The sequence below is a fragment of the Rhodocytophaga aerolata genome, assembly GCF_030503435.1.
GTDB lineage: Bacteria > Bacteroidota > Bacteroidia > Cytophagales > 172606-1 > Rhodocytophaga > Rhodocytophaga aerolata.
Genome location: NZ_JAUKPO010000011.1, coordinates 57,672 through 115,342 on the forward strand (window position 1 = coordinate 57,672; position 57,671 = coordinate 115,342).

A 57,671-nucleotide genomic window follows, 5' to 3' on the forward strand; every position below is an offset into this window, starting at 1 on the left:
TAGAGGTTTACTGGTGGATAAACAAGGCCAGATTGAGCTACCTTATTTAGGAAAGATCAAACTTTCCGGGCTTACCCTGCCTCAAGCTGCAGACACAATTAAATCAAGGCTTTCAGTCTATATCACAGATTCAACCTTCATGTATGTGAACGTGAAAACGTTATCATTTCCCGTAACAGTTATTGGTGAAATAGGCAGTCCAGGTATATATCAAGCAGATAATGAATTTATGACTATTACTGAATTGCTGGCAAAGTCTGGTGACATGACGCAGTACAGCAACAGGAAAACCATTAAATTATATAGAACTGATCGAGAAACTAAACTTACCACTGTATATCAATTAGATTTAACAAAACCGGATCTTGTTCAGCCAATACTATCCAGGCTTCAACCTAATGATGTGATATATGTTGAACCTTTGCGAAGAAAGCAATTTCAAAGTGCTCTCCAGGTCATAGGATTTGGAAGTAGTATTGCTTCTATTGTAGTTTTAGCTTTCACTATTTATCAGAGATTTTAAGGATTTGTTATAACTTATGATGCCCCATACTTCTCCAAACTATGAAAACCAAGATATTGATTTTAAGCGAATTTTACGGCTTATCATCAATAACTGGCTTTTGATAGTAATACTAAGTTTACTAGCCATTGCATGTGCTTATGTCTATAACCGATATACACAGCCCGTCTATACAGCCGCAGGAAGTATTATTGTCAAAGATGAATCTTCTAACTCTTTGGGCCCTGATGCTGTTCAGCTCCAAGGTTTAGATCTATTTAAATCACAAAAGAACCTCTCAACTGAAATTGAGATTATCAAATCCAGATTAATTGTAGAAAGAGCTGTACAAAAAATGCCTTTCCCTTTGGAAGTTTCTTACTATGCAAAAGGAAGATTTAAAATAACAGACTTGTATAAACAAACTCCTTTTTTGATTAAATACGATACACTTTATCCGGGAGTTTATGGAAGAAACTTTGAAATTAAATTCATCGGAAATAATCAGTTTGAGTTTGGTTTTGAAGAGAATAAAGAAAATAAAACTTCTGTACACAAGATTAATGAGAAGTTTAAAAATAAATTTGGTGTATTTCACTTAGTAGCTAACCCACAAGGTCAGATGCTTGCAGAGCATGAAAATGGATATTCTTTTACGATACATTATCCAACAAGCCTCCCAGGAATGTATAGAGGCAAAGTGAATGTTTACAGAGCTAGTGAGAGTACGTCTATTTTGGTTATTTCTGTAACAGATGATGTAGCGGACAGAGCTACAGATTTTGTAAATACCCTTATTAATGTATATGCTGCATGGACAAAAGATGAAAAAACTAAAATAGCAAATAATACTATTGACTTTATCAATGAGCAATTAGTGCTTGTAAAAGATAGTTTAAATTTATCAGAACAGAATATAGAATCATTTAAAAAGAAAACAGGGATCACAAATTTAAGTGCTGATTTTGCTTTACAACGCTTTTCAAGCTTTGATAATAGGCGGTTAGAGATTGAAATTACTATGAAGTCCCTGGATTCGCTAGAAAATCATATAACCCAAGGAAAAGATGCAAGTCTTATTTCTACTTCTAATATTGGTGCCCAGGACCCCTTACTTAGTAGCACGTTAGCAGAATTAAATAAGCTGGAATTGCAAAAGAAAAATTTATTAATTAACAGCCGAGCTGCGCATATTCTTGTAAAACAGCTTGATAAAAAAATTGAAATTACTCGCCAGGAAGTTGTTAAAAATATCTACAGTTTCCGCGATGCACTTATTAATAATCTACAAACTATAAATTCTACGTTAAATAAATTTGAAAAAAAGCTAGCACAGATACCTTCTACGGAAAGGCAATTTCTGGGAATAGAACGAAACCGTTCACTGAATGAGAATATCTATCTGCTGCTTCTTCAGCAGAAAGAACGATATGGAATAGCCAAAGCTGCTGCGGTAGCCGATATTGTCGTACTTGATTATGCAGAAGGTGGATGGCAAATTAAGCCTAAGAAAAATATGGCCTACATTATCGGCATATTTTTAAGCATCTCGGCGTCTTTAAGTTTTATTTTTATTAAAGATTTTTTAAATGATACAATAGCAGACCGTTCACAGGTTGAAAAACTAACACAGGTTCCAGTGTTAGGCACCATCAACCATGCACACCAGACTAATGGCAGTAGCTTGGTGGTTCCTTTAAAACCTAAATCTGCAGTAGCAGAAGCTTTTCGGTCTATTCGTACAAACCTGCAATATTTGTCATCAGAGTCTAGCAGTAAAGTAGTAGTAGTCACCTCTACTATTAGTGGAGAAGGTAAAACATTTTTTTCGGTTAACATGGCTGCTATTTTGGCTATGTCAGATAAGAAAGTATTGTTGATGGGATTAGACTTGAGAAAGCCTAAAATTCATGAGGACTTTGATGTGCCCTCTGAAGCCGGGATTAGCAAAATATTAATAGGTAAAGCAAGCGCCGAAGAGGTTACTTTTAAGACCAAAATTGCTAATCTGGATGTATTACCTTCCGGGCCTGTTCCCCCAAATCCTTCAGAGTTGATTATGAGTGAACGGATGAAGAATTTAATAAATGAACTTCGTACCAAATATGACTATATTATTATTGACACCCCGCCAGTAGGACTTGTAACAGATGCCTTACTTGCTATGCAATATGCAGATATTAATATATTCATACTTAGGCAACGAAAATCGAAGAGAGAATATATTGAGACAGTAAACAAATTGTATACAGATAACACAATTAAGAATCTGGCCATTGTCTTGAATGATTTACGTATTGGAAGCAATTATGGGGGTTATTATGGAGGCTATCATTATGGAGGTTATGGATATGGATACTATGATGAAGAAAACAAAAAAACTTCCCTAATAAGCAGGGTGCGTAACCTATTTAACAGACAGTAATTACTATGCAAAAAATATTAACCGTTGTTGGTACCAGACCAAATATTATTAAAATCACCCGTTTTACTCACGAAAGCCAGAAATATTTAAGCATAGAACACAGCCTGCTTCATACTGGCCAACATTATAGCCAGAATATGAGTGATGTTTTTTTTTCTGAATTACAGCTTAAACAACCCGATTTTGTCTTAAAGATAAATGCCAGCACAGTCGTGTCTCAACTTGTAAATATTATGCAAGGTATTGAGCAAACGGTACAAAGCTATAAACCCGACTTAATGATAGTAGTAGGCGATGTAAATTCTACTCTGGCTGCAGCCTTAGTAGCCAACAAGATGAATATTCGCTTAGCACATTTGGAAAGTGGCCTGCGCAGTTTTGACAGGAGTATGCCTGAAGAAATAAACCGGATTATTACCGACTCTATTACAGATATTTTCTTTGTAACCGAACAAAGCGGTGTAGAAAATCTAACAAACGAAAATAAATTGCCAGAGCAGATTTTCCTTGTAGGAAACACTATGATAGATACCTTGGTAGCCTATGATGAGCACATTAAAGCATCGCCTATCTTACATAATCTGCAACTGAAACCAGCCTCCTATGCATTAATGACAATGCACCGGCCTGGTAATGTAGATACGAAAGAAGGATTATTGAAAATTATTGAAGTAATCGATTACTTAACGCAGCGCATCCGGTTGGTTTTCCCTATTCATCCGCGTACATTCAATAAGATAAAAGAATTTGACCTCCAGAATAAGTTATCTGCGAATAAAAACCTTATTTTAATGGACCCTGCCGGGTATTTAGATTTTCAAAACTTGATTTTACATTCCCTGTTTGTCATTACCGATAGTGGCGGCATACAAGAGGAGACTACTTTCCGGCAGATACCTTGTATTACGCTAAGACCCAATACAGAGCGGCCTTGCACAGTAAGTATTGGTTCGAATACGCTTCTCAACTTTGACCTGGATAAAATTAAAGCAACTGTTGAACAAATTTTCAGTAACACCTATAAGACGTGTGCTATTCCACCTTTGTGGGATGGCAAGGCGACAGAGAGAATTTTTGAGGTATTAAGTAAATTATAGAAAATAAGCTGATATTTTATTCGGTAATTCGTTAAACATTGGCATATTTATTTATTAGCACATCTACGCATATGCTTACGCACTTATTAATAAAAAACTATGCTTTAATAGAGCACCTAGAGCTAAAACCCGATAAAGAACTAAATATTATTACCGGGGAAACTGGTGCTGGTAAATCTATTATGCTGGGCGCTATTGGCTTGATGTTAGGAAACCGGGCAGATAACAAAGCTTTGTTTGATACCGATGAAAAATGTGTAATAGAGGGAAATTTTGATGTATCAGTTTATAAATTGAAGTCTTTTTTTGAAGAGGAAGAGCTAGATTATGACGATACCTGTATTATCAGACGGGAAATTAGTCCAAGTGGTAAATCCAGAGCTTTTATTAATGATACGCCTGTAAATCTGGAGACATTAAAAAAGATAGGTTCGCAATTGATGGACATCCATTCTCAGCACGACACTTTACTACTTGGGTCTAACATTTTCCAACTCAGCATTGTAGATAATTTTGCCGGAAATCAAAAGCTGATTCAACAATACAAAAATCTATATAAGCAATTCCGCAAAAAAGAAGATATCTATCGCAACCTGCGCGATAATGCATCTTCCGCTAAAAAAGAGCTAGATTACCATAGTTTCCTACTGACCGAATTAAGTGAAGCAAAGTTGGAAAGGGATGAACAGGAGCGCGTGGAAGAAGAATTAAATTTATTGGAAAATGCCGAAGAGGTAAAGATAAAACTGAATGCTGCCTTAGAATATCTCTCCAATGCCGAATTTTCGGCTATTGAGGGTTTACGGTCCGCCATGAGCAATCTGGGTCAAATAAGTAATTTATCTAAACCCTATGAAATTCTACGGGAACGGACAGAAAGCTGCTTAATTGAACTAAAGGATATAGTCTCTGAAATAGAGAGGGAAGAAATGAACGTGGAAGTCGATCCTGCCAAAGTGGATCAACTACAGGACCGGCTTAGCACGATTTACTCTTTACAGCAAAAGCATCAGGTAAAAACGGTGGAGGAGTTGCTTTCTATACAAGCCGAGTTGGCAGCTAAAGTAAGCAAAGTTCTGAATTTAGACGAAGAAATTGAGCAAGCCAGAATCGAAGCAGAAAAAAGTTATCAGGAAATGCTGCAAACGGCTCAGAAATTATCCAGATTACGTCAAGAGGCTATTCCTGGTATTGAGCAGGACTTGAAACAATTGCTTGCTGAGTTAGGCATGCCCAATGCTTCTGTAAAAATCACCCATCAGGAAATTAAACCTGGTGCAGACGGCATAGATGAAATTCATTTTCTTTTCACGGCAAATAAAGGGGTAAAACCCCAGGAACTTAAAAATGTAGCTTCCGGCGGCGAATTTTCAAGACTTATGTTGTGTGTAAAATACATTTTAGCTAGCAAAACCTCTTTGCCAACCATTATTTTCGACGAAATTGATACCGGCGTTTCCGGAGAGATTGCGATAAAAATGGGAAAAATGCTGAAAGATATGGCGCATAACCATCAAGTGATTGTGATTACACACCTACACCAGATTGCCTCCCGTGGAGAAGCACATTATTTTGTATACAAAGACACTTCTACAGACCGGACTATTACCAGAATAAAGCGATTAACACAGCAAGGCCGCATTAACGAAATAGCCAGAATTATTGGTGGAGAACCTCCATCTGCAAGTGCCATCCGGAATGCCAAGGAGTTTTTAGAATATTAAACTAACCAATTTAGTAGGTATCATTCAATTTTGCTGAAATAGTAAAGTTGACTGTTCACTTATATCAACCGGCAGTTAACTTTTAAAAGTAGCCAAAATGCTACTGAGCATCAAATTAGCATTATTTCTGGCTCGGCTAAACTCCGATATTTTTTCAATTTTGGCAATATTGTCCCAGTACCCTTTTAAATGTTTGGCTGAATCGTTCTGTAATCCTTGTAAAGCAATACGCCTTCTTCCTTCAAAAAAATCATCTTTTGGATTACTCATTTTATTAATAATATCAATGGATTGGCCGAGCAGGTTTTCAAATTCTTTTGCCCGTTCATCATCTATAGATAAGTCATTTACTCTATCACGAATTTTTCTTAATTGTGCTACTAATTCACTTGCCATAAGGTTATTGCTTGATAGAGTAAATATAACTATAAAGAAGAGCATTTTTGTAAAAATTTTTGATATATTCTAATATATAATTTCTACTGTAATTACAGATAGCATTATTTCCAACGTGTATCATATATTCTAGAGGATTCTGTTTTAATACAGGATATTTTCTAAGAAATAGGACTTCACTTTCGTATAAATTAGATAAACGAATACTGCTGATTTATTAAGACTTGTAAATTTGATATTATCTCTCCATTAAAAATAGTAGGTTTGTTGTTGTTTTGCTTTTAAGCATTCTGGCAGTTCAACAATAAATCAAACTAGCATGTCAAAAAAAATAGTCATTACTGGAGGGGCCGGTTTTGTTGGTTCATCTTTAGCTATCTACTTAAAAACAACGTATAGTTCTTATCAGATATATGCACTGGATAACTTAAAGCGGAAAGGCGCCCATTTGAATTTGCATAGATTAGCTGATAACGGGGTAATTTTTGTACATGGGGATATTCGCAACAAAGAGGATTTCGAAAGTTTTCCGCAGGATATCGATTTTGTGATTGAAGCTTCTGCTGAACCATCTATATTAGCTGGAATGGATGGCACTCCTGATTATTTAATCAATACCAATCTGGTGGGCACTATCAACTGCCTTAATTTTGCAAAAAAATGCAAAGCCGGATTCATTTTTCTGTCTACCAGCCGGGTATATCCTATAAAGAAAATCGAAGAAATTGCCTATATTGAACAGAATACACGTTTTGCTCTAGCAAATAAGCAACAGTTACCTGGTATTTCCAGCCTGGGGATTAATGAAAATTTCCCTTTGGACGGATACCGGTCCCTATACGGAGCTACCAAACTAGCTTCAGAACTACTTATTCAAGAGTATAATCATTTTTATAATTTACCTACCGTGATTAACCGCTGTGGAGTTCTTACAGGCCCTTGGCAGATGGGTAAAGTAGATCAGGGAGTAGTAGTTTTGTGGATGGCTAAGCATTTCTGGAAACAAAAACTTGCTTATTTGGGTTATGAGGGAACGGGGAAACAGGTAAGAGATGTTCTACATATTGCCGACCTTCTTCAGTTGATAGATTATCAATTACATAATTTTCATTTGATTAATGGGGAAATATTTAATGTAGGAGGCGGCGAACAGGTAAGTGTCTCTTTATTGGAATTAACTGGTTTTGCTCAAGCTATTACTGGTAACAAAATTCCGGTAGATCAGGTGAAAGAGAACCGGCAGGCAGATATACGGATTTATATAACTGATCATTCAAAAGTTACAAAAGTCACCGGCTGGCAACCTCAATACACGGTTGAACAAATAGTAGAGGATATTTATAACTGGATCAAAGATTATAAGCACCAATTGGAAACTGTTTTAAAATAAATTTGTAACAACTTTTTATAGTATAAACAGAGATATAATCAGTATCAAATTGCAACTATAAGATTTGTATTTAAAGAATTTAATACAGAACTTGCAGAATATAAAACTAGTACATATGAATAATAACAAAGTCTCTTTGCTTGCTAAATCATCCGGCCCAATTATGTATGGTGCTTGTTGTTGTATGGGCTAAAAAAAAGGCTTTTTATTATCTAGCTATACATAGATTGTTTAAAGGGTCTTTTTTTAGAAAGACCTTTCTTGTTTATATACTATTTTTAATGATTGACTCAGAATATTCTTCTGAGATAAAAATTTAAGCCAAATCTCTACTAAATCTATATGGAAAGCTTTAGAACAGAATTAGAAAACCCTGTAGTCTCCAAAGACATTCTTAATCTGGAAAAACAGATTAGATTGTTTAAAGAAGGCGTTATTCATCCAGACAAATTCCGCAGCCTGCGTTTGGCCCGTGGAATATATGGCCAGCGGCAACCTGGTGTACAGATGATTCGGATCAAGCTTCCTTTTGGCAGACTTACTGTAAAACAGTTGTTGCGCATTGCAGATGTTTCTGATGAATATGCTACAGGTAATTTGCACTTAACAACCCGCCAGGATATTCAGATCCATTTTGTTAGCCTGGATAGAACGCCGGAACTTTGGGGAAAACTTTCCCTAGATGACATTACCATCCGGGAAGCTTGCGGAAATACAGTACGGAACATAACAGGTACATACAAAGCAGGTATAGATCCCAAAGAGCCTTTTGATATTTCTCCCTATGCTCATGAAATGTTTCAGTATTTCTTGAGAAATCCGGTTTGCCAGGAAATGGGCCGTAAGTTTAAGATATCCTTCTCTTCCAGCGAAGAAGATGAATCATTAAGCTACATCCACGACATTGGGTTTATACCGAAAGTAAAACAGGTAGACGGTCAGGAAGTACGAGGGTTTAAAGTAGTAGTAGGTGGTGGATTGGGCGCACAGCCTTACTTAGCTCAACTAGCTTATGAATTTTTAGAAGAAGATCAGATAATTCCTTTTGCCGAAGGAGTCATTCGGGTTTTTGACCGCTATGGCGAACGCAATCGCCGCCACAAAGCCCGCTTGAAATTCCTTATCGAAGAAATTGGCTTCGATACATTTTTAGAACTGGTAGATAAAGAACGTTTAGCCTTAAAAAGCAAAACCTATAAAATAAACCGGGATATATTATCACAACCTGTTCCGCCTATAGAAAGAGAAATTCCGGCGGTAGCAATTCAGGACAAAGCTAAATATGAAACATGGCTGAAAACCAATGTCTTTGAACAAAAGCAGAAAGGGTTTTATGCGGTGAATATTAAAATATTACTAGGCGATATGGAAACGGAGATTGCCCGTAAGCTTACACCTATTGTACAAGCTTATGCTGCCGACGACATCCGGGTAACCATGAACCAAGGATTAATGTTAAAATTTATCCGCAAAGAAGCATTGCCAGTGGTATTTACTGAATTGGACAAAATCGGCTTAGCAGATCCAGGATTCGACAGTACGGCAGATGTTACCGCCTGCCCAGGAACCGATACCTGTAACCTGGCTATTTCCAGCAGTACTGGAATAGCTAAAGAACTAGAGCGGGTAATTGAAGCGGAGTACCCGGATTTAGTATATAACTCTGACATAAAAATAAAAATAAGTGGCTGTATGAATGCCTGCGGCCAACACAGCATTGCCAATATCGGTTTCCACGGAAGTTCAATAAAAAAGGGGCCAAATGTGTTGCCTGCGCTGCAAGTAATGATTGGTGGAGGCACAAAGGGCGATGGCGCCGGTTTAGTGGCCGATAAGGTAATAAAAGTTCCTAGCAAGCGTGGTCCGGATGTGGTGCGTTACATTCTGAACGACTTTGAAGATAATGCAGTAGAGGGTGAATACTTCAACAACTATTACGCACGTAAAGGCAAAGACTATTATTATCAGCTATTAAAACCTTTAGCCAGTACTGAGAAACTAGTAGAATCTGACTTTGTAGACTGGGGCCACAATGAAAAATTTGAAACCGCTATTGGTGTAGGAGAATGCGCGGGGGTGATGATTGACTTAGTAGCTACTTTATTTTACGAAACAGAAGAAAAACTGAGCTGGGCTGCTGAAGCCTTGGAATCTAAAATATATGCCGATTCCATCTATCATAGCTACAGTGCCATTATCAGTACAGCCAAAGCTTTCCTATTAACGCAGGATATAGCTTGCAATACGCATCATGGCATTATCAATGACTTTGATAAACAGGTTATTCAGAACGGCATAATCTCTTTAGCAACAGATTTTAAAACATTTGTTGGTCAGATAAATTCCAATGAACCAAGTGAGGCTTTTGCTAAGAAATATTTGCAGGATGCGATAGATTTCTATCAGCAAATTACAGTTAAACGCCAGCAGTTGCAGGAGCAAGAAACAAACGCAGCGTAATAAACTACCCGATAAGCTCTAACACTTATCGGGTAGTGTTGTATAATCCACTAAGATACATTAATGAAAAATAATATAAAACCTAAAGTAACCCTTGTGGGCGCCGGACCTGGGGATGCTGATTTAATTACGTTAAAAGGGATAAAAGCCTTGCAAAAAGCCGATATCGTGCTTTATGATGCATTAGTGAATAAAGAACTGCTAGAATACATCCCGGTAGATACGCCAGCCATATTCGTAGGGAAAAGATTTGAAAATCATTCGTATACGCAGGAGCAGATTAATCAGCTAATTGTAGACTCGGCATTAACATATGGCCATGTCGTACGATTGAAAGGTGGCGATTCTTTTGTATTTGGCAGGGGACATGAGGAAATTATGTATGCCCGGGCTCATAATATTGAAACATCTGTAATACCAGGTATTTCTAGTTCAATAGCTGTACCTGAATTGCAGCAAATCCCGCTGACCAGCCGGGGAATCAGTGAAAGTTTCTGGGTTTTGACTGGCACTACCAAGAAAGGGGAAGTATCGGCAGACATAGAATTAGCTGCACAATCTAATGCCACGGCTATTATTTTAATGGGTGTGCATCAATTAAGGCAAATTTGTGCCTTATATCAAAAATATAACAAAGGTCAACAGGCTGTAGCCGTTATTCAGAACGGATCATTACCAGATGAAAAAATTGCCTTAGGTACCATTGATACCATTGTAGATGTTGCTCTGGATCAGGCTGTAGGCTCTCCGGCTATTATAGTTATTGGAGATGTAGTAAAAGAGCACCCAGAATATTTACTAGAAATAAGCAAACAGCATTTCAAAGACCTTATACAAAACCGCTAATTCATGCAGGAAGCTGAAAGAGAAGGCAATTTACTTTTTCCGGTATTTCTTAAGTTGGAAGAGTTAAACCTGCTTGTTGTGGGAGGCGGATTCATTGGCATGGAAAAAATGAGTGCGGTGCTGAAAAATAGTCCGGCAACCCATGTTACCTTAGTAGGGATAATTATTTCAGAGGAAATAAAGGAATTTGTTAAAGAATATCCGAATGTAACATTAGTAGAGAGAGCCTTTTTGGAAACTGATCTGGATGGAAAAGACATTGTGATAGCTGCCACCAGCGACCGTGCCTTAAATGCGTATGTGAAACAAGAAGCGAAAAAGCGAAAAGTACTAGCCAATATTGCGGATACTCCTGATCTGTGTGACTTCTACCTTGGTTCTATTGTAAAAAAAGGTGACTTAAAAATAGCCATTTCTACCAATGGTAAATCTCCGACCCTTGCCAAACGTATGCGCCAGTTCTTTGAAGAACATTTACCAGATAGTACACAACTGCTGCTCGATAATTTAACGAATATCCGCAATCAACTAGGGGGAGCTTTTGAAGAGAAAGTGAATCGGTTGAATGAAATCACCTCATCTTTTTTATCTCAACAAGAAAAGGCACCGTCTCCACCTACAATAAAGGAATCTGAGAACCTCACGCCGGATACTAAATAGCTAGAATAGACTTTAACAATCATCCTATATTTCACAGAAAAGCCTGCCAAAATTGACAGGCTTTTCTGTGATAGCGTCTATTCAATTATATTCGAATCACGGGTCTCTACTTTGGGCTCTTGTCCGCCTCTGAGAATGGTACTTCCACTGAATTTCCGGCTCTGGTCGATGGTAACAGGGGTTAGCCAGTCCGCTTCCTTCATCTGCCCGCTTTGGCCAAAAGCAGCCAATGCATTGCTATAACAGACTGCCCGGATATGCTCCAGAGGTATACCTTTCTCTAGCATTAAAGCAGCGGTTTTGGGTACAGCCAATGGATCACTAATTCCCCAATCGGCCGCACTATTCACCATAATACGTTCAGGACCATACTTTTTTACAAGTTCAGCCATCCGTTCGTTCCCCATTTTTGTTCGGGGATAAATAGTAAAAGCCGCCCAGAAACCTCTGTTTAATACTTCCTCTACTGTTTCTTCATTGTTATGATCTACAATCACTTTAGTTGGGTCTAGGTTGTGTTCTATGCACACATCCATACTGCGGGTAGTTCCTTTTTTCTTATCCCGGTGTGGCGTATGAATCTGTACAGGCAGATCCAGTTCTTTGGCCAGTTCGAGTTGTAGCCGGTAATACTTATCTTCTGCGGCAGTCTGGTCGTCGTAGCCAATTTCACCTATTCCCACCACCCCCTCTTTACTAGCAAACAACGGAAGCAATTCCATTACCTGCTCGGCTAAAGGTTCATTGTTTGATTCTTTTGAGTTTAAGCCGATGGTGCAGTAATGCCTGATCCCAAACTGACTTGCCCGGAACCGCTCCCACCCTACCAGACTGCTATAATAATCTTTAAAACTACCGGCTTCTGTACGGGCCTGGCCAAGCCAGAAAGCAGGTTCAATAATGGCAACAATTCCTGCTTTACGCATGGCATCATAATCGTCCGTTGTCCGGGAGGTCATATGCACATGCGGATCTATAAACATCATATCTTTTATGGTATTCATACTATCAGATTTTAAAATTCAATACTATTATATACTAGGTGCTTTTACCAATTTTATGGCTTTCTCTGGGCAAGCCGTTACACATAGGCCACAGGCATGGCAAACCTCTGCCCGTACAGCAAAAGCTTTTTGCCTGCCATGAACAAATGTCTTCAGCTTACCTACTAAGTTTAGTGTACGATACGCCTCATCTGAAATAGCTTGCATTTCAAATACATCATACGGACAAACGTCTACGCAATCTTTTTTTCCTTCACATTTGGAAAGGTTGACTACAGGAACAAGTTTTCCGGCTTCTGGTTTACATGCAGCTGTATCTTTTATAGACATACTATAGAATTTATTGTACCGGTATTTGTTTACTGAAGCTGTCCCAGGTTAATTCGCCACTTTCTATTTTCTGTTTTAAATCAGGATAGCTGTCTAATAAGTTTTTTGCTTCTGGAAAAGTACTTTGTGTACAAGCCAGGGCAGCCGCTGTTTGTTGCATTGTGTCTCCTGATGCAAAAAGGGCTTTGATATCAGGCAATATCTGTTCGTTGATAAAGGGTCCCACTGGCCGCCATAACTCTACAGGTACAGGTCGTTTGGCAGCCCACCGTTCATGTGCAAAGTCTGACAATGTATTAGCCAGGGCAACGTTCGCACGTTTGTCTAACCCCTGAATGCGGTGTAGCGGACTTCCTACAAAAATGGCTTTCAATACCATTTGATTCCATGCGGCTTCGTCCATGTATTCAGCAGGATAGGGATTATCCAGGGCAATGGCATTGAATACCACCGTCATGTTGGTGCGAATACCCTCAGATGCCCGGCTTTTAAAGTCTTCGGGATAAGGAAATAAAGATAAACCCAGATATAAAGCAGTTTGCTCTCCTACATCAGCTGTAGCAAACAACTGGGATAATATGTTTAAAAATTGCTCTTTGTTTTCATATGGCAGCGAAAGCACCAGAAGGATTCTTGCCACCTGGTCTGTTGTCCATCCGGTAGGTGTTAAACCATTGCGAAGATAGTAGGCAATCTCTAGGTCATTCTTATCGAGTTTAATTAAATCCTTTCCTGTATACCGGGGAACCATTCCGAAAGTAAGAAAGAAATTGCGGCTTAAATCCGACTCTTGCCTGAGTAGCTCCTGCTTTTGCCTGATCCATTCAATGGTTTTTTCTGAGGTATTTTTTGCTATCCAATTGTATAAGATTTCCTTAGCGGAGCCTATATCCGCCTGATAAGTAATATCCGGCATATCTTAAAAATGTTTTATAGTTAAAGCTGGAAAGTTATAAAATAAAGGGGGAAATTCATATGTAAACACAAAAATGTATGCAGCCATCCCACACAACGTTCCATCGAAATTCTGCATGAGTCAGCAAATAAAAAAGCAACGTATAAATATACGTTGCTCATGTTTAACACCTGTATTTATTTAGTAAGTAATTGCTGTAATCAATATTTTGGCTATTATTTATATTATATGGCTCCTTCTAATACATCTTTAATGTTTACCCGGGTACCATCTTTATATGGGACAATCCAAGCATCTTTTACTCCCATAGCCCGTAAATATTTTTTAAATGTGTCAGCCTCCCAATAATCGCCAAAATACCCGATTGTATATTTTTTTACGCCATCCTGGTCAACATCGCCACTAAAATTCTGGTTATTCTCAAAGTACTTGGTTAAGTCTTTGTTTCTGAAAGCACCAATTTGCACTTTAAATACAACCCCTTTGGCACTTACTTTTTTTCCGGTAATGTTAGAGGATTGTTCTTCAGCCATCTTCGCTTGCAGCTCTTTCAATTCTGCCTGCAAACGGCTAATTTCAGTGTCTTTATAGCTAATTCTTTCTTCCACACCAAGCAACTGCGCATTTAACTCACTAGATTCGGCCTTTAGCTTAGCTTGCTCTTCCATCATACTTTTGTATTCTAAAGGATCAAGGCTTTTTGCTTTCTTTTTCCATTCCTTCTCTATGGCTTTATCTTCTTTGGTTTTCTTCCGCTTTTGTGCATAGCTGCTGTTTGACAGAAAGCATACACACAGGCAAAGCGTTAAAAGAATTAGTACGTTTTTCATAAGTATTTTACATCATTTATTTTACTGGAAACAAAACACACCTGTGTTAACTAGCAAGACCCTATTTGATAATACGCTTATTACCAAGTATTACTTATGCAGTAAAAATACCGGCTTGCAAGTACAGTGTTCTCTTTATTTCCTGCTAAATCATACGCAGCATAGGAATTGAAAGTAATGTAGGGTTACTTCCGAAAGTAACGGGCCCCATGCGTAGATATACATAAAAAACGGAGGAGTAGAAATCAATAGAAAATTATCCACAAAAAGCAAATACTTATCCACAACCTATAAAAAATATTTACAGGCCTCTGATAATGAACAAATTAGCAATGTATTTAAAAAATGACTTGTGGATAAGTCTTCTATCAGCTGGAACGATAGCGAAAAATTAACAACTTATGGGCATAATAGCAACTCTAAAACAAAGAAAATTAATATCCCTTTTTCTGCGTATTGTTTAAATATTAATGCAAACATTAGTACATTGATTACTTAAAAGGAATTCGTTATAGTACCTGTAGGAGCATATATACTACCTGTATTTTGTAAAGGCAGCCTAATTAAAGTTCTTCCTGAGTAACGGACAATTATTCGTTCTGTATGCTTACTCAGGAAAGTAGATGCATAAAGATTTTTGGACATGAAAGCAATAATTCCGGTAGCAGGTGTAGGCTCTAAGCTGAGGCCGCATACCCATACACAACCTAAAGCCTTGGTGCCGGTAGCCGGCAAACCTATTCTAGCACATATAATTGATGGCCTGCTTGAAGGTGGCATTCGTGAGTTTGTGTTAGTGGTAGGTTATTTAGGAGATAAAATTGAGAAGTTTATCCATACCACCTATACAGATATTAAAGTAGAGTTTGTAATACAAGAGCCCCGGGAAGGTCTGGGACATGCCATATGGCTAACAAAACCTTTTATTGAGCAGGAAGAAGCCGTACTAATTGTTCTAGGCGACACCATTGTTAATGTAGATATACAAGCATTGGTTCAGTCGAAAAACAGTGTGTTAGGGGTGATGAAGGTAAGCACGCCATGGCTGTTTGGTATAGCAGAAGTTGATGGGCAGGGATTGATAAAAAGGCTTGTAGAGAAGCCAAAAATACCTAAATCCAATCTGGCGCTGGTGGGTATCTATAAGATTGTAAATCCGGCTTTGTTGATTGCTACCTTACAGTATTTAATCGATCATCAGATAAAAACGCAAAATGACTACCACCTAACCGATGCTTTAATGAAGATGATTGAAGAGGGTGAAAAAATGACAACCATTCAGGTAAATAACTGGTATGACTGTGGTAAGAAGCAAACCCTTCTGGAAGCAAACGCCATATTGTTAGGAAGGATGGAACCTAATCGACCTATACAAGATTTTCCAGAGACAATTATTATACCGCCTGTTAGTATTGGAAATAATTGCCTGGTTAATAACTCTATTATCGGGCCTCATGTAGCTATTGGAGATAATACCAATATACAAGCATCTATCATTAATAATTCTATTATTGGTTCGTACAGTGAATTATCTAATGTCGTGCTGCACGATTCAATTATTGGCAACGATTCTTCGCTAAAAGGTTTGAGCCAGAGCCTAAATATTGGAGACAATACAGAAATTAACTTCAGCCGGTAGAATTTTTTTGTACTTTTTAATTAGAATCTACAAAGCAAACCGCCCCGGCAACTAAGTTGCCGGGGCGGTTTGCTTTGTACTTAGAGATTAATGTATACCTTATCTGCTACCTTTTAAGCTGTCTGGCGTACCAATGCCTAACAATTCCATCTCAAAAATTAATGTAGAATTAGGGCCAATATCCGGGCCTGCACCTCTTTCGCCATATGCCAGTTCAGCCGGTATATATAACTCCCATTTAGAGCCTACTTTCATCAGTTGTAACGCTTCAGTCCAGCCTGGAATCAATTGATTGGCAGGATACACAAGCGGCTGTCCATTATCAAGAGAGGTATCAAACACTTTACCAGCGATTGTTTTACCTGTATAATGCGCAACTACTGTATCGCTAGCAGCCGGAGAAGGGCCATTCCCCTCTTTCAATATTTTATATTGCAAACCGCTGGCAGTTGTTTTTACGCCTTCTTTGGATTTATTTTGGGCCAAAAAATTCTGACCTTCTTTCAGGTTTTTATCTGATTTTTTAGTCTGTAAATTCTGAAAATAACTGCTCAGGTACATACCTGCTTGCTCTGCACTCATTAAGGCATTCCCTTTTTTGGTTGTATCGCCGGGAGTAGCTGCCGGTGCAGACATAATATCTTCAATGGCTTTTGCCAGCACTTCTGTGTTTACCGTATCTAAACCCTGGCTTTTAATGGTCTGTCCAAAGTATACGCCAAGGCTATAACTAACCGAATCATTTTCACTTTGTAAGGAAGCCGAGCCTTTGTTGTTCTTTTGCAGATTACAAGCACTTAATGCGAACATGCCTGCAACAAGAGCAAATACTACATTTTTTAATCTCATTATGATGAAGTTATGTTTAATTGAAACCGCAAAATTAAGATATTATTTGTTAACAAACCTAAGTAAATGCTACTTTTTAGAGGGGGGTTCTTCAGGTTTATAAGCCTACTTTTTCAGAAATCAAATATTCGTCTGTGCGTTTATTATTCATGGTAGTAATGAGTTCAGCTAAAAAACCAGCCAGAAACAATTGCACGCCTACGATAATGGCAACAATAGCAAAGTAAAAAAACGGATGATCTGTAGCATTCCGGTATGGCAATTTATTATGTATAGCATAGGCCTTATCCAATACGAGCCCAACAGCTACTGCTAAGCCAAACACAAAAGAAAGACTACCCATACTTCCAAAGAAATGCATTGGCCTTTTCCGGAATTTAGACACAAAGGTTATAGAGAGCAGATCCAGAAATCCGAAAATAAAACGTTCCCAACCAAATTTGGTTTTTCCATATTTACGTGGCTGGTGCTGCACTTCTTTTTCAGTAATTTTAGAAAATCCCTGCCACTTAGCGATAACGGGGATATAGCGGTGCATTTCCCCATATAAATCAATGGTTTTTACTACCTTTTGCTGGTATGCTTTTAACCCACAGTTAAAATCGTGCAATTTTATGCCAGAAATCCGACTGGTTACTGAATTAAAAAACCTGGATGGAATAGTTTTACTAACCGGATCGTAACGCTTCTTTTTCCAGCCGGATACCAGATCATATTTTTGTTTAGTGATCATGTTGAACAACTCTGGAATTTCATCCGGGCTGTCCTGCAAATCAGCGTCCATGGTAATCACTACTTTGCCTATGGAAGCCTTAAAGCCAACATCCAAGGCAGCCGATTTGCCATAATTCCTGTTGAAACGGATGCCCTTAATGGCCGGATTCTGATTGGACAGAAAACTGATAACATTCCACGATTCGTCCTGGCTGCCATCGTCAATAATTATTACTTCGTAGCTGAATTTATTCTCCTGCATTACACGGGTAATCCAGATACATAGCTCAGGCAAAGACTCGGCTTCGTCTTTGGCAGGTATGACAACTGAAATATCCGGGTTTTGCTGCATAAAAGGTACAAAATTAGAAGATTCATTCTTTAAGTGGGTAAGCGAAACGGGCCAAGGCTACAGACGTATGTAGATTAAGCCACTTTAATATTTTTATACATCTCCGCCAGCGTCTCCACTACATAATCTACTTCTTTGGGTGTATTGTATTTGCTGAAAGAAAAACGCACCGATGTTCTATCAGGAGGGCAGTTTAATGCGGCTAATACATGAGAACCAATGTTGGTGCCACTAGCGCAGGCACTGCCACCAGAAGCTGATATTTTTTGTATATCCAGGTTGAAGAGCAACATATCATTTAGTTCAGAAGGTGGCAGATTTACATTGAGCACTGTATATAAACTTTTTTCCGCATTCGCTGAATCGCCATTAAAGTAAATATCTTCTATAGAAGTTTTCAGTTTCTCAATCATGCGGGATTTTAAGCTTTGAATGTACTGCTGATGCTCCGCCATATCCCGGTAGGCTACTTCCAGGGCTTTTGCCAGCCCAATAATGCCATATACATTTTCAGTACCTCCCCGCATATTTCTCTCTTGCGAGCCACCAGTAATAAAGGGTTGTATCTTCAGCGAATTGTTAATGTATAAGAATCCGACTCCTTTTGGCCCGTGAAATTTATGGGCTGCTCCTACAATAAAGTTTATGTTTAATTTTCTTAAATCGTGCCTGTAATGTCCCATCGTTTGCACAGTATCCGAATGAAATACGGCTTTATAATGGCTACATAATTCTCCGATTGCTTCAATATTTGTCAGGTTACCTACTTCGTTATTCGCATGCATTAATGAAACCAGAGAACGGGGGTTGGTTTTTAACAACTCTTCTAGATGGTTCATTTCTACATGGCCTTTTTCATCTAGCCTGACAAAGCTTACTTGAATTTTACCTAGGCGGTGTAGTTCCTCCAACGTATGCAGCACGGCATGGTGCTCGATAGGAGAAGTAATAGCATGGGTAATATTCAGGGTTTCTACAGTGGAACGGATAGCCGTATTATCTGCTTCGGTGCCGCCAGACGTAAAAAATATCTCGGAAGGTGAAGTGTTTAATAAAGCAGCAATTGTTTTACGGGATTTTTCAATAGCGGCTCTGGCTTCTCTCCCATGCGAATGAATGGAAGACGGATTCCCATATTGATTCATCATATAAGGAATCATGGCATCCAACACTTCTTTATCTAAGGGTGTAGTGGCTGCATTATCAAAGTATACCCGCATAATTGACTTAATATAAATATTTTAGAAAGATAGGTAAATCAGCCCGGTATGGCTAGGCTGACGATCCATCGTCGTCAAAACTCAGATTTCGGCTTGAGAGCCTTATTGCTGCGAAACAATTTCTTTAATATCTGTAATTATTTTGTTAGCCAGATATTCAGCGGTTGCCTGCGTTTCTGATTCAGAGTAAATGCGTATAATGGGTTCAGTATTGGATTTTCTTAAATGTACCCACTCTTTATCAAATTCTATTTTTACACCGTCTACTGCATTTATCGGATTTTTGCTATACTTTTCCTTAATGCTGGCAAGTATATTATCTACATTGATATCAGGGGTAAGCTCAATCTTATTTTTGGAGATATGGTAATTGGGGTATGTAGCCCGTAACCTGGATACTGAATAGCCTGTAGTAGCCAGGTGGCTTAAAAATAGCGCAATGCCAACTAATGCATCCCGGCCATGGTGCAACTCAGGATAAATAATACCTCCATTTCCTTCGCCACCAATAACCGCATCGTTTTCTTTCATGGCTGTTACCACATTTACTTCTCCCACAGCTGAGGCAAAATAAGTACCTCCGGCTTTTTCCGTTACATCGCGGAGTGCACGGGTAGAAGAAAGGTTAGAAACCGTATTCCCGGTTTTGTTTTTCAATACATAATCTGCTACAGCAACCAGCGTATATTCTTCACCGAACATGCTTCCATCTTCACAAACCAGTGCCAGGCGGTCTACATCCGGATCTACAGCAATACCCAGGTCATAACGGCCACGTTGTATTTCGTTGGAAATCTGGAGCAAATTTTCTGGCAAAGGCTCCGGATTATGGGCAAAATTACCGGTAGGCTCTCCATTCAACAAAGTTACCTTTTTTACACCCAATGCTTTTAGTAGCATAGGTACAGCTACACCCCCACTAGAATTGACTGCATCTACAATAATATAGTATTGTTTGGCAGCAATAGCCGCCTGGTTAACGAGTGGCAGTTGCAATATAGCATCTATGTGTTTTTGCAGATATGTTTCATCGGTATAATACTTGCCCAGCTTCTTTACTTCAGCAAACTCAAAACTTTCGCTTTCGGCAATCTGCAATACTTCTTCTCCATCCTTAGCAGATATAAACTCACCGTTCTCATTCAATAACTTCAGGGCATTCCATTGAACCGGATTGTGGCTGGCTGTAATAATGATACCTCCGGATGCTTTTTCTGCTACCACCGCAAGTTCTACGGTAGGCGTTGTAGATAAACCAATATCTACTACATCCAAGCCCACGCCCTGTAGAGTAGCAGCTACCAGTTTTGATGCCATATCTCCGGAAATCCGTGCATCGCGGCCTATCACAATCTTATGCTCGTTCACTTGTCGCGACTTTACCCATGTACCATAGGCGGCTGTAAATTTTACAATATCTAAAGGCGTAAAAGACTCGCCGGCTTTTCCCCCGATAGTTCCCCTGATACCAGAAATTGATTTGATTAATGACACTATGTTTCAGTTTTTGATAGAAATAAGAAAATGGCAAATTAAACGAGTTTAACTTGAATTTTGTGCAAAACTTTAAAGAAATTTCCACAGTTTACTTGGCAATCTCAGGCAGATTTGCTGTCTGGCACTCGCCTGCTTTTTTACCACAGGCACAGTCTATCCCTTTTTTCATTAATTCAGGATTCATAGAGGCGCATGTTCCTTTAAACTCGCCGTCTTTTACTAAAAGCAACCGTACAGATAATCCTACAAAAAATAAGGCTAATATAACTACTGCTAATAATATCGTTACCATAACTATGTTTAGATTAATGTGAGGCAAAAATAGTCAATTAATGTGACTATACAGATATAACTATTCCTTACTCTATTAAGTTTCTATGAATGAAGCAAAGCCATGAACATAGGCATCCATATTTTTGTTACCATTATTTTTATATACCTTCGTTACTAAAATAATACAGGCAGCTTATATATTTATTCTTGATTAAGAGATATAATAAGTATTTTTGTTTGATGTTAATTGTATAACTTCGTTTCTTTTCAATGAGATATTACAAATATTATCTGCTAAGCCTAGCAGTAATCATCTTAGACCAGACAGTGAAAATGCTGGTGCATTTCAATATGGAGCTGGGTACAGCAGGGCAGATTCCGGTGTTTGGTGATTGGTTTAAGTTACATTACACGCTCAATCCGGGTATGGCTTTTGGCCTCCAGTTAGGTTCAGAATACGGTAAACTAATCCTGAGTATTTTCCGTTTGGCAGCCATGATCGGGATTGCTATGTATCTGCGGGTACTGGCTAAACGGGGTGTGCATCCTGGTTTGTTATGGTGTACAGCCCTCATTCTTGGGGGTGCTATTGGCAACGTCATTGATAGTACTTTTTATGGCGTATACTTAAACAATGCTCCTTATGACTCCCCAACTCCCTGGTTTCATGGGCAGGTAATAGATATGTTTTACCTCGATATTTGGGAAGGCATAGTTCCTAAGTGGATTCCTTTGATCGGAGGAGAATTTTATTCGTTATGGCCTATTTTTAACATAGCTGATGCTTCTATTTTTGTAGGCGTAGCCATCATTTTAATCATGCAGAAGAAATTCTTTGCCGAAAAAGAGGTAAATCATCAGGAAACGTTGAACGAAAATACCATTGCTGATTTGAATAATTAGCCGACTATACACAAAACAAAAACAGGGTAAGCTACAAAGGTTTACCCTGTTTTCGTTTAGCACAATTTAAAATTTGGCTGAAACCAACTTACTCTTCCATTAGCTTACCAAGCAAAGATCCTCCTTCTTTACTGGAATTTTTACCATAGGGAGCCAACGCTTGCACTAGTTTAGAAATAGGCATCGACTGAATCCAAACCCGGCCAGTGCCTTGCAAAGTAGCCAGGAAAAGACCTTCGCCACCAAAAACCATAGAACGCAGCCCGCCAGAACGCTGAATGTCGAAGCTGACTCCTGTTTCAAAGGCAACGACGCATCCGGTATCTACTCTCAATATTTCGTTATTCAAGTGTTTTTCTACCACCGTTCCGCCGGCATGTACAAAAGCTAATCCATCTCCTTGTAATTTTTGCAGAATAAACCCCTCTCCTCCAAATAAGCCAGAGCCAATATTTTTATTAAAATGCATGGAGATATTTGTTCCTAAAGCTGCACACAGAAAAGCATCTCGCTGCACTATTAACTGATTTCCGTAAATACTTCCCAAATTTATGGGAATAACGGTACCAGGATAAGGAGCTGCAAAAGCGACTCTTGTACGCATATGCCCTCTGTTTGTAAAATGGGTCATAAATAACGACTCTCCGGTAATAAGCCTTGATCCGGCAGACATCAGTTTACCTAAAAAACTTTGGTTGGGCTGAGACCCGTCGCCCATTTTTGTCTCATATTCAATGCCATTTTCCATATAGAGCATGGCACCTGCTTCGGCAATTACAGTTTCTCTGGGATCTAGTTCAACTTCAACGATTTGTATATCGTCGCCGATAATTTTGTAATCTATTTCATGTGATCTCATAAGGAATGGAAGGGTTAAATTCTGACCTAAATAACTGTATAATTACTAAACGTAACATCGGTTAAATGTAGTACTGGTAAAGGTATTGGGTTTTTGCCTGATGATGCAACAGCTGTAAATTATTTCTTTTTCTCTACTAAAAACAATTTACCTTTTTCATTAGAAATAATAAAATCGGTTTCGTTGATAAACGTTAAGGCTTCTGCTTGCCCTCTCGCTAGTTTTATGCACAGGTATGGATTTTTGAAAGTCGGCTCCTTCGCATCCAGCTGAAAAAGAAATACTTTCCCATAACTCAGCAAAGCAAACGCACTTTCTGAAGGATTTATATCAGCAGCTGTTACCTGGCTTTGTAAATAAACTTCATCGGTTACTCTTGCTGTATGTTGACCTGCTTTTCCAGGAAGGCTATACATTTTTACGGTCTTATTTCCACGGTTTTTGGAGAAGAGATATAATTGCCCATTATGCCCGAAGAAAGCTTCGCAATCAAAGTTTCTGGTCTCCTTTGCTGGCGGATATGCTTCCTGATCTTGATACTGATACGTTATCTGCTCAATGTGTTGTGGTTTTTGAGGATGTAGCTTATAGATCGTCAAGTCTTTGCGGGCATTTAGGTTATTTCCGAAGTCGCCAACATACACATACCCGGCTTTGTCTTTTGCTAAGTCTTCCCAATCGGTATTTTTTGTAGCTGTCAGCTGAAGAGAATCTAGTATATCACCGTTTCTGCTGATTTTATAAAGTATAGGCTTGCTACCGCCATCATTATTCGTCCAGAAAACAGTATCACTTTCAGCCATCACAAGCCCGGAACTTTCATTAATGACCTGCGGCATGCGGCCCAAACGGGTTACTTTGTAGCTGCTTCTTCCTCTTTCAAATCCGCTTTTCTTCACTTCAGGATTACACGTACAAAAAGCGGTTTTAAGCGAGAATAAAAATAACAGAATTTTCATTTTCAGCATTTTACGAGTTAAGGTTTTTTTAAATGTATGGATTTACTTTGGCAGATCACGCATACCGGCTACTTACCGAACCGGCTTACTGCTGAATAGTTGATATTGTACACAGAACGTACAATACTATTGTCAGGATATATTCAACTTGCTTTTTCCTTTACCGTTAAATTACCTTAAATAACCCAACGTTTAATTAACAGATTTGATGGAAAACTATGTTAAAGTAAAACAACCTTTATATGTAAAAATAAGCCTTGTTTTAATAAGTGTAGCGCTCATACTGGTAGCCCTGGAACTCGGCGACAGTTTACTGGTGCCCTTATGCTTCTCTTTTTTATTCGCCTTACTCCTGCATCCTCTCTGCACTAAACTCGAGAGTTTACGTCTGCCACGGGTACTGGCCATCTTTATTTGCCTGATTGTCATTATAATTGTTGTAGGCATACTTCTGTACTTTATTTCTTCTCAGCTGCTAAGTTTTGGTGAAGACTTACCAGAACTACAAAAGAAACTGGAACTGTTACTGGAAGAAATTCACACGTTTATAAGCCAGACATTTGGTATAGGAAAAAACAGCCAGCTTAGTTTATTCCGCACCTCAACCGATGCCATGATACAGTCGAGTGGCGCCTTTTTTACGAGTGTATTAGCCTACACAACCAGTACTTTTGCCGACCTTGGATTAATGCCGGTATTTATTTTCTTCTTTCTGTATTACCGCACATTTTTTAAACAGTTTTTGAACAAGCTATTTATAAAAACTCCTAACCACCAGATTACACATATCATGTATAAAATTCAGAATGTAGTAAAGAATTACATTATGGGTCTTATGTTGGTAATGGTTATTATTGCGGTGCTCAATACATTGGGGTTGCTTGTTTTAGGTATTAAGTATGCTTTCTTTTTTGGCGCTCTGGCAGCGTTATTAAACATTATTCCCTATTTAGGAATTATTGTTGGTTCAGCTTTTCCTATTCTGATAGCCTTACTAACAAAAGACTCTATCTGGTATGCCCTGGGAGTAGCAGGAGTATTTACGATTGTCCAATTTCTGGAGGGAAATTTTATTACACCTAACATCGTGGGCTCCAAAGTGAGTGTTAACCCCTTAGCTGCCATTATTGCCTTGTTGCTGGGAGGTATGTTGTGGGGGCCTGCGGGCATGATTCTTTCTATTCCTTTTACGGCTATTTTAAAAGTAATTCTCGATAATATAGAGCCTTTAGAACCATTTGGCTTTCTGTTGGGAGAACCACCAGTATCTGCTGACTTAAATCCGAATGGTGATTTTTTGCAAAACATCAAACGGGAAGTGAAAGACACTATGAAAGAGCAAGTTGATTGAAGCGAAACAGGCTGAAAATAAAATACCCGATGCTAAGGTGATGGCATCGGGTATTTTATTTTATGTACGTAGTGACTACTTATAACTTTCCAGTTTTTTTACTCTTTCCTGCAAATGTACCAGATCTGCTTCTAGGCCACTGATTTTGCGCAGGGTATTGTATCTGGTATTGGGGAAATGGAAACTCAGTTTTGCTTTTACATACCACAGCTCTTTTACATCTTCTGCATCAATTTCACGGGTTGCATAGGCCTCATTATCAGACATCAATACTATTTTACCTCTTTCCTGTACCCGGTTTAGCAACCGCTTCACCAGCACTGCTTCATCGGTTACAATTACATACACATACCCTTCTTTAATGGCGTTGAATGATCTGGCACCCTGGCTCAAATCAAAGTATTGACAGATAACCCAGTCGTCGGGATATAGTGTTTCTGTCATGCTATCGCCAATAACCTGGAAGCAGCGGAATGTAGCATTGCGGAACTGCGGACCAGGCAGATGGAACTTAGGCAAATCCACAAAGTATTCAGGTTCCAAGAAATATTGCGGATAACCGGCAGCCGCTCGCGTGTCTACCATGGCTATATTTTCTTCCTGCGTTTCACGGTCCAGCGTAATAGCCACAATACCGGCTTCTTTTTTTACAGAATAACTTTTTCCATGTTTATTGCCTTCAAACACCACAATTTCAGGGGTAGGGCTTTCTTTTACTACGGCAATGCTGCTTTCCCTATTTTCCTCACCTTTGAGCATTTCTCCATTGCCTAACATCAACCATTCTGCGTTTACTTGTGTAAAGTGGTTTAATATATCGGCTAACGTGTCGTATCCAGGCTTATTCCGTTTATTGAGAATGGTATATATTTTTTCGGGCCTGTCGTAGCCAAGTTCTTTAGCAAATTGATAAGCGGTCATCCCCAGCTTATTGATAAGGGTTGCTACCCGGTCATTTATATCCATAATTTTACAGCTATTTATTTTATACTACTCATTTTCTTGTATACTCTTGCATGATACTTATAAGGTATACAACAAATATAAAATAATAGTTGTAACAAAAAGCTATTCCTAGCCAAAATTATTTATTTTCTGAAATGCTTTTATCTTTCATACAAATTTTGTATAGTACCTAATATAGAATTTCTACTCACTTGGATAGCCCTCAAATCATCAGCCAGCTATTCTCTTTTCTTTAGTTCTCTCATGGCCGACCTCTCCTAATTCAACTGACTTACTAGAATTGCAGCTAAATTCTTACTTGCAAAATATTTTTGAAAAATTCAGTTTACCAGCTCCTATGATTCTTTATAAAGAATAAATAATTTTTTAAATTGTTAATCCTGCTTTATAAAATTCATTGACTTTTTAGTGAAATAACCGCCTATGGGAGCCAAACTTATACCCATATTCCTGTTTTTATGTTCCATGAGTTGGTATGCCAAAGCTCAATTACCTGCACATGAAAAAGATTCTAGTAAGACAGAATACTATTATGAATTAGATAAATGTGCGGAAGATCTGCTATTTCTGCATACGAAATTACAAGATGCCCATCCTTGCCTGTATTGTTATACAGACAGTGCCACTATACAGAATAAGTACTCTTTATTAGTAGATAGTTTATTAAAAGACACTAACGCTACACGTACACACATTACAGCAAATGAATTTACTGTACTTGTTAAGCAATACTTGGCTTTTATAAACGATGGACACCTGGATGCCCATAATCAATATGCCTTATTTAAGTATATTCAACAGAAAGGCAAATTTTTTCCACTTCAACTTTTATTTGAAAACGGGCAGGCATTTATTAAGCAAGATTACGCAGGTCATTTAGAGTCCGGTACGCTTGGTACCAGGCTTATGGCTATTAACGGAGTTCCCATAGAAACTATTGCTGCGGCTATGTATAAAGCTACCAGTGCTGATGCCGGTATACAGATTTATAAAACCCGGCAACTGGAAAACCTGGAACGGTTCAGCATTTATTATTGGATGTTGTATGGGGCCCAAGATACCTATACCATCACGTATACTTCACCCAGCGGTAAGCATGGCAGCGTTTCTTTACCAGGCATTACAGCCAGAGAAATTATTGAAGCCAATGAGAAACTAGCCAACGAACCTACCCTAACCATTCAAACTAATGGTTCCGTAGCCTATATGGATATAAACCGCTTTGAGGATATCTCAAACAAACCCCGTACCTTGTATTTCTGGCAATTTCTGGAAAACAGTTTTAAAAAGATTAATCAAAGCCATGTAGAAAACCTGGTTATCGATCTACGCGACAATCCGGGTGGTATGATCTATCATGCCCATATGTTACTAAACTACATAAGTCCTCAAAATATAGAGAGTGCTTTTCAGATTAAGTCCAGCCATTTGCTAAAAGAGAGTAAAAAGCAAGGGTTACTAGATTTTTTACAACGGAATTTTAATAAACAATCTTATGCGGCAAAAATAGCTCACACGCCGGTAGGTAAATTTATTCCTTTTTCAAGCAAGGCACACTTTATAGCTAACGAGAAGCTAAAATTCAAAGGAAAAGTTTATCTGTTGGTGAATGGAAATACTTTTTCTGCCGCCGGCTTATTTACTAAATATTTTAAAGAACATAATCTGGGACAGATTGTAGGCGAAGAGTGTGGCGCTAGCCCATCTTACTCCTTTGGAAATACACTGCTCGTCAGCCTCCCCAATACCCATGTGCAAGTATATCTATCGACAGCCATTGTATCTAACGACAGAGAACATACCTATTATAACCGTGGCATCATGCCCGACATTGCGCTTAAACGGAACATAGCTGCAGAGGCAAGAGAGGAAGATTCAATCTTGCAACAAGTCTATGAATTAATCTTAAAAGGCAATCAGGAACTTGTTAGCAGTACAGGTAATTAAGTGCTATTTTTCTTCATAAGGCCAATCAAATACATAAACCATTCTGTACGTTTTCAGGTTATATAAAAATGGAAACAAAAGAGCAACTACAACATTCATACATTATCTATGTGTTAGAGCATGGCAGGCAGCCAGTATCCGTTTTTGCGTTTACCAAGCAGTTAGGCATGGCGGAAACGGAGTTTTATGCACACTTTAATTCATTTGACAATCTGGAACAACAAATCTGGAAAGATATATTTGACAAAGCCCGGCTACGGACAGAAAGCCAGGAAGTATTTGAGCAGTATTCAGTCCGGGAAAAATTGCTTTCCCTCTATTATATCTGGGTAGAAGAACTGAAATTACAACGGAGTTTTGCCTTATATGCAGTAAATAAGCAGCCACTTAAACAATTTATGGCAACTTCGGCAGACCTTTTTCTATTCAAAAAAGCATTTAAAGAATTTGCAGAAGAGTTGCTGCGTGAAGGCAGAGCCACCAGCGAAGTAATGAACCGCCCGTTCCTTGCAGAGAGGTATCCGGATGCGTTATGGAGACAAACGTTGTTTATTCTAAACTTCTGGATAAAAGACCCTAGTCAGCAGTTTGAACAGACGGATGTGGCCATTGAAAAAGCTGTAAATACCGCTTTTGATCTGATTGGCAAAACACCTCTGGATACGTTGTTTGATTTTGCAAAATTCATATTTCAGAACAGGCAAAGCACCCGTTTCTGATGGGTACCTACACTAACTCATTCACCTATTTTATTCCAATTGCCGGCTGGTCTGTTAATACCAGCTTTAAATTATGTTGTCGCTGAAATCGTATGTTTCCGCACAACCAGCACTTAGTATCAAACCTTATGATGAAATCTCAAACAACCATACCTGCTACAAAAGTAGAACGGGCCACTAAATTTGTGAAAACAGGCTTTAAAGTAGGTGGTAATTACATAAAGCATTATACCAAACGCATGTTCGATACAGATCTATCTAAGGAAGACCTGCATGAAGACAATGCACACGATATTTATGAATCGTTAAGCGAGTTAAAAGGAAGTGCGTTGAAAGTAGCTCAGATGATGAGTATGGACAGAAACCTGCTTCCTAAAGCTTACTCCGAAAAATTCACAATGGCTCAATACAGTGCTCCGCCCCTGTCTGGCCCATTGGTAATTAAAACATTTCAGAAATATTTTGGCAAAACACCACAAGAGTTGTTTGATACCTTTACTATGGATGCAGTAAATGCGGCATCTATTGGCCAGGTGCATGAAGCTACTTTACAGGGTAAAAAATTAGCTGTAAAAGTGCAGTATCCAGGAGTAGCTCAAAGTGTAAGCTCGGATCTGAAAATGGTAAAGCCTTTTGCTATCCGCTTGTTAAATCTGAATGAGCGTGATGTAGAGAAATATATGCAGGAGGTAGAAAGCAAGCTGCTTGAAGAAACAGATTATACCCTGGAGCTGAAAAGGTCAGTAGACATTTCTAAGGCGTGTGCACATATACCTGATATCTTTTTTGCTACCTATTATCCACAATATTCCTGCGAACGCATCCTGACGATGGACTGGCTGGAAGGCAAACATCTGTCTGAATTTTTGCAAACTAATCCTTCGCAGGAAGTACGCAACAAAATTGGCCAGGCATTATGGGATTTTTATGATTTTCAGATCCATACACTCCGCACGGTACATGCAGATCCGCATCCTGGCAATTTCCTCATGCGGCCAGATGGTACCATGGGTATTATTGACTTTGGCTGTGTAAAAGAAATTCCGGAAGATTATTACCAGAACTATTTTGCTTTAATTAATCCGCATATTCTGAAAGATGAAGCTAAGATGAATCAGTTATTCTATGCACTAGAATTTCTTTCACCAGCAGATTCACCGGCACAAGTAGCATTTTTTAAAGAATTATTCAAAAGCATGATTGTTTTGCTGGGTAAACCCTTCCATACCCCCACCTTCGACTTCGGCAATGAAGCTTATTTTGCCTCTGTGTTTGAGTATGGAGAGAAAATGTCGAAATACAAAGAAATCCGGGAATCCAAGTCAGCACGTGGCTCGCGACATGCCTTGTATATTAACAGAACCTATTATGGTTTGTATGCGATACTACACGAACTGAAGGCCAATATTACTACAACAAAGCCTGAATGGATGATGTAAATCCCTGTTTTAGCAAAATAGGTCGCAAATTTTTATGGAATAACTCTATATGTGCATCTTGTTATAAATACTATCGGTGCAGTACTAAAAATATATGAAAATTCTGTACGGCATGAGAATTATTTTTGGTATTTTAGTAACATATCAATACGAATCCAAGTACTTGTGTATGAAGGAGACACCACCATGAAGGCATTTTTCACTACAAGCTTGTTATTACTTTTGCTCTGTTGTACAACAGCCACAACGGTATGGGCACAACTGGATCAGGTGTTAAGGCTGGAAATCACTCCGGATGAAAAAGAAAATAAGTTATACAATGTTATTTCTTTAAAAGAAAAAGGCCTGCTTGTCTCTTCACAATCGGTTTATCCGGAAGGCGGCAACCATACCTGGAACATCGCCCGCTACGATACAATGCTTAATATCATGTGGGAAAAGACCTATATTATTAAAGCAGAATATTCCCCTACCAAAGTATTTCAGAATGATAATTTTCTGTATGTACTGCTTACCCAGAATCAGTCGCTGAAGATGTCGATCTTCCGTCTGGATTTTTTAAATGGTGATTCTGAACTGGTGGAAGGCAGTTTACTAACCTATCTGGACATTACTCATTTTAAGGTAATGAGCAACACTGCCTATATTGGTGGACGTGTTAAATACCGTCCGGTAGTGGTAGCATTTAATTTTTTCGACAAACGTTCCAGGATTTTGCCTGCCATGTATGAAGCAAATTCTGAAATAAGTGAATTGGAGGTAGACAATTACGAAAATACCCTGGATGTAATTTTATACAACATCAACAGGCGCCGGTCTGATTTATCTATCAAATCCTATGATTATGGTGGCCGCCTGCTGAAAAATATGGTGGTACCTTCCAACCGTGATAAAACGCTACAAACTGGCCGCATAAGCCCATTAAACGAAGACGAGCACTTCCTGATGGGAAATTATTCTGTCAAAAATTCGCCGTATGCTCAGGGTATGTATATAGCCAAAATGAATGGCGATGAGCAGGAGTTTATTAAATATTATAAATTCAACGATTTTGAGAATTTCTTCAGTTTTATGAAGCCCCGCCGGCAAGTGCGTGTAAGAAACCGGATTGTGAAAAAGAGAGAAAGAGGCAAGGAATACCAGTTGCGCTACCGCTTAATGCTGCACGACATTATTGAACAAGACGACCAGTATATTCTGATTGGGGAAGCCTTTTATCCGCAATACCGTTCTAACTCATTTTATGGCTATGGCTATTACGGCGGAAACCGCTACAGCGACCGTATTTTTGACGGCTATAAGTACACCCATGCGGTTGTGTGCGGGTTCGATAAACAAGGCAATTTGTTATGGGATAATAGTTTTGGTATTCAAGATTTTGTAAGCTATCAGTTAGTGGAAGCTGTAAAGGTAGCCGTAGACGATGATAAAATTGTTTTAGTCTATCCACACGAGGAAACGTTGAATACAAAAATAATTAAAGGAAACCAGGTGGTAAAAGATAAAGAGAACTATCCTATTAAAACCAATTTCGAGCATGACAAAATTGTAGATTCAGAGGATGCGAAAGTAAGCGAATGGTATGGAAAATATTTTATTACCTGGGGCGAGCAGGAGATTAATAACAGCAAAGACGTTGGGGTAAAATCTACGCGTAAAGTGTTCTATCTCAATAAAATTACGTACCAAACCAATGCGGCTACTACAAATTTGCAAGAGCAGAAACAGTAGATGTTAAAGTATAAGTATAATTCATACGAAAGGCGCATCAGATGCGCCTTTCGTATTATCGTGTAGGCATAACAATGCTTATTGAAAATTACACGGTAAGCCGCCGTTTATATTAAGTCCTTTTTTCTATCTTTGCACACCCAAGCCATGCAAAAAAGACAAATACTGGATAGCCAACAACTGGAAATTACGCTTAGCCGCTTAAGCCAGCAACTCATCGAAAATCACGATACGTTTCAGGATTCTGTAATGTTGGGCCTGCAGCCTCGGGGTGTTTTCTTGGCCGAACGGCTCAAGCAACGTATCCGGCAAATGAATAAGACAGAGGTACCTCTCGGATATCTGGATGCCACATTTTACCGGGATGATTTCAGGCGGCGGGAAACACCTCTCAAACCAAATGCTACCAACGTACCATTTATTATTGAAGATAAAAATGTTATTCTCATAGATGATGTGCTGTTTACAGGCCGTACCGTAAGAGCTGCCCTGGATGCCATGACGGCTTTTGGAAGGCCTCGTAAGGTAGAGTTACTCATTTTAATAGACCGTAAATACAGCCGGGATTTGCCCATTGAACCCAACTACATCGGGAAGCCGGTAGATTCCATTTTTTCTCAACGGGTATTAGTGCAATGGAAAGAACAAGGAAATACAGAGGATAGCATCTGGCTGATGAATTAAAGCTAAAAACGAATACAGGTTTCACTTTTTGCTCAAACATACCACACGCATGCAACAACTAAGTGTAAAACACTTACTCGGAATAAAAGGTCTTACCAGGGCAGATATAGAACTAATTTTTGAAACTGCCGATACATTTAAAGAAGTACTAAACAGGCCCATAAAAAAAGTACCCTCCTTGCGAGACATAACGGTAGCCAATGTATTTTTTGAAAATTCTACCCGTACCCGCCTGTCTTTCGAACTGGCACAAAAAAGACTCTCGGCCGATGTTATTAACTTCTCCTCTTCGTCTAGTTCTGTAAAAAAAGGCGAAACCCTACTGGATACAGTCAACAACATCCTGGCTATGAAGGTAGATATGATTGTTATGCGCCACTCTAGTCCAGGATCTCCGCATTTTCTGGCTAAACATATTAAAGCCAATATTGTAAATGCAGGCGATGGTACACATGAACATCCAACGCAGGCACTGCTCGATGCTTTTTCTATCCGGGAGGAACATGGTGAAGTTGCAGGAAAAAAAGTAGCTATTATTGGCGATATTTTACATTCTAGAGTAGCGTTGTCAAATATTTTTGCCCTTCAGTTACTAGGTGCAGAAGTAATGGTATGCGGACCAATTACGCTGCTTCCTAAATACATAAAAGAGCTGGGAGTGAAGGTAGAATTAGATGTTCGCAAGGCTTTACAATGGTGCGATGTGGCTAATGTTCTGCGTATTCAGCTGGAAAGGCAGCAGATAAAATATTTTCCGTCTCTACGTGAATATTCCCTCTATTACGGCATTAACAAAAAACTCCTCGATTCCCTCGACAAAAAAATCACCGTTATGCATCCCGGACCCATTAACCGGGGAGTAGAATTGAGCAGTGATGCGGCCGACTCTGATCATTCTATTATCCTGAACCAGGTAGAAAATGGTGTAGCCATCCGGATGGCGGTAATGTACTTGTTAGCTCAGAATTAACTTCTGCATTTAACTATCAGAACTACATGCAATTCTGTTGAAAACCTGAGTATGTATGATATCTGAGCAGAAGACACCTATAAAAAACAAGCAAACTGCTTTATTTGAATTCTATTCAGCACTAAGCTACTTATCTGTATGTCCAACAAAAAAATCAGAATATTTATTATTGATGATGATGAGTCATTCTTATTCGTACTCAAAAAGCATTTAGAACAAAAACAAATTTTTGAAATCTATACTTTCAATACTGGTGAAGCGGGTATTGAGCAATTACATTTAGATCCCTATATTCTTATTCTGGACTACAATATAAACCGTTCTGGTGGCCGGATGAATGGCAAAGAAGTGATGGAAACTGCTCAGAAACACTTGCAGAAATTAAAAGTAATTATGCTGAGTGGCCAGGAAGATGGGCAAATAGTTTTTGAGATGATCAAACTTGGCATTAAAGAATATATCATCAAGGGAGCTACTGCACTGGATGAGCTTGATGAAATTCTACATATGTATATGTCAGAAAAAGTATAAAAAGAAATTTCCTTTTCAGCTTCTACACACCTAGCTGAGAATTCTATACATTTACTTCAGAAGCCCATTACCAATCTGTTAAAACAGACTGGTAATGGGCTTTTTTATTTTCCAGGTTAAAAATGTTTTGGTATAACATAGGAACGAAAAGTGTATATTTTAATTAAATTCGCTATATGCCAATCACTACGAGCATCCACGAAAACATTTCATCCAGGCTTCTGCGCTACCTCAGCTCACCTGTAGACAACAGTCCATTAATTGTTTTCCGGATAATCTTCGGATTACTCATCTTCCTGGAATCTATAGGGGCTATTTTCACCGGCTGGGTAAAAGAAACATTTATTGACCCTGTGTATCCTTTGCCTTTTATTGGTTTTGAGTGGTTGCAACCGTTGCCGGGGTATGGCATGTACGGATACTATGTGGTAATGTCAGGTTTTGGGTTGATGGTGATGCTGGGTTTATTCTATCGCTTCAGCATAACGGCTTTCACCCTAATGTGGACTGCTACTTATCTGATGCAGAAATTCAACTACAATAATCATTACTATTTGTTGATTCTGCTTTGTGTACTGATGATGCTTGTACCAGCCCATCACTATGCTTCACTGGATGTTAAGCGTAAACCGGCTATCCGGAGTTTAACTTGTCCCAGGTGGTGTTTCTGGCTTTTCATTCTGCAACTATGGATTGTATTTACCTATGCAGCCATCGCCAAAATACAACCCGACTGGCTCTCGGCCAAGCCTATTGCTTTGTGGTTCCAATACAAAACTGATTATCCTATACTTGGGCCCCTGCTAGCAACTAACTGGATTAAATGGGTAGTAGCATATGGAGGGATCTTCTTTGATTTATTAATAGTGCCTTTACTGCTCTGGAAAAAAACAAGAATGCTAGCTTTCGTTGCTTCGCTTGTTTTTCATGGATTCAACTCTGCTGTATTTCAGATAGGCATTTTTCCCTATTTAATGATCGGGGCAGATGTATTTTTCTTTGAACCAGAGAAAGTGAGACGATTCTTTTTTAAGAAAAAAACGCCTATATCCGCACTACCTTCTCCTCTTCCCTCCTATTCTCTGCCAAATCCGGCTATTACCGTTTTTTTAGTGCTATTTTTTGTACTGCAAGTAGTCTTACCATTGAGGCACTTGTTATTTCCCGGAGATGTAAACTGGACTGAAGAAGGCCACCGGATGTCATGGCGGATGATGCTACGGTCTAAGGGCGGTAATTTATCTTTTAATCTACGGAATCCTCAGACAAATGAGCAGTGGAAGGTTTATCTGAGTGACTACTTAACGGATGTACAAGCGGCTGATGTAGCCACGCATCCGGATATGATATGGCAAGTAGTCCAACTGCTGAAAAAGAAATATGGAGCAGAAGGTATACAAAACCTGGAAATTTATGCCATTAGTGAAGCCAGTCTGAATGGCCGTCCCTATCAGCCCTTTATTGACCCTACTGTAGACTTAGCAAAAGTAGACTGGGAGGCTTTCAAACATGCCCACTGGATATTACCTATGAAATCTGATGAGCAATAAAAAGCGGTTTCCCAAATCCGTTAAATTTTATAAGCTAACCAATTTAGAAAACCGCTTTACCATGAATTACAAAAAATTAACCAATGGCAAGCTTTTACTCTTCCATAATTTTTCCTAAGGCATTATTGTATAGTTCTTTTGCTCCAGCAGAAGTTAAAATAGGCTCATCTACTATCCGGAAATCGGCGGCATGCACTTTGCCTAATAAGCTGAACTTTACTTTAGAATTATCCAATGCATCTAAGAAGGCATCATTGTTTTCAGGTTTTACAGATACCACTACCCGGCTTTGGCTTTCGCCAAACAAGAAAGCATCTAACCGTACATTTTTATCAGGATTAATATTGAAACCTAATCCGCGGGGCATGGCTGATTCAGCTAACGCAGCTAGCAAACCGCCATCCGATACATCATGCGCGGATTCAATACGTTTTTGTAAAATCAACTCTTTTACAAGCGCCTGCACGGCAAATTCTTCTTCTATATCAAAATACGGAGCAGGGGAAGCTTTTACGCCTTTGTATGAGTACAGATATTCTGAACTAGCCAGATCATTTCGAGACTGGCCAATCAAATAAATAATATCTCCTTCTTTTTTGAAATCTATGGTCATCTGGTTTTCTGGGGCTTCCATTAATCCTAACATACCAATAGTGGGTGTCGGAAAAACTGGACCTTCGTCAGATGACTGGTTATAAAAACTTACATTTCCTCCGGTAACGGGCGTACTGAATTTTTCGCAGGCTTTCTTCATTCCTTTGATAGCTCCCACAAACTGCCAGTATACTTCCGGAACATACGGATTACCGAAATTCAAGCAGTTGGTAATAGCTACCGGTTCACCACCACTACATACAATGTTCCGGGCAGCTTCTGCCACGGCAATAGCACAGCCTTGTTCAGGGTCTGCCTGTACATACCGGGAATTGCAGTCTACTGTAATAACAAGAGATTTATCAGTGCCTTTTACCCGTACAATGGCTGCATCAGAGGGTGCATTCGTACTTCTGTTGGCAATACCAACCATTGAATCGTACTGTTCATACACCCATTTTTTTGAGGCAATATTGGGATGGGATAAGATATATTTTGCTGCTTCAGTAATCTGAGTAGTATTTTGTATATCTTCTATCGTATGTATGTCAAATTTCTGATATTCTTTATAATACGCAGGTTCTCTGTATTCTCTGTGATACACAGGTGCCCCACCCCCTAGTACTAGGTCATCAGCTGGAACATCGGCTACTAGTTCGCCATGCATATAAAAATGTAAGCGGCCTGTATCAGTCACGGTACCTATTTGCTCACAATTCAAATCCCACTTATCGAATATAGCCTTAGTTCCAGCTTCTTTGCCTTTTTCTACTACAATCAACATCCGCTCCTGTGATTCTGAAAGCAAAATTTCGAAAGGCACCATATTAGCCTGCCGGGTAGGCACACGGTCCAGGTGAATTTCCATACCATGCTCCCCTTTGGCACTCATTTCTGACGTAGAGCAAATAATACCGGCAGCACCCATATCCTGAATACCAATAACATGCCCGGTAGCAATTATTTCCAACGTAGCTTCCAATAATAACTTTTCCTGAAAAGGATCGCCTACCTGAACGGCCGGCAATTTTTCAACGGAATGCTCACCAATATCTTCTGAAGCAAAGGTAGCTCCGTGTATGCCATCTTTACCGGTAGCTGATCCGACTATAAATACCGGGTTTCCTACGCCATACGAAATTGCTTTGGCTACCTGGCCTGTCTTTACGATACCTGCTGAAAATGCATTTACGAGTGGATTAGTATTAAAGGAATCATCAAAAAACACTTCGCCTCCTACTGTAGGAATACCAAATGCATTCCCATAGTCGCCAATTCCCTTTACAACTCCTTTTAACAAACGCCGGGTTTTGTCTAGTTTCAGATTGCCGAAACGCAGCGAATTCAACTGGGCAATAGGCCGGGCACCCATCGTAAAAATATCCCGGTTTATTCCACCTACTCCGGTAGCCGCACCCTGATAAGGTTCTAAAGCAGAAGGGTGGTTGTGCGATTCAATTTTGAAGCTACAGGCTAACCCATCGCCAATATCTACTAATCCGGCATTTTCTTCTCCGGCTTTTGCCAGCATCCGGGGAGAATCTTTGGGCAAGGTTTTCAGCCAGACAATGGAATTTTTGTAGGAACAGTGCTCCGACCACATTACTGAAAAAATACTTAACTCAGTAAAATTTGGCGTACGGCCAAGAATGGCCTTGATTTTCTCAAATTCTTCAGGCAAAAGGCCTAGTTTTTTGGCGGTATCTACAGTAGGTAAGTGGGTTTCGGTGGATAATGTCATGTGCGAAAAAGATAATGAGAACTTACTAGACGGGGCAAAATTAGACAAAAAGGTGCATACTTGCTGCGCTATTCCGGAACTTGCTTACATATTTTGCTTAGTTATTTTTAGCAAAGCTTCTATCTAAAGTTTTTTTCAGATATATTTATAAGTAACCAGCTATTTTATCCAGTTTTGGTACATCTGTTATCAATCCTGCGAATCTTATAAATTTCATTCACCCTTTTTTATTTTCTTGCTATAGTAAAATTTATAGTATACTATTCGTATGAGAAGGCTTTTTCGTAAACAGCAAACAGGCTTATATATCGGCTTACTAAGTGTGTGTTGCTCGTGTGTTCAAATTCAAAAGGCAGAAAAAATTAGTCCAATTATTCCGGTACAGGAAGCGAAAAATATAGAGGACGACACCGATTCCCAGATTAATGTATATGTATTTAAACCTGCTTTCCGCAGTTACCAGGAAACAGTAAAATACGAAGCTATTGGCAGTAATATTTCATCATTCGATCAGGTATTGAACAAAGTAAAAAGCCGTGCCCGTAAAGATGGTTGCGAAGCGCTGGTACAGGTTAAATTTTACAGACAAGCCTATGGCAATGGTAAACTGGGTAGTTCTTTTCCCAAGATAGAAGCCATTGGTGTAAAATACACAGAATAAATTTTTGTTTCTTTACGCATATTTATCAAAAAGTAGCTATAAGGCTGCCTTTTGTGTTATAAAGCATAGAGTAAGCTTTCATACACTAGCTAGTTGTTCCTTTTCGAGAAAATTGGTACATGTCTTGTGCGCGTAGCCTATCTGGCACAGTAATTTTTTTATAGTATTCTTTCTGCTCTCCTCAAAGTAGTTTACAAACATCCCAGTTAGGTGTAGGCATGCATGTAACGCTTTTCCAAAGCGAGAGAATTGCAAAATAATACCGCTCGCTTGCTCTCTGCCCTGATAGCCTCTTTTTAGTCTTCCATATACCAGAATCACCGGCGCTAATTCCGCAGAACCAAAAAGAGGATTATATACTTTAATCTGTGTTCCTGCAAATTCCGTATAGCTGATAAGGTAATGATAGTATTACTGTATAAGCACCAGCCTCCATATTACTATGTCTTATAATAAGAGCCGTAAAATATATTCCAGAAAGAACAACAATTCAGTTGCAGTAAATAGTTATAACACAGCTAATCAGCCGATAAGAAAACAGTCACCTGGAAAGAAATATAGGCTGGGCAGTAAAAACAAAAGAAGAATAGATACCGGAAAAGTAGTAAAGAATGCAGAAAACCGGTTGAGGAACTTTAAACAGGCATCTATTTTAGCAGTGGCTATTACTGGTTTTATTATGTTAGTCTTTGCACCCAGTGAACAAGGCTTAGGCCAGGAAGCAGATGCATTTAATCAGGTGAAGCCTGCCGGCTCATCGGCTATTATAGAACAAGAACCCACAGCAGTTGATTCCTTGGCTGCTCCATCTAGCCGTGAGGCGGCTGAAGAAGCAATTAGTGCTATACAAAACTTATGGAATGGTTTTTATTACAATCTTCCCAAGTTTTTAATTGCCATAGCCACCTTAGTTCTGGCATGGCTCTTTGTACGGGTATTAACTTTTGTGCTAGATAAAATCATTGGTAACTGGCATAGTGCGAAAGCTATTATTTCTATTGTATCTATATCGGCCTGGCTACTGGCTATTGGTGTTGCAATAAGTATTGTAGCTGGCGATATCCGGGCGCTGGTCGGCTCTCTTGGCCTTATTGGTCTGGCTTTGTCCTGGTCGCTGCAAACCCCTATTGAAAGTTTTACCGGGTGGCTGTTAAACTCCTTCCAGGGGTATTACCGGGTAGGCGACCGAATACAGGTAGGCGAAGTTTTTGGGGATGTGTACAGTATTGATTTTTTGACTACTACTGTTTGGGAAATAGGCGCTCCTTACCAGTCAGGATATGTACAAGCCGAGCAACCAACTGGCCGAATGGTTACTTTTCCGAACAATGAAATTCTGACAGGAACGGTAATTAACTTAACACGGGATTTTCCATTTGTATGGGATGAATTAGCTATTTCTATTGCTAATGAATCAGACATAAAAAGAGGGATGCAGGTGCTGGAAAGCACAGCCATTTCGCTGTTAGGTAATTATATGATTACACCTGCTCAACAATATGCCCAGATGCTGGCGGAAGCAGGCCTGGAAAATAATGTTCCGGACCGGCCTCAGGTTTTTCTTTCTACCGAAGACTCCTGGACTACGATTACTATCCGTTACTTGGTTGGTGCCAGAGAACGTAGGAAATGGAAAAGCGAATTAATTCTGCGTACCACAGAAGAACTAAATAAGCCCGAAAATCAGAAGACCATTATACCTGTATATCCCAGGCAACAGGTGCAGCTTATTAATTCTCAAGGAATCCCAATAGATATAAACCGGACTGCTGCTCAATAAAATAGAAAGAGGCTGTCCTTGGGAGAACAACCTCTTTTATCTGTATAATTTAGCTGCTGTTTAGTTTGTTAAACTTATTGCTTTGCTGGTACCTCCGCTACTGATAATAACTTCTTTGTTACAATTTCCATCCCCATAATCTACAGTATACTCAGTTCCGGTAGCAGAAGTTAATTTTAATACACCACTTACAGCCACATAATTACTGATAGCCAAGCATGACACTTTCCATAACAAGGGCTGGTTGTTTTCAATAGTAGCTGTAAAAGCAATACCCTCACGGCTTTTACCTGAGGCCACCCCTGCCACTGTTACTTCATCATCCGTTATATCAAAAGGCGTATTTTTCACATCCCATTTTCTGGTTCTTTCGCTGTTCCATTCCAGTATTTTACCATCAGAAAAAGTTATTTTTCCACCGGTCTCTTTAATAGAAGTTACTAACACCGTATTGTCATAGCTGTGTGTCAGCACTTTTGTGCCTTCTACCCTATTTCCATCTACGTAATAGTTATCTAAGCTAATCGTTTGCCTACTGCCTACTACCCTGTATTTTCCTGTATAAACAATTTGTATTTTTCCTTTCCGTGTTCGGCCATCAATGGGAGATTTCACACCGGCAGTTCCAAAATCAATTAGTAAGGTGCCTGTAGAATTGGTACCTTTTGGAGTGATAGTTACGGTTGCCCCGTAACTATTGGTATACACGATTTCTTCTTCGGCTGACATACGCGCCATTTTATCGTTACTGGCTGTCATATCCGTTTCACTCATAGACAATACATCATCTGATTCGGCCATTCCTTTATTATTATCTGCTACAACACTGTCTGTAGAAGAAGCAGGCTTTTGATCGTCTTTATTACAAGCGCTAAACATCAAACTCATGGCCAGGATCGCTAAGGCACTACTCCGGTTAATTTTCTTCATATTGCTTATTTTTGTTTGATAGGATGAATAAAATATAGTTAGATTGGAAAAAGCACGTATTTCGTTGAACACTACAAATTTTCCTCCAGAGAATAACCTACCCTTAGTTACTGTTATCTGCCTGTGTTATAATCAGGGAGCTTTTGTAGAAGAGGCTTTATTTTCGGTAATAAATCAAACTTATCAGGTCCTGGAGCTGATTGTAGTAGACGATGCAAGTAGTGATCATAGCATTTCGGTTATCCAGCAATTCATACAAAAACATCCACATATTCACTTTATTAGTAATGAGCAAAATTTGGGCAATTGCCGTGCTTTTAATAAAGCTCTGGCCTATGCCAAAGGCAAGTACATTATTGACTTGGCCGCTGATGATGTATTGCTAGATACACGGGTAGAAAAACAAGTGAACTTATTTGAAAGGCTGGATGCTACTTATGGTGTAATATTCACAAATGCTATCTATATAAATGAGAAGTCGCAGGTGGTATCTTATCATTATCCGGTAGATAATCAAGGGCATGCCAGGCGGCAAATACCTGCCGGTGATGTATATGAGGCCATTCTCCGAAAGTATTTCATCTGTACCCCTACCATGATGATGCGCAAAAGTGTAATTGACGCTTTAGGTGGCTACGATGCAAACCTAAGTTATGAGGATTTCGACTTCTGGGTGAGGTCAGCCCGGATCTATAAATATTCCTATCTGGATGAAGTTTTAACCCTAAAACGGCAAGTAGCAGGTTCTTTATCTACAAAATTTTACCAGGTCCGGATGAACCAGTTATTAGCCTCTACACTGGTAGTTTGCCGGAAAGCTAAAGCATTAAACCGGAGTCCTTCTGAAGATGAGGCACTTGCTAGTAATGTGCGGTATCACTTGCGGCAAAGCTTCTACACAGAGAATTTTGACTTAGTGTGGGAGTATAAAAAACTATTAGAGTCGGTAGCCAAAACGGATTTTATCACGCAGGTAATTTTATTCCTTTCAAACTTCAAGATTCCAGTAGCCTGGTTATATACATTGTACCGGATGGCCAGGCAAAAAATGAATAATTTTCTCTAGTAAAAACTTACCTTCTGTTATCATAATCATCCAGCATACTCAGATAGCTGGCATACCGGCTGTCGGCTATCTCGCCGGCTTCCAGAGCAGCGATTATGGCACAGCCTGGCTCATGTACATGCGTGCAATTATGAAACCGGCATTCGCCCAACTTTTCCCGCATTTCCGGAAAATAGTGGCTTAGTTCCTCTTTTCCTATATCTATTAAGCCAAGTTCCTTAATTCCAGGAGTATCTATTATATAGGAATTTTCTGCTATTTCAAACATTTCAGCAAAAGTGGTGGTATGTACTCCTTTGTTAGCAAAAGTAGACACTTCAGAAGTCCGTAGGTGCAAACCCGGTGCAATGCGATTAACTAAGGAAGATTTTCCTACCCCGGAATGGCCGGATAACAAGGATTTTTTCTGATAAAGTGATTGTTTAAATTCCTCTATTCCTATCTCCTTTACCAGTGAAGTAAACAAACACGTATATCCAATGGATTCATACATTGCTGCAAGCATCTGTTGGTACGCAAGTGCCTCTTCATTGAGTAAATCTATTTTATTAAACACCAGTACAACCGGAATACGAAACGATTCTGCAGTAACCAGAAACCGGTCGATGAAGCCAAGAGAGGTACGTGGAAAAGCCAGTGTTACCAGTAATATTGCCTGGTCCAGATTGGCGGCCATCATATGGCCAAAGGCTGATTTATGAACGGACTTGCGGATAATGTAATTTACCCGGGGAAGAATATGGATAATAACACCCTTATTGTCCGACTTGTCTTCGATTTCAAATTGCACCTGGTCACCTACTGCAATAGGATTGGTTACTTTTAAGTCCTTTATTTTGAATTTGCCCCGTAAACGGCACTGATACATGGTTTTGTCTTTCGACTGTACATTATACCAGGAACCTGTGGACCGCATAACCATTCCTTGTTCCATAATAGCTAATCTAGGTAGCAAAAATAGAGGTAATCTTTGATGAATTCAGTGTATCAGCAACTATTTACTGTTTTTACTCAATCCACTTCTCCGTTCTACACATAGATATACGGCTAATGTATAAATGGTTGCCCTTTTCTGCTAAACAAAGCCATTAGAAAAGCAGTTTAATTCCTGTAAAAACATTAAACAGCTATGGCAGGTTCAGCAGATCAGCAACCACTTACAATAAAAGAAAAAACATGGATTTCGCATATCCGGCTGCAGGAATTATATGGCGAACAGGAGTTAGGCAACCGGCGAGACCCTATGAGGGAACTTATTTCTACTATGCTCTCTCACCGGACTACCCATGCCGATGAAGAAAAAGCCTACCGGCTAATGCACGAACGGTTTGGATCGTGGGAAGGTATACGGGATGCACCACTGCCAGAATTGATAGAGGCTATTTCCAGCTCACGGTTTCCGGAAGCTAAAGCAGTAAATATAAAAAAAGCCGTAGCCCGCATTCTGGAAGAACGTGGCGAAGCGAACATAGAATTTCTGCGGAATATGTCTACAGAAGATGCTATGGCCTGGTTGATGTCCATGCCTGGCGTAGGGCTTAAAACGGCTACGTTGGTGCTGCTTTTCAACTTTTATAAACCTGTTTTGCCAGTAGATACACACGTGCACCGGGTTACGCAACGACTAGGCATCATCACTGACAAAACAACCGCCGAAAAAGCACATACTATTCTGCTGGATCTATTACCGAAAGAGGCTAAAGTATTACTTAATTTTCATAAGCATTTCTTCTGGCACGGACAAAAAGTATGTATCTGGGGAACTCCCCGCTGCCAGAAATGCCCATTGACTGATATTTGTGACTGGTACAAAACCAACCGGAAAGTAGCTACCTAGCACTCATTTTCAAAAATTTCCTGAACTTTTATGCGTTGAACGGATAGCTGGCAGGAGTTTCTGGCAATAATCGAGTATCTTTTTGGTAGCTCCAGTATTTTTCTCCACATAATGACGGGCTATCCTAGCTTTCTCTAACCGTATATTTTCTTGCTGATATACCAAGGTAAATTGCTGTGCAAATTCTTCCGTGGTAGCAACAGAAATAGCCGCTGTATGCTCAATTAAATTCCTGGCCTCCTGAAATTTGTGGTAGGTAGGTCCAAAAAATATAGGCATACCAAAGGTAGCCGCTTCCAGTATATTATGTAAGCCTTTGCCAAAAGCCCCGCCTATATAGGCAAAATCTCCATACTGATACAGGGAAGAAAGCATACCAATATTGTCGATAATGAGTACATTATACTCTGCCAGGGTATTTTCCTGCGCCTGAGAAAAACGGATCGATTTTTTCTGAAGTTGTTTTTGAAGGGTTGCTAGTTGATCTTCATGTATTTCGTGTGGGGCAATAATAATTTTCAGTGGTTCCGTAAACTGATTCAGAAAAGGAGCCAATACTTCCATATCTTGTGGCCAGCTGCTGCCAATAACCAATAACTTCTGTCCGTTTTTAAACTTTTCTACCAAAGGCAGATCCTTTTTCTGGTCGCAAATGGTTTTTACGCGGTCGAAACGGGTGTCGCCGGCAACTGATACCTGCTGAACACCTATAGTTTTTAGTAAACTTGCCGATTGTTGGTTCTGCACAAATATGTGTTCAAATTCCTTCAATGTATTGCGAAAAAACTTGCCATATTTTTTAAAAAACACCTGATCTTGGCGGAAAATAGCAGAGAATGAGATGGCGGGTATATCCTCCCGGTTAAGTTGTGTAAGGTAATGATACCAGAACTCATACTTGGCAAAAAAGGCAATAGAGGGTTTTACAATTTTAATAAACTTCAACGCGTTTTCTTTAGTATCTAAGGGAAGGTAAAATACATAATTCGCTTCTGAATAGTTTTTGCGGATTTCGAAGCCAGAAGGTGAGAAAAAAGTGAGAAGAATTTTATAGGCAGGATATCTTTTTTTGAATTCTTCTATCACCGGCCGTGCCTGCTCAAACTCCCCCAAAGATGCACAATGAAACCAGGCCAGTGGATCTGTATTATCGCCGATGGTTTCCGATAGGTGGGAAAATATGGATTTCCGGCCTTGTACCCATTGTCTGGCTTTTGGGTTCCACCAGGAAACCCGACGGATCAAGAAAGCATATGTTTGCAGGGCAAATGAATATACGTATTCATTCATGTAGATAGATTAAAAGGTGTAAAGTAAAAGAAAATGGTGTAAAAGTAAAATGAATGCAGCCTGAGGTATTTTGCCAGTTGCCACACAACACCTTTTTATCTTACCTGACAAATTGGAGGACACTATATTTTGTTCGCCTGCTATCTAATAAGGTAGCCTAAGCAATTAGGCTAAGCGTTTCGCTAGCGCTAGCTACGAGAGAACTACTTTTAGCGTATTTTTTGTTATCTTTAATGTTAAACCTGATCCTTCAAACTTTTACTATTATGCAAAGACCAGTTTTAGAAATTCCATTAACAAGGTTTGAAAGGCTTCTGGAAGTACTTTGTGTAGTAGGAGTTATCACTTTTTTTGGGTTAATCGCCTGGAAGTATCCACATTTACCTGCTTCTGTACCTCAAAACTTTGGGCCAAATGGTCAGCCGGATGCCTGGGGAGATAAAAGTGCCATATTAATCCTCTGCTTAATTATTATTTTTTTGTATGCTATGCTGACAATGCTTAGCAAGTATCCGCATGTGTTCAACTATCCTTTTGCACTCAATGAACACAATATCGAAGACCAGTACAGGCTTGCCCGCACATTGATATATACAATTAAATTAGAGATTATCAGTATTTTCTTGTTCACCGGCTGGAAGATGATCCAGGTAAGTATAGGGCAGGCCGATGGCTTAGGTATTTATTTTCTTCCTGCATTTGTCGGGCTGCTGTTATGTACTATTTTCGTTTACATTTACCAGGCTTCCAAAGCCAGGTGAACTTACGGCTTGTCTGGAACTTACCCTTTAATTGAAGATACCCATTGAATTGACTTATGAACTTTCAAGATATAAAAAACCTACTGACGCTGAAATTTGGTGAAAATAGTATTCTGAAAGAAGATACGTCGGGCCTACAACCCATACTAACCGTGGCGTCTGCTCAACTTGCCATTATCTGCCAGGAGTTACACGAAAATCCACAAACCTACTTTGATTATCTGGCATGTATCACTGCTATAGATAACGGACCGGAAAAAGGCACGATGGAAGTAATATATAATCTATATTCTATACCTTTTAATATCTCCTTCACCCTGCGAACAGAGCTAATCCGTAATAAACCGGAAGAACCCTTGCCTCAGCTTCCTACGGTTAGCCATATCTGGCGAACCGCCGACTGGCATGAACGGGAAGCATATGATTTGATGGGAATCCACTTCACCGGCCATCCGGATTTGCGCCGGATTTTGTTGGTAACGGACTGGGAAGGACATCCGCTCCGGAAAGATTATAAGCTTCAGGAAACATATCATGGAATCAAAGTGGCGTATTAAATTCACTAAAATTAGTCTAAGAAAATACAGGGGAGTTACTATCTTTCGTTATAGACTGCAATACCTTAACTGTATCTCTCTAAGTAAAAATATTTTCAACTGATCTATTCAACAATATTCACCAGCGTATTCACCCTCATTTTTATATGAAAAAAATAGTTGTTTTGATGTTGGCATTCCTCTCTTACGTGGGAGTTCAGGCACAAACCGGTAAAAACTTTCCTGCCCTTACTGGTACAAACCTGCTGGACAAAACCGTAACTATTCCTAAAGACACTAAAGGCAAATATACGGTTGTAGGAGTAGCATACTCACAGAAAGCAGATGAGGCACTTAAAAGCTGGTTTCAGCCGGTGTACGAAACTTTCATCTATGAATCAGAGTACGATGTAAACACCTATTTCATTGGCATGATCAGTGGTATAAAAGAAGTAGCTGCGGGCACTATTGAGAAGAAAATGAAAAAAGGAGTAGACCCGGTACTACATAAGCATATGTTGCTTTATAAAGGAGACAGTAAAGATTATAAAGATGCATTGGGCCTGAAAGAAAAAGATACACCTTATTTTTTTGTACTGGATAAAGAAGGAAAAATTGTATACACTACCTCCGGTGCCTATTCAGATGCCAAGCTGGAAAAAGCTGAAGAAATTCTAGATGAAGCCAGTGAATAAGAATTAACTAGCTTTAAAATTTTTTATACGCATTTGCTTATGCAACTTCTGGGCATACTTAATTAGGTCACAAGTCCCCTGACTTTTGCCATCCCAGAAGGCAATCACCAGCTGAGCTCGGCTAATAATTTGGTAGGTACGGTTATGTACCGGCTGTTGATCGTGCGGAATTTCCTGAAATTTAATATTGTGCTCCGCAGCATACCGTTTAGCTAATTTATCGGCCCCTTCCGACTCTCCGGAAATAAGTTCAGATATATATATGTGGCTCAACGTTTCCTCCATCAATGCGTAGTCATTAAACGTACGTGAGCCAATTACTGCAACTTTCATAGCTTAGCGTGTATCTGGATTATATAAAACAATGTATGGTACAGTTTTAAAATAGTTAATAAACAGTACTAGTATATACGAAACATAAGTATTTTCAGCCAAAAATAGTGGAAACTGTGGTAAACCCCTTGAAAATTACCCTTTTAAATTATTTGGCTTTAGCCGCCATGTATAAGTAAACGTATATACCAGACTCAGTGCCTGACTTTACTTAGTTATGAAAATACTTTCAGCAGAACAAACCAAAGCCTTAGATGCTTACACTATTTCAAACGAACCTGTATCCTCCATAGATTTAATGGAACGGGCTTCGGCCTCTTTTGTAGAATGGTTTATCTTACAATTTACCCGGGATCAGCCGGTACTACTTTTCTGCGGAACCGGAAACAACGGAGGCGATGGCCTGGCTATCGCTAGAATGCTGCACGAAAAAAAGTACAAAGTGGATGTTTTTATTGTCACCTATTCACCCAACCCATCGGCTGACTTTACCACTAACTATGAAAGACTCAAGCCTTTAGTACCCATAAAATCTATTCATACGCCCGCCGATATTCCTTTACTTACAGAAAACAACTTACTTATTGACGCTATTTTTGGTTCAGGATTGAACCGGTCTGCGGAAGGAATAGCAGCAGCGGTGATTGATGCGCTAAATAAAAGTAAGGCAATCATAGTAGCTGTAGATATACCCTCCGGCCTGTATGTGGATACGTATTCAGATAGTCCGCATATTGTGGAAGCCGATTATACACTTTCTTTTCAACTTCCCAAGCTCTCGTTTCTGCTTCCCCAGAATTTTAAGTATGTGGGAGAATGGCATCTGACCGAAATTGGTTTGCATCCGGAAGGGATTCAACAGGCCCAGACTAATTATGATTTCGTAGATGAAGCCTTAATTAACAAGTTGATAAAAAAACGCGGCAAATATGACCATAAAGGCAGTTTCGGACATGCTTTACTAATAGCAGGCAGTTATGGTAAAATGGGTGCGGCACAGTTAACTGTAAAAGCTTGTCTGGCTACAGGCGTAGGTTTGCTGACTTGTTATGTACCCAGGTGCGGCTATGAAATCATGCAAATTGCGGTACCAGAAGCCATGACACTAACGGACCCGGATGAAAAAGTAATTTCGGAGATACCTGCCCTTGAAAAGTTTACAACCCTTGGTATTGGCCCCGGACTCGGAACAGAAGAAGCTACGGTAAAAGCCATGAATACCTTGCTGCGCGAATACCGATCGCCTGTTGTTATAGATGCCGATGGGCTGAATATTCTGGCTAAAGATAAAGAACTACTTAACCAACTGCCGGCAGGAAGTATCCTTACTCCTCACCCGAAAGAATTTGAACGGCTGGCCGGAGAAACAACCAATGACTATCAACGGCTGGAAGTTTTGCAGAAGTTTGCTAAAGAGCATCAGGTAGTAGTGGTATTGAAAGGGGCTCATTCGGCTATTGCAACTCCTTCCGGAGAGGTGTATTTTAACTCTACTGGTAACCCTGGTATGGCTACCGGAGGCACCGGAGATGTACTAACTGGTATTATTACTTCACTGCTTGCACAAAAATATACTCCGGAAGAAGCAGCAATTGTAGGTGTGTATTTCCATGGCTTAGCCGGCGATTATGCTGCTGAAGATAATGGATTTAATGCTCTTACCGCTAGCCATATAATTTCTTATTTACCACAAGCATTTATTCAATATAATTTATAATTTGGCAGGGCTTACAGCACACTTTTACCCAACAGAGCATATACTATTTTAGTATAATAAAGATATAGCAGAACTATCTTAGGTAAAATACGTCAGTACGCACTGATAGAATGCATTGAATTAGTAAACTCAGTTCCTATTCCAGATTTCTTATGACACCTAACTCTTTTGTAAAAATTATTAACACTTCCAGTAGCAAAAACTTTTCTTTCTCTACAACTTTATTAATGGTATGCTTATTTTTTCTTACCAGCTGTAATGTAGATGCAAGCTTTGGGTATGCCCTTGGCGGAACATTTGCAGTTATGCTGGTAGGCCTGGTGATTGCTACGTTTGTAACCGGCCGCAACAAAAAGAAAAGCGGAGAAAAATAGTTATTTATTCAATGGTAGGTTTTTCTGCCTTCTCGTTTTGAGTAATATCTTCTGCCAGTTTGGTTCTTTCAGCTTCTAAGCGGCGAAGGTCCAGATATCGCATAACCGGAAAGGCAGTAATGCCATGCAGAAAAATAGAAACCACTACAATAAAACTTACCACTGCCCACACTTCCCCTTCCTGGGTGAAGGTGGTATGGTACATGGCAAAGGCAAGGTAATAAAACGAGCCTATCCCCCGGATACCAAAAAAGCTGATTGCCAGTTTTTCTTTCAGACTGATATTAATCCCTATCAGCCCTATCCAGCTGGTAAGCGGACGGATAATAAAAAGTAATGCCAAGCCGACAGCAACACCTTGCCAGGTTAGTTCATCAAACATTCCTTCTATGAGGCTCCCACCAAAAGGAATAAGTACCATTACTAGTAATAACCGTTCCATCTGATCCGTAAAGTCGTGCATTTCTTTATGGTAATGATGATTCCGTTCATAGCCCCCTAACGTAAGACCTGCTACAAACACAGCCATAAATCCATAGCCATGAATCATTTCAGTTACACCATATACAATCAGGGTGACAGATAAAGCCACAAAACCATCTCTGGCTTTGGGGAATTTTTTATATTTCTTGGGCAGTTGAAAAACCATAAAGGCCATTAACCTACCTAAGAGGTATCCCATACCAACGCCTACCACAATTTTATACAATACATCCATCAGTAACCAGTTGCCAATCCATTGCTCACTGGTTTCTGCCGATATAGCCAGGGCTATGGCCAACCAGGTAAAAGGAAAAGCCATTCCATCGTTCATGCCTGCTTCAGCAGTTAACGAGAAGCGAACATGGTCTTCAAACTCTTCACTGGGAGGCCCCACCTGGATGTCTGCCGCTAGAACCGGGTCTGTAGGAGCTAATACAGCACCCAGCAATACAGCTGTGGCAATGGAAAAGCCCAGTACCGACCAGCCCAGCACGGCAAGTATAGCAATAGTTAATACCATGGTAATGGTGACGAGGCGCAAAGGGGCATTCCAGTTTTTGAGTGAAAATGGCCGGTTTATTTTGATGCCCGAACCCATTAAACTAACAATTACAGAGATTTCGGTAAGCCTTACTACAAAACTTTCTTCTTTACGCACATCCGGATCTGGTAGCTCTAAGGGGAGACTATAAAGCAAGACACCTAAAAGGAGGTAAACAATGGGATACGATAACGGACGGTTAGCCAACCCACTAGGCAGCCAGGCCATTCCTAGAGCGGCCACACCCAGAATCGTAATGACAAGAATATAGGGATCAATATGCATGAAAATTTCCTCGAGAAGGGTAGGTACGTAAACAGCTCTAACGGATAATGCTTCCTACAAGATCATAAAAAAGCCCCACAACTTGTAGGTTGTGAGGCTGAAATATTAACAGATTCCTATTATTAGAATTTTTCTACTCTTGAAAAGAAGAAGTTGCCTTCAATTTCTGCGTTTTCATCTGAGTCTGAGCCATGGATGGCATTGGCTTCAATAGATTTTGCAAATTTTTTCCGGATAGTTCCTTCTTCTGCATTGGCCGGATTAGTAGCACCAATTAACTTACGGAAGTCAGCTACGGCATTTTCTTTTTCCAGAATCATGGGCACAATTGCACCGGAAGACATATAACGAACCAGGTCCTGGTAGAAGCCTCTTTCTTTGTGAACTTCATAAAACTGACCTGCTCTTTCTTCGGTAAGTCTGGTTTTTTTCATTGCTACAATCCGGAACCCAGCCTCTTCAATCATCTTAATAATTGCGCCAGTATTACCGTCAGCCACTGCATCTGGCTTAATCATGGTAAATGTCTTGTTTCCTGCCATATAATTTTATTTTTCTAAACTGGCCGCAAAATTAATGAATAATGATTAATGACGAATGAATAGTTTGAGAATATTATTTCTACTCATCCTTCCTTCATCATTTGCCTCTATCTACCTTCGTCTGCTATCTATGACTCCTGCTCTGCCTATGTGTTTGTGAGAATCTATATGCAAAATACCTCCTGTGATAAGGAAGCCCGAACCAAGCAGCACCAAGCCGGGAGCTGTATTTTCGTTGCTGCCTGCCAATAATGCCAGACCTAAGCCAACTGTATAAAAAATGGTGCCTGTTCTGAATTCCCGGTGGGCTCTATGCAGATTCAACTGCATTTGTCTTCCATCCTCCTTCATATTTAGAACTTCTCTTCGTAGTTCTTCCATAGAGGGTTCCGGAGTTGGGGTATAACCCGACTGGCAAAGTGCTGCTACGCTGCAATAAGCAACAAAAAATAGGGTAAAAAGTACTTTCATGAAATGTGTATGTGTGTTAAAAGTTGTACGGATAAAGGGTAGCAAAAAAATGAGTAATGTCGCATGCTAGCTTATCATTCGACATTACTCATGATTTATTATGACATAGACTGATTTTCTACAGAAGCAATCTCCAGCATTTTCTCATACTCATCTGGGGTAAGCTCATTGAAGAAGAAGTGTACCGGATTTACCTTGTTTCCATTGTGTATTACTTCGTAGTGCAGGTGAGGAGCCGTAGAAGAACCTGTACTTCCTACATAGCCAATACATTCGCCACGTTTCACCTTCTGGCCTTGCCGCACATTAAACTTTTCCATGTGTGCATATAAGGTAACATAGCCATATCCATGATCTACCTGTACTTCATTCCCATAGCCCCCAAAATTCTTACGAACTACCGTAACTACACCGTCGCCGGAAGCATAAATAGGCGTACCTCTGGGAGCCGAAAAATCCACTCCGGTATGCATTCTTTTTACTTTGTAAATTGGATGGATACGCATTCCATAGCCGGAAGCTAACCGTTTCAGTTCTTTGTTGGGTATGGGCTGCACAGCCGGAATACTAGCCCACATATGAGCTTTATTTTTTGCAAATTTCAGTATTTCATCATACGATTTAGTCTGCACGTACATTTGCTTTTTCAGCTTATCTATTTTATTAAATGCCTCTACAATCATCTCTTCCTGATCTAGGCCCTTTTCCAGCAAATCTTTGTAGCGTTCAGAGCCGCCCACGCCAGCCGTGCGTACAGCGGAAGAAATGGGCTCCGCTTCAAATATTACCCGGTATACATTGTCATCCCTGTCTTGCAGAGCAGCGATCATCTGGTTTACCCGCTTCATCTCTTTATTCAGCATATCGTAGTAGAAATGCATTTCCTCATTCTCCTTTTGCAATTCAGCTTCTCTGGAAGACTTGAAATACGAACTATAGAAGGGAACAATAATAATGGCCAGCAGAAAAGCCACTGCAAAAAATCCCAGTAAATTCAGAACTACATCAGACGTTTTAGTTTTAATGCGTTCGTATTTGCAGGTTTCGGTATCGTAATAATATTTAATCCGTGCCATACTTCAAAAATCCTTGTAGAATACTAAATTTGTGTTTTTCAGGTGTTGAGAATCAAAAAATATACTTGAATGAGCACCTTTGGTTATTACTGATTTATTAAGTTAACGCTAAATCAGTACGGACTACATTTCATAAGTACATTCTAAAACTAAATCCAGGTAATATATCCTAATGACGTCTCAAGAAATCCGTAATCAATTCCTCGAATTTTTCAAATCCAAAGGGCATCAGATTGTGCCTTCGGCTCCCTTGGTAATTAAGAACGACCCTACACTGATGTTTACCAATGCGGGCATGAATCAATTCAAAGATTATTTCCTGGGTAATAAAAATCCACAATTTAAACGCATTGCCGACACCCAGAAATGCCTACGTGTTTCGGGCAAACACAATGACCTAGAGGAAGTAGGCCACGATACCTACCACCATACTATGTTTGAAATGCTGGGCAACTGGTCGTTTGGCGATTATTTTAAGAAAGAAGCCCTAGAGTGGGCCTGGGAACTACTTACGAAAGTATACAAATTACCCAAAGACCGTTTGTATGTGTCCGTATTTGAAGGAGACAAAGGCGATAATCTTCCGGCAGATGAGGAAGCTAAAAACATCTGGAAAACCATGATTCCAGAAGACCGCATTTTGTACGGTAACAAAAAAGATAATTTCTGGGAAATGGGCGATACTGGTCCGTGCGGGCCTTGTTCAGAAATCCATATAGACCTGCGGCCACAGGAAGAGGTTGATAAAGTTTCTGGAAAAGAACTGGTAAATAACGACCATCCGCAAGTAGTAGAGATCTGGAACAACGTATTTATCCAGTTCAACCGGCAATGGACTTCTCCTTCTGCTCCAACTGAATTACAACAGTTTGAATTGAACTACAAAGGGAATAAAACAGAAAAAACTTATTCAATTGAAAGAACTAAGAAACATCTCCAATTAACAACTTTAAAAGAGTTGCCTGCCAAGCACGTAGATACCGGAATGGGCTTTGAACGGCTTTGTATGGCCATTCAGAAAAAACAATCTAACTACGATACGGATGTATTTCAGCCGCTGATTCAGTTTATTGCTACAGCCTCCGGCAAAAGATATGGGGAAGACAAATGGGCAGATATTGCCATGCGGGTAATTTCCGACCATATCCGGGCTATTTCTTTTACTATTGCCGATGGCCAGCTGCCTTCTAACAACAAAGCTGGGTACGTAATTCGCCGCATTTTACGCCGGGCCGTCCGCTATGGCTATACATACCTGGGTTTTAAAGAACCTTTCCTTTACCGCATTGTACCGGTTCTGGCTAATCAGTTTGCCCAAGTTTTTCCGGAATTAAAAGCTCAGGAAGAATTTGTAGCCAAAGTAGTAAAAGAAGAAGAAGCTGCTTTCCTGCGTACATTAGATAATGGCTTACGGAGAATTGAGCAGATAAAGTCAGAAGTTAAAAACGGAGTAATTGACGGTAAAACCGTATTTGAATTGTACGATACCTTTGGTTTCCCACTGGATTTAACAGCCCTGATTGCCAGGGAAAATAGCTTGCAGATTGACGAAAAAGGGTTTGCTGTGGAGATGGAGAAGCAGAAAGAACGTTCACGGGCCGCTTCTTCCTCTGAAACCGGCGACTGGATAGAAGTAGTAGACGAGGATGAAGTGCAATTTGTAGGCTACGACGAACTGGAAACCTATAGCCGTATTTTGCGATACCGGGAAGTAAAAGCCAAGAATAAAACCCAGTATCAGCTAGTGTTAGACAAAACACCTTTCTATGCTGAAAGCGGCGGACAAGTAGGTGACACCGGGTATCTGGAAGCCAATGGAGAAAAAGTATTTGTAACCGATACGAAGAAGGAAAATGACCTGATCATTCATTTTACCGACAAATTACCCTCCGATTTGCAAGCCCAGTTTCATGCCGTGGTAAACAATTCCAAGCGCCTGCAGACCATGAACAACCACAGTGCTACTCACTTATTGCATGCGGCCTTGAAAGAAGTATTAGGTAGCCATGTGGCTCAAAAGGGCTCTCTGGTAAATGAAAATGTACTTCGTTTTGACTTCTCTCACTTCAGCAAAATGACAGAGGATGAAATTAAACGGGTAGAGAAAATAGTTAATCAGAAAATACGGGAAAATATAGTTTTAGACGAAAAACGAAATGTGCCTATTGCTAAAGCTACTTCCGAATATGGCGCTACTGCGTTGTTTGGTGAAAAATATGGAGACTTTGTACGCGTCATTACCTTTGACCCTGCGTTTTCTGTAGAGCTTTGCGGAGGCACACACGTAAAAGCCACCGGCCAGATAGGGTATTTCAAAATAGTATCGGAAGGTGCTGTGGCAGCCGGAGTACGACGTATTGAAGCCATAACGGCTGATAAAGCAGAACAGTTGATAGACGAGCAAGCCGCTTTGCTTAGTGAGTTAAAAGAGCTGCTAAAACAGCCAAAAGATTTGCGGAAAGCGGTGGAAAATCTACTGGAAGAAAAAGCACAATTAAGCAGGCAAATAGAAACTTTCCATCAGCAGGAGGTACAGGCTATTAAATCTCAGTTACTGGGTAAAGTGCAGCAGAGTAATGGCATAGCAGTTATTGCAGAAAAAGTAAACCTGCCTTCTGCCGATAGTCTGAAACAAGTTGCTTATGAACTGAAGGCTAAAATAGAAAATCTATTTTTAGTGCTGGCTGCTAACATTGATGGCAAACCCCAGATTGCTGTTATGATCTCTGACAACCTGGTAAAAGAAAAGAATCTGCATGCTGGCAATATTGTAAAAGAATTAGCCAAAGAGATAAAAGGCGGTGGCGGTGGGCAACCTTTCTTTGCTACAGCCGGTGGTACCGATGTAAGTGGGCTGGATAAGGTGATAGAAAAAGGAAGAAGTTTAGTATAACTTGCTTTTTAATTCATAAAACCAAGAAGGTAGGCGTAATGGTCTACCTTCTTGGTTTATATACTACACCCCTATTATTTTTAAACTTCCCTGGTTAGCAAACGTCTGAAAATTTTTACTTGGGAAGTTTCTTTTTCACGCTGGTCAATTGCCTCTTTCATTAGTGTATATACTTGCCTTTTTAACTGGGGAATATCTTGTATAGTTAACCCCTTTGTGGATACCGGAGAAAGAAATCTGGTGGTAATGGTACCTGGTCTGGGTTGAAATTCATGCCTGGGCATAATATACCGGGAATTGAGAATAATCATCGGCATAATAGAAGTCTGCGTTTCTACGGCAATCCGGAAGGCTCCATCATGGAAAGGCAATAGCGTATCTGACGATTGATTCATTTTACCTTCTGGAAATATAAAGATGGAAATGCCCTCTTTCAGCTTCTGCATCAGGGTAAGCATACTTTTGCGTTTACTTTCCAGGCTGCTGCGGTCTACCATGATAACTACATAGGGATATACCCACCCAAAAATAGGTATCTTTTTCATTTCTATTTTTCCCAGTGGCCGGAACTGCCCAGGTATAGCTAAGACAAACGCCGGTGAATCTAAGTACGAATTGTGGTTGGATATGTATACAAAGGGCTGATCTCTGGGAACATCTTTCCGGTTCTCGGTTTTAAACCGGATACCGCTGCAAAGGCCAAACAAAAAACCCCATGATTTCAGGAAAAAGTAGCTGATAGGTCCTCCCCTTTTTTCACCCAGCAAAACCAACGGAAGAATAATAAAAGGCATAGTAGCCGTCATTATTACTGTAAAATTAAAAACTGCCCATACCAGATATATTTTTAGCAGTACTTTTTTAAACATAAAGAAATCGGGCTGTTGATAAAAGAAGAATTAAGAATTACACAAATTCTTTATGGAATGGAGAGTTGCGGTTGTGTAAATGAATGGCTCTTACAGAAAGAAACACCCCTACAGCCAGTGAAAGAAAAGAACCTATAATAAGAAATGGAATATTTGTTACAAAAAGGCAAAAATCATAGGCAGCATGGAAAAGAATAGCCGTACCTAATCCGGCCATCCGTAAGGGAGAAAGTATGTGCTGATGTTTAAATTTGGCCATTCCCACAAAATACCCCATCAATATACCAAATATCCCATGTGCCGGTACGGCTGAAAACATTCTCAGCAAGCCAATTTGAATGCCTCCATCTACTACATAAATAATATTTTCAAAGGTAGCAAACCCCATAGCAATCATTACGGCATAGGTTATTCCATCAAAAGGCTCATTAAATTCTTTTTTTGGATAGGCAAACCACATCAG

At 39.6% G+C, this 57,671-nt stretch carries 53 protein-coding genes (2 of these 53 cut by a window edge); 29 read left to right on the plus strand and 24 right to left on the minus strand.

Annotation, left to right across the window (positions count from 1 at the left end; all coding sequences use genetic code 11):
• The 4 genes from Q0590_RS18675 to recN form a co-directional block, all read left to right on the plus strand.
• A protein-coding gene (locus tag Q0590_RS18675; protein WP_302039109.1) for a polysaccharide biosynthesis/export family protein crosses the window boundary here: on the plus strand, positions 1–523 show its 3' portion. It extends 269 nt beyond the left edge of the window; 523 of the gene's 792 nt are visible here — the last part of the coding sequence; its start codon lies beyond the left edge, outside the window; it ends in the stop codon at positions 521–523.
• Positions 524–539: 16 nt separating this feature from the next.
• Complete coding sequence (locus Q0590_RS18680) at positions 540–2,927, plus strand: GumC family protein (protein WP_302039110.1); 2,388 nt, start codon at positions 540–542, stop codon at positions 2,925–2,927.
• 5 nt (positions 2,928–2,932) lie between these two features.
• Complete coding sequence (gene wecB, locus Q0590_RS18685) at positions 2,933–4,024, plus strand: non-hydrolyzing UDP-N-acetylglucosamine 2-epimerase (protein WP_302039111.1); 1,092 nt, start codon at positions 2,933–2,935, stop codon at positions 4,022–4,024.
• A gap of 71 nt (positions 4,025–4,095) precedes the next feature.
• Positions 4,096–5,748 carry a DNA repair protein RecN gene (recN, locus tag Q0590_RS18690; protein WP_302039112.1) on the plus strand — a complete coding sequence of 551 codons (1,653 nt, stop codon included), beginning with the start codon at positions 4,096–4,098 and terminating at the stop codon, positions 5,746–5,748.
• 75 nt (positions 5,749–5,823) lie between these two features.
• Here the strand turns inward: recN and Q0590_RS18695 are convergent, their stop codons facing one another.
• Positions 5,824–6,144 carry a hypothetical protein gene (locus tag Q0590_RS18695; RefSeq protein WP_302039113.1) on the minus strand — a complete coding sequence of 107 codons (321 nt, stop codon included), beginning with the start codon at positions 6,142–6,144 and terminating at the stop codon, positions 5,824–5,826.
• A gap of 319 nt (positions 6,145–6,463) precedes the next feature.
• Here Q0590_RS18695 and Q0590_RS18700 point away from each other — a divergent pair, with 319 nt between their 5' ends.
• The 4 genes from Q0590_RS18700 (at position 6,464) to Q0590_RS18715 (ending at position 11,500) form a co-directional block, all read left to right on the plus strand.
• Complete coding sequence (locus tag Q0590_RS18700) at positions 6,464–7,534, plus strand: NAD-dependent epimerase/dehydratase family protein (RefSeq protein ID WP_302039114.1); 1,071 nt, start codon at positions 6,464–6,466, stop codon at positions 7,532–7,534.
• 342 nt (positions 7,535–7,876) lie between these two features.
• Positions 7,877–9,994, plus strand: a complete 2,118-nt coding sequence (locus tag Q0590_RS18705) for a ferredoxin-like domain-containing protein (protein WP_302039115.1) — start codon at positions 7,877–7,879, stop codon at positions 9,992–9,994.
• Positions 9,995–10,057: 63 nt separating this feature from the next.
• A complete protein-coding gene (gene cobA, locus Q0590_RS18710; RefSeq protein ID WP_302039116.1) occupies positions 10,058–10,840 on the plus strand; it encodes a uroporphyrinogen-III C-methyltransferase in 783 nt (260 codons plus the stop codon).
• A 3-nt stretch (positions 10,841–10,843) separates the two neighbouring features.
• Entirely contained in the window at positions 10,844–11,500 is a 657-nt protein-coding gene (locus tag Q0590_RS18715; RefSeq protein ID WP_302039117.1) for a precorrin-2 dehydrogenase/sirohydrochlorin ferrochelatase family protein, read from the plus strand.
• 77 nt (positions 11,501–11,577) lie between these two features.
• Here the strand turns inward: Q0590_RS18715 and Q0590_RS18720 are convergent, their stop codons facing one another.
• The 4 genes from Q0590_RS18720 to Q0590_RS18735 all read right to left on the minus strand — a co-directional run bounded on the left by Q0590_RS18720 (position 11,578) and on the right by Q0590_RS18735 (position 14,580).
• Positions 11,578–12,504 carry a TatD family hydrolase gene (locus Q0590_RS18720; RefSeq protein WP_302039118.1) on the minus strand — a complete coding sequence of 309 codons (927 nt, stop codon included), beginning with the start codon at positions 12,502–12,504 and terminating at the stop codon, positions 11,578–11,580.
• Between the two features lie 27 nt (positions 12,505–12,531).
• Positions 12,532–12,834: a 4Fe-4S dicluster domain-containing protein gene (locus Q0590_RS18725; protein ID WP_302039119.1), complete on the minus strand. Its 303-nt coding sequence runs from the start codon at positions 12,832–12,834 to the stop codon at positions 12,532–12,534.
• Positions 12,835–12,844: 10 nt separating this feature from the next.
• Positions 12,845–13,750 (minus strand): EboA domain-containing protein, encoded by a 906-nt coding sequence (locus Q0590_RS18730; protein ID WP_302039120.1) that lies wholly within the window; start codon positions 13,748–13,750, stop codon positions 12,845–12,847.
• A 224-nt stretch (positions 13,751–13,974) separates the two neighbouring features.
• Positions 13,975–14,580 carry an Ezrin/radixin/moesin family protein gene (locus tag Q0590_RS18735; protein ID WP_302039121.1) on the minus strand — a complete coding sequence of 202 codons (606 nt, stop codon included), beginning with the start codon at positions 14,578–14,580 and terminating at the stop codon, positions 13,975–13,977.
• 643 nt (positions 14,581–15,223) lie between these two features.
• On the opposite strand from Q0590_RS18735, the gene Q0590_RS18740 reads away from it, so the two are divergent.
• Positions 15,224–16,219, plus strand: a complete 996-nt coding sequence (locus Q0590_RS18740; protein WP_302039122.1) for a sugar phosphate nucleotidyltransferase — start codon at positions 15,224–15,226, stop codon at positions 16,217–16,219.
• Positions 16,220–16,318: 99 nt separating this feature from the next.
• Here Q0590_RS18740 and bamJ read toward each other — a convergent pair whose 3' ends face one another.
• The 5 genes from bamJ to Q0590_RS18765 all read right to left on the minus strand — a co-directional run bounded on the left by bamJ (position 16,319) and on the right by Q0590_RS18765 (position 21,143).
• Positions 16,319–17,068, minus strand: coding sequence for a BamJ family beta-barrel-assembly machinery protein (gene bamJ / locus Q0590_RS18745; RefSeq protein ID WP_302039123.1), 750 nt, complete (start codon positions 17,066–17,068; stop codon positions 16,319–16,321).
• Positions 17,069–17,165: 97 nt separating this feature from the next.
• Positions 17,166–18,134: a glycosyltransferase family 2 protein gene (locus Q0590_RS18750; RefSeq protein WP_302039124.1), complete on the minus strand. Its 969-nt coding sequence runs from the start codon at positions 18,132–18,134 to the stop codon at positions 17,166–17,168.
• A 74-nt stretch (positions 18,135–18,208) separates the two neighbouring features.
• Complete coding sequence (locus Q0590_RS18755; protein WP_302039125.1) at positions 18,209–19,354, minus strand: cysteine desulfurase family protein; 1,146 nt, start codon at positions 19,352–19,354, stop codon at positions 18,209–18,211.
• 102 nt (positions 19,355–19,456) lie between these two features.
• On the minus strand, positions 19,457–20,848 hold the full coding sequence (gene glmM / locus Q0590_RS18760) for a phosphoglucosamine mutase (protein ID WP_302039126.1): 1,392 nt from the start codon (positions 20,846–20,848) through the stop codon (positions 19,457–19,459).
• Positions 20,849–20,939: 91 nt separating this feature from the next.
• Positions 20,940–21,143: a hypothetical protein gene (locus tag Q0590_RS18765; protein WP_302039127.1), complete on the minus strand. Its 204-nt coding sequence runs from the start codon at positions 21,141–21,143 to the stop codon at positions 20,940–20,942.
• Between the two features lie 251 nt (positions 21,144–21,394).
• Here Q0590_RS18765 and Q0590_RS18770 point away from each other — a divergent pair, with 251 nt between their 5' ends.
• A complete protein-coding gene (locus Q0590_RS18770; protein ID WP_302039128.1) occupies positions 21,395–22,027 on the plus strand; it encodes a lipoprotein signal peptidase in 633 nt (210 codons plus the stop codon).
• 88 nt (positions 22,028–22,115) lie between these two features.
• On the opposite strand, the gene Q0590_RS18775 is transcribed toward Q0590_RS18770, so the two are convergent.
• Positions 22,116–22,886, minus strand: a complete 771-nt coding sequence (locus Q0590_RS18775) for a TIGR00266 family protein (protein ID WP_302039129.1) — start codon at positions 22,884–22,886, stop codon at positions 22,116–22,118.
• Positions 22,887–23,005: 119 nt separating this feature from the next.
• Positions 23,006–23,845, minus strand: a complete 840-nt coding sequence (locus tag Q0590_RS18780; RefSeq protein ID WP_302039130.1) for an SdiA-regulated/phytase-like domain-containing protein — start codon at positions 23,843–23,845, stop codon at positions 23,006–23,008.
• Between the two features lie 208 nt (positions 23,846–24,053).
• On the opposite strand from Q0590_RS18780, the gene Q0590_RS18785 reads away from it, so the two are divergent.
• Entirely contained in the window at positions 24,054–25,196 is a 1,143-nt protein-coding gene (locus Q0590_RS18785) for an AI-2E family transporter (protein ID WP_302039131.1), read from the plus strand.
• A 75-nt stretch (positions 25,197–25,271) separates the two neighbouring features.
• On the opposite strand, the gene Q0590_RS18790 is transcribed toward Q0590_RS18785, so the two are convergent.
• Positions 25,272–26,162, minus strand: a complete 891-nt coding sequence (locus Q0590_RS18790; protein WP_302039132.1) for a S24 family peptidase — start codon at positions 26,160–26,162, stop codon at positions 25,272–25,274.
• 423 nt (positions 26,163–26,585) lie between these two features.
• Here Q0590_RS18790 and Q0590_RS18795 point away from each other — a divergent pair, with 423 nt between their 5' ends.
• From Q0590_RS18795 to Q0590_RS18830, 8 genes are all read left to right on the plus strand, one after another.
• The gene (locus Q0590_RS18795; protein ID WP_302039133.1) at positions 26,586–28,109 is read left to right on the plus strand and encodes a S41 family peptidase; all 1,524 of its coding nucleotides are present in this window, start codon (positions 26,586–26,588) and stop codon (positions 28,107–28,109) included.
• Between the two features lie 68 nt (positions 28,110–28,177).
• Positions 28,178–28,828, plus strand: coding sequence for a TetR/AcrR family transcriptional regulator (locus tag Q0590_RS18800; protein ID WP_302039134.1), 651 nt, complete (start codon positions 28,178–28,180; stop codon positions 28,826–28,828).
• A gap of 131 nt (positions 28,829–28,959) precedes the next feature.
• A complete protein-coding gene (locus tag Q0590_RS18805) occupies positions 28,960–30,267 on the plus strand; it encodes an ABC1 kinase family protein (RefSeq protein ID WP_302039229.1) in 1,308 nt (435 codons plus the stop codon).
• A 165-nt stretch (positions 30,268–30,432) separates the two neighbouring features.
• The gene (locus Q0590_RS18810; RefSeq protein WP_302039135.1) at positions 30,433–31,998 is read left to right on the plus strand and encodes a hypothetical protein; all 1,566 of its coding nucleotides are present in this window, start codon (positions 30,433–30,435) and stop codon (positions 31,996–31,998) included.
• A 147-nt stretch (positions 31,999–32,145) separates the two neighbouring features.
• Positions 32,146–32,682 (plus strand): bifunctional pyr operon transcriptional regulator/uracil phosphoribosyltransferase PyrR, encoded by a 537-nt coding sequence (gene pyrR, locus Q0590_RS18815; protein ID WP_302039136.1) that lies wholly within the window; start codon positions 32,146–32,148, stop codon positions 32,680–32,682.
• Positions 32,683–32,731: 49 nt separating this feature from the next.
• The gene (locus Q0590_RS18820) at positions 32,732–33,652 is read left to right on the plus strand and encodes an aspartate carbamoyltransferase catalytic subunit (RefSeq protein WP_302039137.1); all 921 of its coding nucleotides are present in this window, start codon (positions 32,732–32,734) and stop codon (positions 33,650–33,652) included.
• A 138-nt stretch (positions 33,653–33,790) separates the two neighbouring features.
• Positions 33,791–34,183, plus strand: coding sequence for a response regulator (locus Q0590_RS18825; RefSeq protein ID WP_302039138.1), 393 nt, complete (start codon positions 33,791–33,793; stop codon positions 34,181–34,183).
• 176 nt (positions 34,184–34,359) lie between these two features.
• Positions 34,360–35,733, plus strand: a complete 1,374-nt coding sequence (locus tag Q0590_RS18830) for an HTTM domain-containing protein (protein ID WP_302039139.1) — start codon at positions 34,360–34,362, stop codon at positions 35,731–35,733.
• Between the two features lie 94 nt (positions 35,734–35,827).
• On the opposite strand, the gene purL is transcribed toward Q0590_RS18830, so the two are convergent.
• A complete protein-coding gene (gene purL / locus Q0590_RS18835) occupies positions 35,828–38,068 on the minus strand; it encodes a phosphoribosylformylglycinamidine synthase subunit PurL (protein WP_302039140.1) in 2,241 nt (746 codons plus the stop codon).
• Between the two features lie 268 nt (positions 38,069–38,336).
• Here purL and Q0590_RS18840 point away from each other — a divergent pair, with 268 nt between their 5' ends.
• Both Q0590_RS18840 and Q0590_RS18845 read left to right on the plus strand, forming a co-directional pair.
• A complete protein-coding gene (locus Q0590_RS18840) occupies positions 38,337–38,729 on the plus strand; it encodes a hypothetical protein (protein ID WP_302039141.1) in 393 nt (130 codons plus the stop codon).
• A gap of 442 nt (positions 38,730–39,171) precedes the next feature.
• Positions 39,172–40,509 (plus strand): mechanosensitive ion channel family protein, encoded by a 1,338-nt coding sequence (locus Q0590_RS18845; RefSeq protein WP_302039142.1) that lies wholly within the window; start codon positions 39,172–39,174, stop codon positions 40,507–40,509.
• 60 nt (positions 40,510–40,569) lie between these two features.
• Here Q0590_RS18845 and Q0590_RS18850 read toward each other — a convergent pair whose 3' ends face one another.
• Positions 40,570–41,439, minus strand: coding sequence for a hypothetical protein (locus Q0590_RS18850; RefSeq protein WP_302039143.1), 870 nt, complete (start codon positions 41,437–41,439; stop codon positions 40,570–40,572).
• Between the two features lie 43 nt (positions 41,440–41,482).
• On the opposite strand from Q0590_RS18850, the gene Q0590_RS18855 reads away from it, so the two are divergent.
• Positions 41,483–42,505 carry a glycosyltransferase gene (locus Q0590_RS18855; protein WP_302039144.1) on the plus strand — a complete coding sequence of 341 codons (1,023 nt, stop codon included), beginning with the start codon at positions 41,483–41,485 and terminating at the stop codon, positions 42,503–42,505.
• A gap of 7 nt (positions 42,506–42,512) precedes the next feature.
• On the opposite strand, the gene rsgA is transcribed toward Q0590_RS18855, so the two are convergent.
• A complete protein-coding gene (gene rsgA, locus Q0590_RS18860) occupies positions 42,513–43,439 on the minus strand; it encodes a ribosome small subunit-dependent GTPase A (protein WP_302039145.1) in 927 nt (308 codons plus the stop codon).
• A 195-nt stretch (positions 43,440–43,634) separates the two neighbouring features.
• On the opposite strand from rsgA, the gene Q0590_RS18865 reads away from it, so the two are divergent.
• Positions 43,635–44,342, plus strand: coding sequence for an endonuclease III domain-containing protein (locus Q0590_RS18865; RefSeq protein WP_302039146.1), 708 nt, complete (start codon positions 43,635–43,637; stop codon positions 44,340–44,342).
• Between the two features lie 9 nt (positions 44,343–44,351).
• Here the strand turns inward: Q0590_RS18865 and Q0590_RS18870 are convergent, their stop codons facing one another.
• The gene (locus Q0590_RS18870) at positions 44,352–45,632 is read right to left on the minus strand and encodes a 3-deoxy-D-manno-octulosonic acid transferase (protein WP_302039147.1); all 1,281 of its coding nucleotides are present in this window, start codon (positions 45,630–45,632) and stop codon (positions 44,352–44,354) included.
• A gap of 266 nt (positions 45,633–45,898) precedes the next feature.
• Between Q0590_RS18870 and Q0590_RS18875 the strand changes: the two genes are divergently transcribed.
• From Q0590_RS18875 to Q0590_RS18885, 3 genes are all read left to right on the plus strand, one after another.
• Positions 45,899–46,393: a DUF1648 domain-containing protein gene (locus Q0590_RS18875; protein WP_302039148.1), complete on the plus strand. Its 495-nt coding sequence runs from the start codon at positions 45,899–45,901 to the stop codon at positions 46,391–46,393.
• Positions 46,394–46,449: 56 nt separating this feature from the next.
• The gene (locus tag Q0590_RS18880; protein WP_302039149.1) at positions 46,450–46,950 is read left to right on the plus strand and encodes an NADH-quinone oxidoreductase subunit C; all 501 of its coding nucleotides are present in this window, start codon (positions 46,450–46,452) and stop codon (positions 46,948–46,950) included.
• Between the two features lie 146 nt (positions 46,951–47,096).
• On the plus strand, positions 47,097–47,624 hold the full coding sequence (locus Q0590_RS18885) for a hypothetical protein (RefSeq protein ID WP_302039150.1): 528 nt from the start codon (positions 47,097–47,099) through the stop codon (positions 47,622–47,624).
• 3 nt (positions 47,625–47,627) lie between these two features.
• Here Q0590_RS18885 and Q0590_RS18890 read toward each other — a convergent pair whose 3' ends face one another.
• On the minus strand, positions 47,628–47,957 hold the full coding sequence (locus Q0590_RS18890) for a DUF2493 domain-containing protein (RefSeq protein WP_302039151.1): 330 nt from the start codon (positions 47,955–47,957) through the stop codon (positions 47,628–47,630).
• A gap of 217 nt (positions 47,958–48,174) precedes the next feature.
• Here Q0590_RS18890 and Q0590_RS18895 point away from each other — a divergent pair, with 217 nt between their 5' ends.
• Together Q0590_RS18895 and Q0590_RS18900 are read left to right on the plus strand one after the other, a co-directional pair.
• On the plus strand, positions 48,175–49,674 hold the full coding sequence (locus Q0590_RS18895; protein ID WP_302039152.1) for an NAD(P)H-hydrate dehydratase: 1,500 nt from the start codon (positions 48,175–48,177) through the stop codon (positions 49,672–49,674).
• Positions 49,675–49,826: 152 nt separating this feature from the next.
• Entirely contained in the window at positions 49,827–50,048 is a 222-nt protein-coding gene (locus Q0590_RS18900) for a hypothetical protein (RefSeq protein ID WP_302039153.1), read from the plus strand.
• A 4-nt stretch (positions 50,049–50,052) separates the two neighbouring features.
• Here the strand turns inward: Q0590_RS18900 and Q0590_RS18905 are convergent, their stop codons facing one another.
• From Q0590_RS18905 to Q0590_RS18920, 4 genes are all read right to left on the minus strand, one after another.
• Positions 50,053–51,357: a cation:proton antiporter gene (locus tag Q0590_RS18905; protein ID WP_302039154.1), complete on the minus strand. Its 1,305-nt coding sequence runs from the start codon at positions 51,355–51,357 to the stop codon at positions 50,053–50,055.
• Positions 51,358–51,479: 122 nt separating this feature from the next.
• A complete protein-coding gene (locus Q0590_RS18910) occupies positions 51,480–51,899 on the minus strand; it encodes a nucleoside-diphosphate kinase (RefSeq protein WP_302039155.1) in 420 nt (139 codons plus the stop codon).
• Positions 51,900–52,010: 111 nt separating this feature from the next.
• Complete coding sequence (locus Q0590_RS18915; protein WP_302039156.1) at positions 52,011–52,370, minus strand: hypothetical protein; 360 nt, start codon at positions 52,368–52,370, stop codon at positions 52,011–52,013.
• A gap of 98 nt (positions 52,371–52,468) precedes the next feature.
• A complete protein-coding gene (locus tag Q0590_RS18920; protein WP_302039157.1) occupies positions 52,469–53,446 on the minus strand; it encodes a M23 family metallopeptidase in 978 nt (325 codons plus the stop codon).
• A gap of 172 nt (positions 53,447–53,618) precedes the next feature.
• Between Q0590_RS18920 and alaS the strand changes: the two genes are divergently transcribed.
• Positions 53,619–56,339 carry an alanine--tRNA ligase gene (gene alaS, locus Q0590_RS18925; RefSeq protein WP_302039158.1) on the plus strand — a complete coding sequence of 907 codons (2,721 nt, stop codon included), beginning with the start codon at positions 53,619–53,621 and terminating at the stop codon, positions 56,337–56,339.
• 80 nt (positions 56,340–56,419) lie between these two features.
• Here the strand turns inward: alaS and Q0590_RS18930 are convergent, their stop codons facing one another.
• Positions 56,420–57,208: a lysophospholipid acyltransferase family protein gene (locus Q0590_RS18930; RefSeq protein ID WP_302039159.1), complete on the minus strand. Its 789-nt coding sequence runs from the start codon at positions 57,206–57,208 to the stop codon at positions 56,420–56,422.
• Between the two features lie 37 nt (positions 57,209–57,245).
• On the minus strand, positions 57,246–57,671 hold the 3' portion of the coding sequence (locus Q0590_RS18935) for a PrsW family intramembrane metalloprotease (RefSeq protein WP_302039160.1). 261 nt of this gene lie beyond the right edge of the window; the window shows 426 of its 687 coding nt (coding positions 262–687); its start codon lies beyond the right edge, outside the window; its stop codon occupies positions 57,246–57,248.

Bases quoted from the DNA above. Each gene is read 5' to 3' on its own strand.
- Q0590_RS18800 (WP_302039134.1), top strand. From the start codon at position 28,178: ATGGAAACAAAAGAGCAACTACAACATTCATACATTATCTATGTGTTA.
- Q0590_RS18755 (WP_302039125.1), bottom strand. From the start codon at position 19,354: ATGCGGGTATACTTTGATAATGCAGCCACTACACCCTTAGATAAAGAA.
- Q0590_RS18750 (WP_302039124.1), bottom strand. From the start codon at position 18,134: ATGCAGCAAAACCCGGATATTTCAGTTGTCATACCTGCCAAAGACGAA.
- bamJ (WP_302039123.1), bottom strand. From the start codon at position 17,068: ATGAGATTAAAAAATGTAGTATTTGCTCTTGTTGCAGGCATGTTCGCA.
- Q0590_RS18885 (WP_302039150.1), top strand. From the start codon at position 47,097: ATGAAAAAAATAGTTGTTTTGATGTTGGCATTCCTCTCTTACGTGGGA.
- Q0590_RS18715 (WP_302039117.1), top strand. From the start codon at position 10,844: ATGCAGGAAGCTGAAAGAGAAGGCAATTTACTTTTTCCGGTATTTCTT.
- Q0590_RS18845 (WP_302039142.1), top strand. From the start codon at position 39,172: ATGTCTTATAATAAGAGCCGTAAAATATATTCCAGAAAGAACAACAAT.
- alaS (WP_302039158.1), top strand. From the start codon at position 53,619: ATGACGTCTCAAGAAATCCGTAATCAATTCCTCGAATTTTTCAAATCC.
- Q0590_RS18735 (WP_302039121.1), bottom strand. From the start codon at position 14,580: ATGAAAAACGTACTAATTCTTTTAACGCTTTGCCTGTGTGTATGCTTT.
- Q0590_RS18870 (WP_302039147.1), bottom strand. From the start codon at position 45,632: ATGAATGAATACGTATATTCATTTGCCCTGCAAACATATGCTTTCTTG.
- Q0590_RS18840 (WP_302039141.1), top strand. From the start codon at position 38,337: ATGAGAAGGCTTTTTCGTAAACAGCAAACAGGCTTATATATCGGCTTA.
- Q0590_RS18785 (WP_302039131.1), top strand. From the start codon at position 24,054: ATGGAAAACTATGTTAAAGTAAAACAACCTTTATATGTAAAAATAAGC.
- Q0590_RS18730 (WP_302039120.1), bottom strand. From the start codon at position 13,750: ATGCCGGATATTACTTATCAGGCGGATATAGGCTCCGCTAAGGAAATC.
- Q0590_RS18790 (WP_302039132.1), bottom strand. From the start codon at position 26,162: ATGGATATAAATGACCGGGTAGCAACCCTTATCAATAAGCTGGGGATG.
- Q0590_RS18930 (WP_302039159.1), bottom strand. From the start codon at position 57,208: ATGTTTAAAAAAGTACTGCTAAAAATATATCTGGTATGGGCAGTTTTT.
- Q0590_RS18725 (WP_302039119.1), bottom strand. From the start codon at position 12,834: ATGTCTATAAAAGATACAGCTGCATGTAAACCAGAAGCCGGAAAACTT.
- Q0590_RS18740 (WP_302039122.1), top strand. From the start codon at position 15,224: ATGAAAGCAATAATTCCGGTAGCAGGTGTAGGCTCTAAGCTGAGGCCG.
- Q0590_RS18890 (WP_302039151.1), bottom strand. From the start codon at position 47,957: ATGAAAGTTGCAGTAATTGGCTCACGTACGTTTAATGACTACGCATTG.
- Q0590_RS18820 (WP_302039137.1), top strand. From the start codon at position 32,732: ATGCAACAACTAAGTGTAAAACACTTACTCGGAATAAAAGGTCTTACC.
- Q0590_RS18830 (WP_302039139.1), top strand. From the start codon at position 34,360: ATGCCAATCACTACGAGCATCCACGAAAACATTTCATCCAGGCTTCTG.
- Q0590_RS18720 (WP_302039118.1), bottom strand. From the start codon at position 12,504: ATGAATACCATAAAAGATATGATGTTTATAGATCCGCATGTGCATATG.
- cobA (WP_302039116.1), top strand. From the start codon at position 10,058: ATGAAAAATAATATAAAACCTAAAGTAACCCTTGTGGGCGCCGGACCT.
- recN (WP_302039112.1), top strand. From the start codon at position 4,096: ATGCTTACGCACTTATTAATAAAAAACTATGCTTTAATAGAGCACCTA.
- Q0590_RS18700 (WP_302039114.1), top strand. From the start codon at position 6,464: ATGTCAAAAAAAATAGTCATTACTGGAGGGGCCGGTTTTGTTGGTTCA.
- Q0590_RS18825 (WP_302039138.1), top strand. From the start codon at position 33,791: ATGTCCAACAAAAAAATCAGAATATTTATTATTGATGATGATGAGTCA.
- Q0590_RS18775 (WP_302039129.1), bottom strand. From the start codon at position 22,886: ATGAGATCACATGAAATAGATTACAAAATTATCGGCGACGATATACAA.
- Q0590_RS18705 (WP_302039115.1), top strand. From the start codon at position 7,877: ATGGAAAGCTTTAGAACAGAATTAGAAAACCCTGTAGTCTCCAAAGAC.
- Q0590_RS18920 (WP_302039157.1), bottom strand. From the start codon at position 53,446: ATGGCACGGATTAAATATTATTACGATACCGAAACCTGCAAATACGAA.
- Q0590_RS18805 (WP_302039229.1), top strand. From the start codon at position 28,960: ATGAAATCTCAAACAACCATACCTGCTACAAAAGTAGAACGGGCCACT.
- Q0590_RS18780 (WP_302039130.1), bottom strand. From the start codon at position 23,845: ATGAAAATTCTGTTATTTTTATTCTCGCTTAAAACCGCTTTTTGTACG.
- Q0590_RS18695 (WP_302039113.1), bottom strand. From the start codon at position 6,144: ATGGCAAGTGAATTAGTAGCACAATTAAGAAAAATTCGTGATAGAGTA.
- Q0590_RS18680 (WP_302039110.1), top strand. From the start codon at position 540: ATGATGCCCCATACTTCTCCAAACTATGAAAACCAAGATATTGATTTT.
- Q0590_RS18795 (WP_302039133.1), top strand. From the start codon at position 26,586: ATGGGAGCCAAACTTATACCCATATTCCTGTTTTTATGTTCCATGAGT.
- Q0590_RS18915 (WP_302039156.1), bottom strand. From the start codon at position 52,370: ATGAAAGTACTTTTTACCCTATTTTTTGTTGCTTATTGCAGCGTAGCA.
- Q0590_RS18875 (WP_302039148.1), top strand. From the start codon at position 45,899: ATGCAAAGACCAGTTTTAGAAATTCCATTAACAAGGTTTGAAAGGCTT.
- Q0590_RS18865 (WP_302039146.1), top strand. From the start codon at position 43,635: ATGGCAGGTTCAGCAGATCAGCAACCACTTACAATAAAAGAAAAAACA.
- Q0590_RS18905 (WP_302039154.1), bottom strand. From the start codon at position 51,357: ATGCATATTGATCCCTATATTCTTGTCATTACGATTCTGGGTGTGGCC.
- pyrR (WP_302039136.1), top strand. From the start codon at position 32,146: ATGCAAAAAAGACAAATACTGGATAGCCAACAACTGGAAATTACGCTT.
- purL (WP_302039140.1), bottom strand. From the start codon at position 38,068: ATGACATTATCCACCGAAACCCACTTACCTACTGTAGATACCGCCAAA.
- Q0590_RS18895 (WP_302039152.1), top strand. From the start codon at position 48,175: ATGAAAATACTTTCAGCAGAACAAACCAAAGCCTTAGATGCTTACACT.
- Q0590_RS18910 (WP_302039155.1), bottom strand. From the start codon at position 51,899: ATGGCAGGAAACAAGACATTTACCATGATTAAGCCAGATGCAGTGGCT.
- wecB (WP_302039111.1), top strand. From the start codon at position 2,933: ATGCAAAAAATATTAACCGTTGTTGGTACCAGACCAAATATTATTAAA.
- Q0590_RS18770 (WP_302039128.1), top strand. From the start codon at position 21,395: ATGAGATATTACAAATATTATCTGCTAAGCCTAGCAGTAATCATCTTA.
- Q0590_RS18850 (WP_302039143.1), bottom strand. From the start codon at position 41,439: ATGAAGAAAATTAACCGGAGTAGTGCCTTAGCGATCCTGGCCATGAGT.
- rsgA (WP_302039145.1), bottom strand. From the start codon at position 43,439: ATGGAACAAGGAATGGTTATGCGGTCCACAGGTTCCTGGTATAATGTA.
- Q0590_RS18900 (WP_302039153.1), top strand. From the start codon at position 49,827: ATGACACCTAACTCTTTTGTAAAAATTATTAACACTTCCAGTAGCAAA.
- Q0590_RS18880 (WP_302039149.1), top strand. From the start codon at position 46,450: ATGAACTTTCAAGATATAAAAAACCTACTGACGCTGAAATTTGGTGAA.
- Q0590_RS18765 (WP_302039127.1), bottom strand. From the start codon at position 21,143: ATGGTAACGATATTATTAGCAGTAGTTATATTAGCCTTATTTTTTGTA.